Origin of the sequence: Streptomyces sp. CA-135486, from assembly GCF_050936555.1 — a bacterium.
Lineage (GTDB): Bacteria > Actinomycetota > Actinomycetes > Streptomycetales > Streptomycetaceae > Streptomyces.
Genome location: NZ_JBNJMM010000002.1, coordinates 1 through 56,497 on the forward strand (window position 1 = coordinate 1; position 56,497 = coordinate 56,497).

The window sequence follows — 56,497 nt, forward strand, 5'->3', positions numbered from 1 at the left end:
ATGGCGAGGTGCTGGTCGGCGCGGGCTACCGGGTGCAGGAGGGCCCGCTGCCGGTGGTGACCTTCGAGGACCCGTCCGAGCTGTGGTCCGCCCCGATCAACAAGCTCTACATCCAGCATCCGGGGCTGGACGACGACGCACTGACGAAGGCGGCCAGGGCGACGATCGGCGGCCTGGTGAACGTGGTGATGGCGGGTGCGGGGATCGTGGAGATCCTGCCGCTGGGGCTGAGCAAGGCGACGGGACTCTCGCTGGCGGCGCGACGGCTGGGGCTGCGGGCCTCGGACACGATCGCGTTCGGTGACATGCCGAACGACATCCCGATGTTCGGGTGGGCGGCGCACGGCGTGGCGATGGCCAACGCGCACGACGAGTTGAAGGCAGTGGCCCACGAGATCACGGCGTCGAACGACAACGACGGCATCGCGATCACACTGGAACACCTGCTGGGCTAGTCCGGCCTGTTGCACCAGTCTTGCGGCCCGCCCAAGGGCCCCTGCGGAGGATGCGCGGATCGAACGCGCGCGAGGCTTCCACCCCGACGACGGCTTAGCAAGCCGCTGCCTTACCACTCGGCCAATCCTCCGGGAGGGGGCGGCCCGCGCAGATGCGCGCTCGAAGCGGCCGCCCCCGGGCAGCTACTCGCGGGCGGCTCCGCGGAGTGTCGGTGGCTACTCCGCGTCCTGCCCGGTGCTGCCCTGCTGGGAGCTCGACGGACTCGTACTCGTACTCTCGGTCATCGCCGCGCTCCTCTCCCGGTCGGATGGCGTCGGTCGCACTGGCGTGCGCCGGCTCAACTACTCTGCCTCCGCCGACGGTTCGCTGCCACTGATTTTCCTCCCACCGGGATTCCGCGTGAGCCGCCGGCAGAGGAGGCCAAGGGCGATGGCATGCCCGAGGTGGGTGAAGGTCCCGCCGGTCGCAAGCGGCACGCCGAAGAAGGCGAGCGCGCCCGCGAGAGCCCCTCGATCATGACGCGTCTGTCCGCTCGGTGCGTCTCCCGCGGGCGGCACCTCTGTGCTTGTCAGCAGTCCGTCAGCGGCGCTTACGGCGCTGGCTGCGCTGCAGCTCTCTCAGCTGATGGGCGAAGTCGTCCATCCTCTTGTCCATCCGGCGCTCCATCCGCCGCATGTCGTCGGAGAGGTTGCAGAGCCGGTTGCTGATGGCACCGACGACTTGATTGGTGGCGTCGAGCCGCAGGTCCAGGCGATCGAGCCGTACCGAGATCCCGTTGATCACGGGACCGAGTTCCTGGAGCGCGCGCCCGACGGTGTCCAGATTCGCCTCGGCGGCGGTGACCCGGCGGTCGAGGGACGCGTACCCCTTGCGCCAGCCTTCCTCGGCGTCGAGGAGGTAGGTGCGGACGCAGCGGGCGATGTCGCTGTCGCGAAGAAGCATCGCGACGTTGAGGACGGTGCGGCGGGTGAAGAGCCTGAGCTGAGTCACCGCCTGTGGATAACTTTCGCCCTCGTTGACGTCCCATAGCGACATCATGTCGCTATGGAAGACGCGCAGCTCAGCGCCGCGCAGCACACACATCCCGTTCTCCGTGAACTCCTTGTGATGGCGGTCGGTCAACCTCCTGACGACGACTGTGGATACTTCGAAGTACCGCGCCACATCCTCTGTGCGAACGTGAACTCCGTCCGGGAGCATGACAAGAGCCTTCACCTTGTCGAGGACGTCGACACGCCCCAGATGCTCGTCGCGCATCGTGCGCGATTCGAGCAGGGCGACTTCCGATGGCATGGGGATGCCTTCCGTTCGTGAAACCGGTCATGGACGGCCCTCTCCCCGGGCACAGGGGTGGAGGTCGGCTCACGGTGCTACTCACCCAATGACCGGCGCGGCTTTCGATCCAGTACCGGCAATCCCCAACTTCACGAACTCTCGTCGCCGCGAACTCCAGTTGCCTCCACGCGCAGTGCACAACGAGCCGATAAACGTACAGTTACGCGCATATGCGTCAACCCCCGTCCATCGGACGGGGGTTGACCGGCAAAGCAGAGGTGTCCGCCTCACTCCTCGCCGACGAGCTTCAGCACCCTCAGCTTCTGCCCCGCGTACCACGTCGCCACCACCGTGACCCCCGCCAGCAGCGCCACCGCCAGCGGCAGCCCCACGTCCGATCCGATCAGGCCCTCCCCGCCGATCTTCTCGGCGAGCGACAGCGACCACTGCTGGACACTCAGCGTGCGCGCCCCCGGCACCAGGCTGCCGAACAGCGTCTCCCACACCAGCGCGTAGACGAGTCCGATGACCACCGCATGCCGGCTGACCGTCCCGAGGAGCAGGAACAACGCGCTGTAGGCGATCGACGCGACCAGCGCCGCCACGGTGTACGCCACCGCGACCTGCTGGCCGTTGCCGTTGAGGATGAACCCGGCGATCAGTGTGGGGATCGCCGAGAAGGCCATCGTGATCGCGATGGCCACGACCAGCTTGGTGACGATGATCGTCGGGCGCTTCACCGGCTTGGCGAGCAGATAGACGATCGACCCGTCGTCGATCTCGGGGCCGATCGACCCGGTGCCCGCGATCACCCCGATCAGCGGCACCATCGTGGCGATGGCGAACCCGCCCAGGACATCGGCGGCGACCTGGTCGTCGACGCCGTTGAAGCTCCGTACCGCCGCCGCGATGGCAAGCAGCAGACCGGGCAGTACGAACAGGATCGCTGCCCTGCGCCTGCCGAGCACGGCCCGGTAGGTGAGCCGGGCGACTGTGGGGTTGTACATGGACGTCACAGCTCCTTTCAGGCCGCTACGAGGTAGGAGAAGACCGACTCGAGGGACTCGTCCGAAGGCGAGACCGTCAGCAGCCGGATGGAGTGCTCGCGGGCGACCCTCGGCAGCAGTTCGGTGAACCGGCCGAAGTCGACGGCCTGGATGCGCAGCGCACCCTCGGCCAGGTCGACCTCGATACCCGCCGTCGACGGATCGGCGATCAGGGCCGCGGCGAGCGCCCGGTCGTCGCTGGACCGTACGAGGTAGCGGTGTGGCCGGTCCGTCATCAGCCTGCGGATCTTGCGGAAGTCACCGGATGCGGCATGGCGGCCGGCCACGATCACCTCGATGTGGGAGGCGAGTTGCTCGACCTCCTCCAGGATGTGCGAGGAGAACAGCACGGTCCGGCCCTCCGCGCCCATCCGCCGCAGCAGGTCCATCAGCTGCATGCGCTGGCGCGGGTCCATGCCGTTGAAGGGCTCGTCGAGCAGCAGCACGGACGGCTCGTGAACGAGGGCCGACGCCATCTTCACGCGCTGCCGCATGCCCTTGCTGTACGTCGCGATCTTGCGGTCCTGCGCGTACTCCATCTCGACCGTGGCGAGCGCCTTCTGGGCGGCCTTCCTGCCCAGGCCGTGCAACTCGGCGTTGGCGACGACGAATTCGCGGCCGGTGAGGAAGTCGTACATCGCTTCCCGCTCCGGTACGACGCCGATCTGCCGGTACACGGACTCGTTGCGCCAGATCGCGTGGCCGTCGAGCGTCACGCTTCCCGTCGAGGGGGCGAGGAAACCGCCCATCATGTTGATGAGCGTGGACTTTCCGGCGCCGTTGGGGCCGAGCAGACCGGTGACGCCCGGGCCGATCGTCATGGTCACGTCGTTGACGGCCACGACATTGCCGAACCACCGCGAGGTGTGCTCGATGTTGATGGTAGTCACAGCCCGACCTTTCGGTAGCGGCGCATCAGTACGGCGTACGAGCCGGCGACGAGCGCGAGGACGACGAGCAGATAGACCACGCCGGGCCCGGCTCCCGGGCCGGCCTCGCCGGGGAAGGCCGAGGTGGCGCCGAGGAAGGCGGTCTGCACGCCGTCAACGAGCGTGACCGGCGAGAACAGGCCCAGCCACTTGATCACCTCGGGCGACCCGGTCTCCCAGGCGATCGCCTGGACGGTGGAGACGGCGCCGTAGGTGATGGTCATCGTGGCGATCACAGCGGCGACGCCGAAGCCGCGGCGCGGTGTGAGCGCGGCCATCACCAGTCCGATGCCGCCGAAGAGTACGGAGAGAAGCGCCACGGAGACCATGCCCTGCGCGAAGCCCTTCGTCTGGTCCGCGAAGTCCATCTTGGCGAGCAGCGAGCCGATGTACAGGATGACCAGCGGCGCCGCGGTGAGCACGAACAGGGCCGAGGCCATCGCGCCGTACTTGGCGAGGACGTAGTCGATGCGCTCGATCGGCCGCGAGAAGTACAGCGGCACCGTCTTGAAGCGCAGATCGCGCGAGACGGACTGCGGAGCCTGTGCGGCCAGGAAGAGGCCGATGACCGCCTGCGTGACGATCGCATAGCGGGTGTAGTCGAGCGGGAGGTCCTTGAGCTTCGTGGCGACGGCCACCGCGACGATGATCGCCGCGGGCAGGCACATCACCGCGAAGAGGATCATCGGCAGCACCTTGGACTTGGCCGAGCGGCCGAGGCCGTAGGCGCCGCGCAGCGACTGGGAGTAGAGGGAGCGCCGCGCATACGCACGGCCGAGCCGCGGGCCCTCGTAGTTCCGGTAGCCGATGTTGTGGATCCGGGTGGTCTCGTTCTGGACCCCGGTGAGCTCTGTGCTCATCGCGCCTGCACCTCCATGGGCTGTGCCGCCGCCTCCGGACGGAAGACCTCCGCGATGTGGTGGCGGCGCTGTTCCATCCGTACGAGACCGAGGCCGAGCCCGGCGACTGTGTCGCGCACGACGTCGTACGTCTCCTCGCCCGTCGCCTCGATCAGCAGGATGTGGCCCGCTCCGGGCAAACCGTCCTCCACGCTCGCGTGCAGCGTGACTCCGGCGGCAGCCAGTGCCTTACGAAGCACAGCCGTGCCGTCGGGGTGCGTGTCCGTGTCGGTGACCTCGACCGCGAGAGTCGTGGTCGTCTGGGTGAAGTCGCTGGTGGAGCTGGAGCGCAGCAGCGAGCCGCCGTCGATGACGACGACGTGGTCGCAGGTGCGCTCGAGTTCGCCCAACAGGTGCGAGGTGACCAGGACCGAGATGCCGAAGTCGGTGTGGACGCGGCGGATCAGATTGAGCATCTCGTCGCGGCCGACCGGGTCGAGGCCGTTGGTCGGCTCGTCCAGGAGGACCAGCTTGGGGTCGTGGACCAGGGCCTGCGCGAGCTTGACGCGCTGCTTCATGCCGGTCGAGTAGCCGCCGATGGGGCGATAGCGCTCCTCGTACAGGCCGACATGGCGCAGGGTGTCGGCGGTGCGCTCACGGGCGGCCGTCGGCGGCAGCCCGGACATGCGCGCCATGTGGACGACGAACTCGGTGGCCGAGACATCGGGCGGCAGGCAGTCGTGCTCGGGCATGTACCCCACCTGCTCCCGGATGGCGGCGCCACTGGTGGCGACGTCGAGACCGAGCACGGCGGCCCGGCCCTCGGTGGCGGGAGACAGACCCAGCAGGATCTTGATCAACGTGGACTTGCCGGCTCCGTTGGCGCCCACCAGGCCGGTCACACCGGGTCCGATGTCCAACGAGAGCCGGTCAAGCGCGGTCACCCGGGGGAACCGCTTGCTCAGGCTTTCGGTCGCGATCACAGTCACATTCCGAAGGTAGTGGCGCACGACACACCGGGCGTCAGCCCTGGCGGCTGGATCGGTGTCCGACTCCAGAGGTACGGACCCGTAGGGGCTCTGCGACCAAAGTCGACCGCGCCACTGCGGCCGGTGAGTTTTCCACAGGCTGAGCACAGCCCTTGACGCAGCCGCCGGGCATTGTCACATTCATCGGTGTCAGGTTTCGAGCGAGTACCGCACACGGGACGGGCGGGTGGCATGGCCTCAGCGGTGGAGAGCGAACTGACCGCGGAACTGCGGGGGTTCAGGGAGGTGCAGCGTCTCGCGTACGCATGCGCGGAGGCAGTGGCGGCGCAGCTCAAGCCGGGTGTGACCGAGCGCGAGGCGGCCCGGATGCAACGGGAGTGGCTGCGTGAGCGTGGCGTGCGGGACTGGTTCCATCTGCCCTTCGCGTGGTTCGGGGACCGTACGGCCTTCGTGGACTTCCGGATACCGCTCCAGTTCTTCCCGACCAACCGGAAGCTGGAGGCGGGGATGCCCTTCATCCTCGACATGGCACCGGTCCACAGAGGTTTCACGGCCGACATCGGGTATTCGGGCTGCCTCGGCCTCAACCCCGTGCACGACAAGCTGCTGACCGACCTGGAGGCACACCGCGAGCTGAGCCTGCGCGAGGTGCGGGAGCGGCGCTCACTGCGCGAGATCTACGAGGACGTGGACCGGCTGATGGTCCGCCAGGGGTACGCCAACCGGCACCGCGCCTACCCCTTCGGCGTGATCGCCCACAAGATCGACCGGGTGAAGGAGCGACGCTGGTCGCCGCGTCTGTTCGGTTTCGGCATCCAGTCGCTGAAGGGCCTGGCGAGCGACGCGCTGCACGGTCACCGGGACGGCTGGTCGCCGCTGTGGAGTCCGTACGCATTCTCCGACCACCCGCCCCGGCCGGGGTTGTGGGCGGTCGAGCCGCACCTCGGGTTCCGGGGCACGGGCGCGAAGTTCGAGGAGATCCTGGTGGTCACCGACTCCAGGGACCCGGAGCAGAGCGCGTTCTGGCTGGACGACGATCTGCCGCATGTGCGGCGCTGGGCGGATGACTCGTGCGGAGCGTCGGCTCTGGGAGAGGACCATGAGAAGGAGTCGGCGTGAGTCTCAAGGGGGCGCGGGAGCGCTGGGTCCGTACCGGCGGAATCGAGCTGTGCGTCGCCGAGCTGGGTGATGCGACGCAGCCGACGGTGATGCTCGTGCACGGCTATCCGGACAGCAAGGAGGTGTGGACGGAGGTCGCCGGACGGCTCGCGAACCGCTTCCATGTGGTGCTGTACGACGTGCGGGGGCACGGCCGCTCCACCTCGCCGGCTCCACTGCGCGGCGGCTTCACCCTGGAGAAACTGACGGACGACTTCCTGGCGGTCGCTGACGCGGTGAGTCCTGACAAACCGGTGCATCTGGTCGGCCACGACTGGGGGTCGGTGCAGTCGTGGGAGTTCGTCACCGCACAGCGCACCGAGGGCCGTATCGCCTCCTTCACCTCCATGTCCGGCCCGTCCCTCGACCACTTCGGGCACTGGATCAAGAGGCGGATGAGCCGGCCGACGCCCCGCAGAGTGGGGCAGTTGCTCGGCCAGGGGGCCAAGTCCTGGTACGTGTACATGCTGCTTACGCCGGTGCTGCCGGAGCTCGCCTGGCGCGGGCCACTGGGCAAGCAGTGGCCGAAGATCCTGCAGCGGATGGAGAAAGTGCCGGCAGGCGACTACCCCACGTCGTCGCTGCCGCGGGACGCGGCGCACGGCGCACGGCTCTACCGGGACAATGTCCGGGCCAGGCTGCGCCGCCCGCGCTCCGACGCCTACGCCCACGCGCCGGTCCAGCTGATCACGCCGACCGGCGACGCCTTCCTGTCCGAGCGGCTCTATGACGAACTGGGCGAGTGGGTCCCGCAGTTGACCCGCCGGTCGCTGCCCGCCAAGCACTGGATACCGCGCACCCGGCCGGACCAGTTGTCGGCCTGGATCGGCGAGTTCGTCACGGCCAACGAGGACTTCGCGGCGGGGATGGCCGCGCGTCGGACCGTGGCCAAGGGGCCCTATGCCGAGCGGTTCGGAGGGCAGCTCGTCCTGGTGACGGGAGCGGCCAGTGGCATCGGGCGGGCCACGGCCTTCGCGTTCGCCGAGGCGGGGGCGCGGATCGTGGCGGTGGACCGGGATACCGATGGCGCGGCCAGGACCGCGGAGCTGTCCCGGCTGATAGGTGCGCCCGAGGCCTGGGGCGAGACCGTGGACGTCAGCGACGAGCAGGCGATGGAGAAGCTCGCCGAGAAGGTCGCCGCCCAGTACGGCGTGGTGGACGTCCTGGTCAACAACGCGGGCATCGGACTGTCCGGCTCCTTCCTGCAGACCACCGCTGAGGACTGGAGGAAGGTCCTCGACGTCAATCTGTGGGGTGTCATCCACGGTTGCCGGCTCTTCGGCAGGCAGATGGCCGAGCGTGGACAGGGCGGCCATATCGTCAACACCGCGTCCGCTGCCGCCTATCAGCCCACGAAGTCGCTGCCCGCGTACAGCACGTCGAAGGCGGCCGTGCTGATGCTCAGCGAGTGCCTGCGGGCTGAGCTGGCCGGCCAGGACATCGGGGTCTCGGCGATCTGCCCCGGCATCGTCAACACCAACATCGCGGCCTCCGCGCGCTTCGCCGGGGTCGACGAGGCCGAGGAGAAGCGGCGCCGGAAGAAGTCCGCCCGGCTGTACAGGCTGCGCAACTACCCGCCGGAGAAGGTCGCCGACGCGATCCTGCGCGCCGTCGTCAGGAACCAGGCTGTTGTACCGGTGACGCCCGAGGCGCGCGGCGCCCACTTCATGTCCCGCTTCATGCCCGGGAGCCTGCGGGCGATAGCCCGATGGGAGCCGCCGCTATGAGCGCCGTGGGAGCACAGTCGGCAGCCGAGTACCGGATCGAGGATCTGGCGCACCACAGCGGTGCCACGGTCCGTACGATCCGCGCCTACCAGGACCGTGGACTGCTGCCGAAGCCGGAGCGGCGCGGGCGGGCCAATGTGTACGGCTCCACCCATCTGGCCCGGCTGCGGCAGATCGCCGACCTGCTGGACCGTGGCTACACGCTGGCCTCGATCAAGGAGTTGCTGGAGGCCTGGGACGCCGGGCGCGGGCTCGGCGGGGTGCTCGGTCTGGTCGCGGAGGTGCAGGGGCCGTGGACGGACGAGGAGGCGGCCCGGATCACCCGGGCCGAGCTGGCCGGGAAGTTCGGCGGGAAGCCGAACGAGGCCGCCGTCGAGGAGGCGGTGGAGCTGGGCGTACTGGAACGCGTACCGGGGCGGGACGACGAGTTTCTGGTGCCCAGTCCCCAAGAGCTGGCGGTGGCGGCCGAGTTGTACGGAGCCGGGGTGCCGCTTTCCGCAATCTCCGGTCATCTGCGGGAACTTCGTGGACAGGTCGAGCACATAGCGTCCCGTTTCCTGGAGTTCACCACAGAGCATGTCTTCGCGCGCTATCTCGGCCACCGGCCCCCGACCGACGGGGACGCGGCCGAGGCGGCGGCTCTGGTGCGGCGGCTGAGACCGCTCGCACAGCAGTCCGTCGACGCCGAACTGGCCCGGGCCATGCCGACGTTCGCCACCCGGCATCTGCAGCAGCATCTGACCGCGGAAGGACCGTCACCGGTGGAGAGCGAGCCCCGGTCGGTGATGCTGCCACCGGAGACAATTCGCGCGGTGCAGGCACTGGTTGGCGAGGAGAACACGGCCGCCTTCATCACGGCGGCGGCCGAACGGGAAGTACAGGCCAGAACATTGGACGCTCTGAACTCAAGAAACTGGCATTCGGGGCAATTTGATCAAAGGACCTAAATCTGCGTTCCGTTGTCCACAGAAGCGTCAATTCCCTTGTGGATAACTACAGTTGGCTGTGGATCAAACCTCCAGAGCGATTTTTTTGGTGGCGACGGGACCGGAGCGACGGGCACGCTGACGGAATGAACGAAAGATCCGACAACCGACCCGACAACCGACCCAATGACCGACCTGAAGACCGACCCGATGACCGACGCACCGTGAAGGTGTCCAAGTACTTGTCGAAGCATCTTCGGCACCAGCCGGAGCGGATCGGCATCACCCTCGACGAGAACGGCTGGGTGGAGGTCGACGAACTGATGCGGGCCGCCGCCGCGCACGGCTTCCGGCTCACCCGGGCCGAGCTCGACCATGTCGTCGCCGTCAATGACAAGCGGCGCTTCACCGTCGACGGCACCCGCATCCGCGCCAACCAGGGCCACACCGTCGAGGTCGACCTGGACCTCTCCACGGCCGAGCCGCCCGCGTCCCTCTACCACGGCACGGTCGCCCGCAGTCTGGAGGCGATCCGCACCGAGGGCCTGCGCCCCATGAACCGCCACCATGTGCATCTCTCGCCCGACCGCGAGACCGCGACCCGCGTCGGCGCCCGCCGCGGCCGCCCCGTCGTTCTGTCCGTGGACGCCGGGGCGATGCACCGGGCGGGCCACGCATTCCACGTCAGCGCCAACGGCGTCTGGCTCGCCGACGCCGTACCGCCGGAGTTTCTGCGCTTCCCCGGCGCATGAGCGCGTCCGCTGATCCTCGGCGGGCGAGGCCGTGAGCCTCAGCGGGCGCGCCGGTAGCCCTCAGCGGGTGAGCTGGGCGAGGCCCTCCGTCGCGATCTGCTCGAAGACCGCCCGGTCCGCGGCGAAGTACGAGTCCGGGATCGGAGCGTGCAGCACGATTTCCGTGAAGCCGAGCTCGAAGTGCCTGCCCGCGAAGTCGACGAAGGCATCGAGGGACTCCAGCACCCGGCCGGGCTGCGGAGTGAAGCCGGTGAGCAGGATCTTGTCCAGATCGGCCACATCCCGGCCGAGGTCCGCGCACGCCTTGCCGAGCTTGTCGATCTGCCCGCGGATCGCCTCGACGGACTGCTCCGGCGTACCCGTCTGGAAGAGCTTCGGGTCACCCGTGGTCACCCATGCCTGCCCGTGCTTCGCCGCGAGCTTGAGCCCGCGCGGCCCGGTGGCCGCGACCGCGAACGGCAGCCGGGGCCGCTGTACACAGCCGGGGATGTTGCGGGCCTCCACCGCCGAGTAGAAGGTCCCCTCGTACGTCACCGAGTCCTCGGTCAGCAGCCGGTCGAGCAGCGGAACGAACTCTCCGAAGCGATCGGCCCGTTCCCGCGGCGTCCAGGCCTCCTGGCCCAGTGCCGTCGCGTCGAAGCCCATACCGCCCGCGCCGATGCCGAGCGTGATCCGGCCGCCTGAGATGTCGTCGAGCGAGATCAGCTCCTTGGCCAGGGTCACCGGATGCCGGAAATTCGGCGAGGTGACCAGCGTGCCGAGGCGCAGCCGCTCGGTGGCAGCGGCAGCGGCGGTCAGCGTCGGGACCGCGCCGTACCAGGGGCCGTCGCGGAAGGTCCGCCACGAGAGGTGGTCATAGGTGTACGCGGTGTGGAAGCCGAGCTGCTCTGCTCGCAGCCACTCGGCGCGGCCACCGTCGTGCCAGCGGCGGACAGGGAGGATCACGGTACTCAAACGCATGCCTTCGAGCGTACGTGGCTCCACAGGTGCCGACGCACACTCGCGGCAGCGGCCGGTACGCACTCACATGTGCGCCCACCCGCACGCCCGTGCACAGCCGTACGGGAGAATGGATCTGTGACCTCAGCTATCGATCCACGCGCCCTGCCCGCTGTCCCCCGGCTGATCGCCACAGACCTGGACGGCACGCTGTTGCGCGACGACAAGTCCGTCTCGGAACGTACGATCGCCGCCCTGGCCGCCGCCGAGGAGGCAGGGATCGAGGTCTTCTTCGTCACCGGGCGGCCCGCCCGCTGGATGGATGTCGTCAGCGACCATGTCCACGGCCACGGGCTGGCGATCTGCGCCAACGGCGCCGCCGTCGTCGATCTGCATGCCGGCGGAAAGGTGCTGGAGGTCCGCCCTCTGGAACGGGACACCGCCCTCGAGGTCGTACGGGCACTGCGCGATGCCGCTCCCGGCACCTCCTTCGCGGTCGAGCTCACCACCGGCATCCACTACGAGCCGGACTATCCGCCCTTCCACCGCGACCCGGTCGCGACCATCGCCACCGCCGAGAAGCTGCTCCACACGGATCACCGGGACGCCGACGCCCCGGTGATCAAGCTGCTCGCCCACCACTCCGAGCTGACACCCGACGGCTTCCTCACCCTGGCCCGTACGGCGGCCGGCGAGCTCGCGTCGTTCACCCGGTCGAGCCCGACGGCACTGCTCGAGGTCAGCGGCCTGGGCGTGAGCAAGGCCAGCACCCTGGCGCTCTGCTGCGCCGAGCGCGGGATCTCCTCGGACGAGGTCGTCGCCTTCGGGGACATGCCGAACGACGTGGAGATGCTGAACTGGGCAGGCACTTCGTACGCGATGGGCAACGCCCACCCGGACGTGATCGCCGCGGCGTCCGGTCGCACTGTTGCCAACAACGAGGACGGCGTCGCGGTCGTCATCGAGCAGATCCTGGCCCGGCGCGCGGAAGCCGACGGCAGTGCGGAGCCCTGGATCGGCAGCTCGGAGCTCCAGGACGGCGGCGCCAGGCTCCAGGACGGCAGCGCGGGGCTCTAGCGGGTCGCTCGCGGCGCGCTAGACATCGACGCCGTGTTCGCGCAGCCACCCCACCGGATCCACCCCGGACCCCAGATACGGCGTGAGCCGCACCTCGAAGTGCAGGTGCGGCCCCGTCGAGTTGCCCGTGGTGCCCGACTGCGCGATCAACTGCCCGGTGCTCACCTGCTCGCCCTGGTCGACGGTGACCGCCGCGAGATGCGCGTACTGCGAGTAGTAGCCATCCGGATGCTGCACGACGATCTCGATCCCGAAGGCCCCCCCGCAGGAGACCGAGATCACACGCCCCGCCCCGACCGACCGCACCGGCGTCCCGATGGCGACCGCGAAGTCCTGCCCGGTGTGCCGATGCGCCCAGTGCTCGCCTTGGCTGTCGAACCCTGCGGAGAGCTCGTACTGCTCCACCGGCGTCACCCACTCGCGGCCGCTCGGCACCTCCCCGCTCTCTTCGAGGTGTACGGCACCGGTGCACTTTCCGGCCGCGACGCTGCTCTGAGCCTCATCCTGCAGCTGCCACTGCGCGGCCTCCAGCTTCATCTCGATGCCACGTTTGATCGTCGCCAGCTGCTCCCTGCGTACGTCGAGCTCGCGCCAGGCGGCCAGGGCCTTCCCCTCCGCGGCAGTGAACCGCTGCTCGGCCTGCCTCGCCCGGCCGAGCAGGTGATTCACGGCCCTCTCCACCTGCCAGGCCAGCCGCTGGGAGCGCATCAGCTCGTCCGGGTTCTTCGCGAGCAGCAGCTGCTCGGTGAGCGCGAGCGGCCCGCCGGTGCGGTACTGGGCGCGGGCGACGCCGCCCACCGCGTCGTGGACCGCGGCGAGTTCACGCCGCTGCCGCACCAGCAGCCCCTGGAGCCGGCCTGCCCTGGTGAGCTGCGCTTCGGCCACCTGCCTGCCCTTCTCGTAGGTCGCGGTCGCCTTCGCCGCTTCCTCGAAGAGGCGCGCCACCTCGGCGCTGGTGCCGGCTTGCGGCCCGTCGGATGCCGTGGCCGCCGGCACCGCCGTTCCGAGGAGCGCGCACAGCGCCGCCGGGACGAGCAGCAGCCGGTCGCGGGGTCTCAAACGCATGCACGGATCGTTACCCGGCGCCGGGGCGATTTCGGGTACCCGCGAGGTGTCGTACCGCCACCTGGCCCCAGATTCCCGACCGCCTGGCGGGTCCCCGCTCGGACTTCGGCCGCGACGCGGGCCGGCTCCGCGCCCACCGGAGCGGCCCTATGTCACGAGGGAAGTCCGTTCCTCGGCTTCGGCGAGCCGCGCGCCCAGCAGGTCCGCTGCCTGTTCGCGCTCCCGCATCCGGCGCAGCGGTCCCTCGGCCGCGGCGAGCTCTTCGTACGAACCGCGCTGCACGGTACGCCCCGCCTCCAGGACGACGATCTCGTCCACGGTGTCCAGCCCCCGCAGCCGGTGTGTGATCAGCAGCGTCGTCCGGCCCTCGGTCGCCGTCAGCAGATCCGCGGTCAGCGCGTCCGCCGTCGCCAGGTCGAGATGCTCGGCGGGCTCGTCGAGTACGAGTACGGGGAAGTCGGCGAGGAGCGCACGGGCCAGCGCCAGCCGCTGCCGCTGACCACCGGAGAGCCGTCCGCCGTGCTCGCCGACGAGGGTGTCGAGACCATCGGGCAGTGCGTCGACCCACTCCAGCAGCCGTGCCTTGGCGAGCGCCTGCCTGAGTTGGTCCTCCGTCGCTTCCGTGCGGGCGAGCCTGAGGTTCTCCCGCACGGAGCTGTCGAAGAGGTGGGCGTCCTGCGCACACAGCCCGACGAACCGCCTGACCGCGTCCCCGTCGAGCGCTGCCGCCGCGACACCGCCGATCGTGTACGTCCCCTCCCTGGCGTCCAGGAAGCGGAGCAGCACCTGGGCGAGGGTGGTCTTGCCCGACCCCGAGGGACCGACGACGGCGATGCGCCTTCCCGCGTCGAGGGTGAGACCGAAGCCGTCGAGCGCGTCCCGCTCCTGCCCTGCGTACCGTGCCCGCAGCCCCCGCACTTCGAGCGGGAACGGCGTACCGGGCGGTGTTGCCGCCCGCTCCGGCTCGTGTACGGGAACGGGCGCGTCCAGCACCTCGTACACCCGCTCGGCGCTCCGCTTGACGCGCTGCCGGTACTGCACGGCGAGCGGCAGGCCAGTGACCGCCTCGAAGGCGGCGAGGGGAGTGAGCACGACGACCGCCAGGGACACTCCGTCGAGCCGCCCGTCGCGCACTGCCTGCACTCCCGCGAACGCGGCGCACACGACCGTCAGTCCGCAGGCCAGCGCGGAGAGCCCGGCGCCGAGCGCGGTGGCCGCGGCGGTCCGCGAGGCGATCCGCGTCAGCTGCCGGTCGGCCTCCCGCGCCGTGTCCAGGCGGCCCTTCAGCGCCCCGGCGACGGTCAGTTCGGCGGTTCCGCCGAGCAGTTCGGCGACTCGGGTCGCCAACGTCCCGCGTGCGGGGGCGAGTTGGCGCTCGGCCCGGCGTGCGACGTTCCCACTGATCAGAGGCACGGCCACCCCGGCGACCAGCAGCCCGAGGGCGAGTACTGCCCCTGCCTCGGGCAGCAGCCACGCCGTGAAGCCGACGGTCCCCGCTCCCACGGTGACGGCGACACCCGCGGGCAACAGCCAGCGCAGCCAGTAGTCCTGCAGGGCGTCCACATCGGCGACGAGCCGGGACAGCAGATCTCCGCGCCGGGTCTGCCGCAGCCCGGCGGGTGCGATGCGCTCCAGCCTGCGGTAGACGGCGACCCTCAGCTCGGCGAGCATCCGCAGCACGGCGTCATGCGACACGAGCCGTTCGGCGTAGCGGAAGACGGCCCGTCCGATGCCGAAGGCCCGGGTCGCCGTCACGGCCACCATGAGATGGAGGACGGGCGGCTGCTCCGAGGCACGCGAGATGAGCCATCCGGAGACGGCCATCAGCCCCACGGCGGCACCGAGACCGAGGCTCCCCAGCCCCAGGGCGAGCACCAGCTGCCCCCGCAACGCCCCGGCCATCCCCCGCACCCGAGCGAGGGCACCCCCGACGGCCCGCGCAGGGCGCGGCTCTCCGCCGCCTGCCGGCTGGAACTCAACGGAGCCAACTACCGTGCCGTCCGGCGAAGCCGACGGCCGCGCACCCCCCTCTCCCTGCAGGGGCGTGCGGGCGGGGAAGACCCCCATCCCGCCGCGGCGGGAGAGCGTGACCACCCGGTCCGCCACCCCCTGCAGCGCCGGCCGGTGGACGACCAGCAGCACCGTTCTCCCCGCCGACAGCCGCCGCACCGCTTCAACGATGCCCGCCTCTGTCTCCCCGTCCAGCGCCGCCGTCGGCTCGTCGAGCAGCAGCAGCGGCCGGTCCGCGAGGAACGCCCGGGCCAGCGCGAGTCGTTGCCGCTGACCGGCCGAGAGCCCCGCGCCGTCCTCCCCGAGCTGTGTGTCCACACCCTGGGGGAGTCCCGCCACGAAGTCATAGGCGCCCGAGTCCCGCAACGCCTCCCGCACCGCCGCGTCGTCCGCGCCCGGCCGCGCCAGCCGTACGTTCTCCGCGATCGTCCCCGCGAAGAGATACGGCCGCTGCGGCACCCACGCGATCCGCTCCCGCCACCGCTCCAGGTCCAGCGAGGAAAGGTCCACGCCCCCGACCTGCACCCGCCCCTCGGCCGGCTCGACGAACCCGAGCAGCACATCCAGCAGCGTCGATTTCCCGACCCCGCTCGGCCCGACCAGCGCCACCGTCTCGCCGGGCTCCACCACGAGCGTTGCGGCGTCCAACGACGCCTCACTGCGCCCGGCATGCCGGACGGTCACCCCGTCGAGCTCCAGCCGGAGCGTGCCGGGCACCTCCCCCGTACCGCCCGCCCTCGGCTCGTTCTCCAGGACCTCGAATATCTCCTCCGCGGCCGAAAGCCCCTCCGCCGCCGCGTGGTACTGCGCCCCCACCTGCCGGATCGGCAGATACGCCTCGGGCGCCAGGATCAGGATCACCAGCCCCGTGTACAGATCCAGTTCCCCGTGCACCAGGCGCATGCCGATGCCGACGGCGACGAGCGCCACCGACAGCGTCGACAGCAGCTCCAGCGCGAACGACGAGAGAAACGCGATGCGCAGCGTCCGCAGGGTGGCCCGCCGGTACTCCGAGGTGATCGCCCGGATCGACTCGGCCTGCGCCTTCGCCCGCCCGAAGACCTTGAGCGTCGGCAGTCCGGCCACCACATCCAGGAAGTGCCCCGACAGCCGGGACAGCAGCCGCCACTGGCGGTCCATCCGGGCCTGCGTGGCCCAGCCGATGAGCACCATGAACAGCGGGATCAGTGGCAGGGTCACCACGATGACCGCCGCCGAGACCCAGTCCTCGGTCACAATCCGGGCGAGCACCGCGACCGGCACGACCACCGCGAGCCCCAGCTGCGGCAGATAGCGCGAGAAGTAGTCGTCCAGAGCATCGACACCACGCGTGGCGAGCGCGACGAGCGACCCGGTGCGCTGCCCGCTCAGCCACCCGGGCCCCAGCTCGGCGGCCCGCTCCAGCAGCCGCCCCCGCAGCTCGGACTTGACCGCCGCGCTGGCCCGGTGCGCGGCCAGTTCGGTCAGCCACGAGACAACCGCCCGGCCGACGGCGACCGCCGCCAGCAGCGCCAACGGCGTCCCAAGACCGGAGAGGGAGAGCCCCTTCTGGAACGCCCCCACCACCACCTCGGCGATAAGCATCGCCTGGGCGACGACCAGCGCCGCCCCGACAAGTCCGAGAAGTACCACCGCGATCAGGAATCGACGGGTGGCCAGGGCATACCGGAGCAGACGCGGGTCGATCGGTTTCACGTGAAACATCCCCCACTAATGCGCATCGGCAATGTGCTGCGTACCGATCCGCTTGCGGAACACCCAGTACGTCCAGCCCTGATAGAGCAGCACCAGCGGCGTGGCGATGCCCCCCAACCAGGTCATGATCTTCAAGGTGTACGGACCCGACGAGGCGTTGGTGACCGTCAGGTTCCACTCCTCATTGAGGGAGGAGGGCATGACGTTCGGGAAGAGCGTCAGGAAGAGCATCGCGACGGCGGCCACGATCGTGACGCCCGACAGCGCGAACGACCATCCTTCGCGCCCCGCCTTGATCGTCACGATCGCCCCCACCAGCGCGAGCACGGCGACGATCATCGCGACCAGACTCTTGGCGTCCCCGCGCGAGACCTGGGTCCACAGCAGAAATCCGAGCGCCAGCACGGCCGTGAGCAGCCCCAGCTTCAGCGCCAGAGCCCGCGCCCGGAGCCTGATCTCCCCCACCGTCTTCAGCGCGGTGAAGACCGCTCCATGGAAGGTGAACAGGGTCAGCGTCACCAGCCCGCCGAGCAGCGCGTACGGGTTGAGCAGATCGAAGAGGTCACCGACGTACTCCTTCTGTCCGTCGATCTTCACGCCGCGCACGATGTTGCCGAAGGCGACCCCCCACAGCAGAGCCGGCAGCAGCGAGGTCCAGAAGATCGCGTGCTCCCAGTTGGTCTGCCAGCGCTCCTCGTCCCGCTTGTGCCGGTACTCGAAGGCGACTCCGCGCACGATCAGGCAGACCAGGATGAGCAGCAGCGGCAGATAGAAACCGGAGAAGAGAGTGGCGTACCACTCGGGGAAGGCGGCGAAGGTCGCGCCGCCCGCGGTCAGCAGCCAGACCTCGTTGCCGTCCCAGACGGGTCCGATGGTGTTGATCAGCACCCGCCGCTCGGTCCGGTCCCGGGCCAGCAGCTTGGTCAGGACGCCGACGCCGAAGTCGAAGCCCTCCAGGAAGAAGTAGCCGATCCACAGGACGGCGATGAGTACGAACCAGACGTCGTGAAGTTCCATGCCTCAGCAGCTCCTCAGGGCCTCAGTACGAGAAGGCCATCGGCCGGTCGGCGTCACGGTCGTCGCCGCCGATCTTGGTGGGCGGGTTGAGGTCGGCTTCGGTGAGCTCGGGTGGTCCGGCCTTGACGTACTTCACAAGCAGCTTGACCTCGATGACGGCGAGTACCGCGTAGAGCAGGGTGAAGACGATCATCGAGGTGATCACCTCGCCCTGCGAGACACCGGGGGAGACCGCGTCGCGGGTGCGCAGCACGCCGTAGACGACCCAGGGCTGACGCCCCATCTCGGTGAAGATCCAGCCCCAGGAGTTGGCGATCAGCGGGAAGCCCATCGTCCAGAGGGCGATGATCCAGTACCACCTGGTGAACCTGGGGTTCAGCGCATTGCTCTTGAAGAGCACCAGAGTCGGCACTTCGTCCTCGCTCGTCCGCAGGCCCGGCGGCAGCATGAACTTCTTGCGGGTGAGCCAGAGCCCGAGCAGACCGATGCCGAGAGAGGTCATGCCGAAGCCGATCATCCAGCGGAAGCCCCAGTAAGCGACGGGGATATTGGGCCGGTAGTCGCCGGGGCCGAACTTCTCCTGCTCGGACTTGTTGACGTCGTTGATGCCGGGGACGTACGAGGAGAAGTCGTCGTTGGCCAGGAAGGACAGCAGGCCCGGTACCTCTATCGCGACCGTGTTGTGGCCCTTCTCCACATCTCCGTAGGCGAACACCGAGAAGGGCGCGGGCGCCTCGCCATCCCACAGCGCCTCGGCGGCGGCCATCTTCATCGGCTGCTGCTTGAACATGACCTTGCCGAGCAGGTCGCCGCTGATCGCGGTGAGCAGTCCCGCGATCACGAGGGTCACGAGGCCGAGCCGCAGCGAGGTCCGCATCACCGGGATGTGCTTCTTGCGCGCCAGATGGAACGCGGCAATGCCGACCATGAACGCGCCGCCGACGAGGAAGGCGGCCGTGATGGTGTGGAAGAACTGGGTGAGCGCGGTGTTCTGGGTGAGCACATGCCAGAAGTCGGTGAGTTCTGCCCGGCCCCGCTCCTTGTCGATCCGGTAGCCGACGGGGTGCTGCATCCAGGAGTTGGCGGCCAGGATGAAGTACGCGGAGAGGATGGTGCCGATGGACACCATCCATATACAGGCCAGATGGATCTTCTTCGGCAGCTTGTCCCAGCCGAAGATCCACAGCCCGATGAAGGTGGACTCGAAGAAGAACGCGATCAGCGCCTCGAAGGCGAGCGGGGCGCCGAAGATGTCACCGACGAAGCGGGAGTAGTCGGACCAGTTCATGCCGAACTGGAACTCCTGGACGATGCCGGTGACGACACCCATGGCGATGTTGATCAGGAAGAGCTTGCCCCAGAACTTCGTGGCCCTGAGGTACTTCTCCTTCTGCGACCGCACCCAGGCCGTCTGCAGGCCGGCGGTGAGCGCTGCGAGCGAGATCGTCAGGGGCACAAAGAGGAAGTGGTACACGGTGGTGATGCCGAACTGCCAGCGTGCCAAAGTCTCCGGCGCCAGAGCCAGGTCCACGTCGTCATCTCCTTACATCGCCGTGGGCAAGCGGCAGCTTGCCCCGCCAATCCCAGTGATCACGGGAGAAACGGGACGCGCTTGTGAACGCGTTCACATTCACAAGCATTATGACCCATGCGAAATCCGCACCTTCGATCGGGGGGGGTGCCTGACCGCGGCATCGAAGAAACCCCCACGAGCAAGGGGCGCTCATGGGGGCTCTGAAGGCGAGGAAACCGGAGCCTAGAGCTCCTTGCGGAAGGCCTCCGCGGTGTGCAGGAAGATGTCGTTGGCCTCGTCCTCCCCGATGGTGACCCGGACGCCCTCACCCGCGAAGGGCCGGATCACCACGCCGGCCTTCTCGCACGCCGCCGCAAAATCGAGCGTACGTTCGCCGAGCCTCAGCCAGACGAAGTTCGCCTGGGTCTCGGCGACGGTCCACCCCTGCTTGACCAGGCTGTCGTAGACCCGCGTGCGCTCGCAGACCAGCGAGCCGACCCGGCCGAGCAGCGCGTCCTCGGCCCGCAGCGAGGCGACCGCCGCGTCCTGCGCGAGCTGTGAGACGCCGAAGGGGACCGCGGTCTTGCGCAGCGCGGCGGCCACCGGCTCATGAGCGATCGCGAAGCCGACCCGCAGCCCGGCCAGGCCGTACGCCTTGGAGAAGGTACGGAGCACCGCCACATTGGGGCGGTCTCGGTAGATCGCGATGCCGTCCGGCACCTCGACGTCGCGGATGAACTCGCGGTACGCCTCGTCCAGGACCACGAGCACGTCCGACGGCACCCGGTCCAGAAAGCGCTCGAGCTCCGCCCTGCGCACCACCGTGCCGGTCGGGTTATTGGGGTTGCAGACGAAAATCAGCCGCGTCCGGTCGGTGATCGCGTCCGCCATCGCGTCCAGATCGTGCACCTCACCGGCGGTCAGGGGCACCTGCACCGGCTTCGCACCGCTGATCCGGGTGATGATCGGGTACGCCTCGAAGGACCGCCATGCGTAGATGACCTCGTCGCCCGGGCCGGAGGTGGACTGCAGCAGGGACTGGGCGACACCGACCGATCCCGTGCCGGTGGCCAGATGCGCCACCGGCACACCGAAGCGGTCGGCCAGCTCGTTCATCAGACCGGTGCAGGCCATGTCGGGATAGCGGTTGAACCCGTGCGCCGCGGCGATCGCGCTCTCCATGACCCCCGGCAGCGGCGGATAGGGATTCTCATTGGACGACAGCTTGTACGCGACCGGGCCACCGGCGGCCGCGGGCTTGCCGGGCTTGTAGGTGGGGATGCCGTCCAGCTCGGCGCGCAGCTTGGGGCTGGTCTCGCTCACCGCAGGTCCTCCTCGTGCCTTTTCGTGCCTTCTCATGCGTTCAGCAGAGTCGAATACTGCTCACCTTATGAGGATTCCCGGCCAGTGCGAATGGCGGTGTCCGGGAAAGGGGGGCGCGCTCCTCCGGGAGCGTGCGCCGGTAGCTCACTCCGTGGCGCGCATCCCCCGTAGTGGTGAGTTGAGACCTCTTTGAGACATCGACCATTCGACAGGCCCGCACGGCTCGCAACCCGTGACCCTGTAGGCGCGCCGCTCAACTGCCTTGATTTCCAATGAAGTTGAACGAAAACGATCATGCAGAAACGTGCCTGTCAACGAGTGAATATGCGACCGGCCCAACCGCCCGCCCGAGCCCTACTATCGGCTCGCCATGACAGCAGCAGGGAAGCACCAGGTGAGCCGGACGGAGACATCCCGCCGGGGCAGCCGGCAGAGTCGAGCGGGCATCCGGGACGTGGCCGCCGCAGCCGGTGTCTCCATCACGACTGTCTCCGACGCGCTCAACGGCAAGGGGCGGCTCCCGGACGCCACCCGCCGACATGTCCGCGAAGTCGCCGATCGGCTGGGCTACCGGCCCTCCGCCGCGGCCCGAACGCTCCGTACCGGTAAGTCGGGCTTAATCGGCCTGACAGTGACCACGTACGGGGATGAACCTTTCACCTTCACCGAGTTCGCGTACTTCGCCGAAATGGCGAGAGCCGCGACCTCCGCCGCGCTCGCGCGCGGCTACGCCCTCGTCATCCTGCCCGCCACCTCACGCCACGACGTCTGGTCGAACGTCGCCCTCGACGGCACCGTCGTCATCGACCCCTCCGACCACGATCCAGTGGTCACCGAACTCGTCCGCCAAGGCCTGCCCGTCGTCTCCGACGGGCGCCCGGCCGGCACACTTCCGGTCACCGCCTGGGTCGACAACGACCACGAGACCGCCGTACTCGATCTCCTCGACCATCTCGCCGCCGCCGGCGCCCGCCGGATCGGCCTGCTCACCGGCACCACCACCGACACCTACACCCGCCTGTCCACCACCGCCTATCTGAACTGGTGCGAGCGCAGGGGCCAGGACCCGGTCTACGAGTCCTATCCCGCCCATGATCCGTGCGCGGGCGCCGTCGCAGCCGACCGGCTGCTCGCCCGCCCGGACCGGCCCGACGCCGTGTACGGACTCTTCGATCCCAACGGCACCGATCTGCTCGCCGCCGCCCGGCGGTACGGCCTGCGCGTCCCCGACGATCTGCTGCTGGTCTGCTGCAGCGAGTCGACCGTGTACGCCACCACCGAACCGCCCATCACCACACTCTCGCTCAAACCCCGCAGAATCGGCACGGCCGTCGTCCAGCTCCTCATCGACGCGATCGAGGGAATCGACGAAGACCGGCCGGTCGAGCAGGTGATACCGACCGAACTGATCGTCCGGACGTCCTCACAGCGCCGCCCTCCGCGCACGACTGTCAGCGCTCCGCGATCACCTTCACCGGACTAGGCCTTCCTAATCAGGACGAATCAACCGGCGAACCAGGGGTGCAAACGGATTCACCACCCCTGGTGCGTCACACAGCGCGGACCTCATTCCTATGATGGGCGGACGACACCGCGGACCACCCCGACCAGGCTGGGCCGAGAGGTGAACGGCGGCGCGACGGTGGTGGAGGGGTCGATGACTCAGGGGGCCGGTCAAGGACCCGTGGTGCGGACGGCGACATTGCGCGATTTCCGCGTTCCGCCGTACGCGCAGGTTCCCGTGCGGTCGCAGGTTCCGCCGCACGCACACGTGGCTCAGGAGCAGGCGGCTCAGGAGCACGTGATGCCGCAGGACCAGGCACCGCCTGCTCGGACTCAGCAGTCCCCGCGGCCGGCGGAGTCCGACCATCCCGGTAACGCCGTCCCGGAGGGCGAGACCCCTGACGGCTACACCCCCACCGCGCGCGATCTCCCGGTGATCAACCTCGGCGGTCCGGGCGACACCGTCCAGGTCCAGGTCAACCCGGACGAGGCGCCCGCGCCCGACGGCCTCGGCCCGCTCTATGTCGTCGGCGACGTCCACGGCTACCTCGACGAACTCGTCGCGGCCCTCGGCGAACAGGGCCTCATCGACGCCGAGGGCCACTGGGCCGCGGGCCACGCCCGCCTCTGGTTCCTCGGCGACTTCACCGACCGCGGCCCCGACGGCATCGGCGTCATCGATCTCGTCATGCGGCTCTCCGCCGAGGCCGCGGCCGCCGGCGGTTACTGCAAGGCCCTGATGGGCAACCACGAGCTGCTGCTGCTCGGCGCCAAGCGGTTCGGCGACACCCCCGTCAACTCCGGCGCCGGCACCGCCACCTTCCAGGCCGCCTGGCTGCTCAACGGCGGCCAGAAGGCCGACATGGACCGGCTGCAGGAGGTCCACCTCCAGTGGATGGCGCGGCTCGACGCGGTGATCGAGGAGGACGAGCATCTGCTGATGCACTCCGACACGACCGCCTATCTGGAGTACGGCTCCAACATCGAGGACGTGAACGACACGGTTCACGAGATCCTCACCCGCAATGACGCCGACGAGTGCTGGGACCTGTTCCGCAAGTTCACCAAGCGCTTCGCCTTCCGCGACGAGGCCGGGCCGCAGGCCGTACGCGAACTGCTCGGCGCATACGGCGGCCGCCGCATCGTGCACGGCCACAGCCCGATTCCGTATCTCCTCGGCGAGGTCGGCACCGAGGACGGCGAGGACGGCGAGCGTCCGGTCGTCGAGGGCCCGCATGTGTACGCAGACGGGCTCGCGATCGCCATGGACGGCGGCGTGACCATGGCCGGAAAGCTCCTTGTCGTCCAACTTCCGCTGCCCAACTGAGCAGAGCCCGGCAGGCGATTTACGGAAACCCCCTGTCACCCCGTGGCGTAACCGCTCTACCATCGGCTTATCCGTAGCAGGCTCTCCTCCGTTTCTGCCCAACTGCCCGATCGATGCGGGCATCCGGCCCTACGGAGCATCGGGGGATGCACATGAACAGCGCTCCGCACCTGCTGACCGAGGACCGCGCCGAGTACGAGCGCATCCTCGACGACGCGCTGCGCAACGCCCATGACCGTCCGGATCTCGCTGCCGTGGGACAGCGACTGAACGCCGAACAACTGCGCACCATGGCCCTCAACGCGACGGCACTGATCACCACCGCCGCCGCTGCCGAATACGAGCACTACATAAAGATCCGCGAGGAGATGCGGGCGCCGACGGCCGCCGCCTCCGTACGCAACTCCGTGCTGGCCCCCGCCGGGGAGGACGAGGACTCCGAGCGCGGCGCCGGATTCACCGCCGTCATAGCCGTGCTGGCCCCGGTGCTCGCGGGGACAGCCGCGGTGATCTTCCTTCTGGTCGGCTACATACTGAAGATGCTCAGTCCCGCGCCGTCCTTCGCCGAGACCCTGGTCTCCGCGGGCTGGTTCTTCGGGGCTCTGACGGCCGTCGCCATTCTGTTCGCCGCCATCGCGCTGCTGCTGACAGCTCTGCGCAACGGCGCTACGCAGGTCCCGGCCGAGGAGTTGACGGGCGAGCTGCCCGACGAGGTGTCCCGGGCCAAGGAGGCCTGGCGGCACGCCCTGCTGGAGCGTGGCCTCCTTCCCTTCCTGCGGGCAGCGCTGGCGGACCCCAGCGCCGACCCGGCCTCGTCGGCTCCGCCGCGCCATGTGAGCCGTATCCCGAAAGTCGGCTACAGCGGCCCGGACTACTCCAGCCCGAGCGAGGGCTCGACGGCGGGACAGCGGCCCACCTTCACCAGCCCGGACTTCACCAGTCCGGACTTCGGCGGCCCCGAGCACCGGCCGGAGTGACCCCCGGCCGGCACTCGGGCCGGAAGGTCACTCCGCGATCGGCAGATAGACACGGTTGCCCGCGGCGGCGAACTCCTTGGACTTCTCCGCCATGCCGTCCTCGATGTCCTGCTGCGAGCCGCCGTGCTGCCGCCGGATGTCCTGCGAGATCTTCATGCTGCAGAACTTCGGGCCGCACATCGAGCAGAAGTGCGCGGTCTTCGCCGGCTCGGCCGGCAGCGTCTCGTCGTGGAACTCCCGTGCCGTGTCCGGGTCGAGGGCCAGATTGAACTGGTCCTCCCACCGGAACTCGAAGCGCGCGTCGGACAGCGCGTCGTCCCACTCCTGCGCGCCCGGGTGGCCCTTGGCGAGGTCGGCAGCATGTGCCGCGATCTTGTAGGTGATGACGCCGGTCTTCACGTCGTCGCGGTTGGGCAGGCCCAGGTGCTCCTTGGGCGTCACGTAGCAGAGCATTGCCGTGCCCCACCAGGCGATCATGGCCGCCCCGATGCCGGAGGTGATGTGGTCATACGCCGGGGCCACGTCCGTGGTGAGCGGGCCGAGCGTATAGAAGGGGGCCTCCTCGCAGATCTCCTGCTGGAGGTCGATGTTCTCCTTGATCTTGTGCATCGGGACGTGGCCGGGGCCTTCGATCATCGTCTGCACATGGAAACGCTTGGCGATCGTGTTGAGTTCCCCGAGCGTGCGCAACTCCGCGAACTGCGCCTCGTCGTTGGCGTCCGCGATCGAGCCGGGCCGCAGTCCGTCACCGAGGGAGTACGTCACGTCGTACGAGGCGAGAATCTCGCAGAGCTCCTCGAAGTTCTCGTACAGGAACGACTCCTTGTGGTGCGCCAGGCACCAGGCCGCCATGATCGAGCCGCCGCGCGAGACGATGCCGGTCTTGCGGTTGGCCGTCAGCGGAACGTACGGCAGCCGCACGCCCGCGTGGACCGTCATGTAGTCCACGCCCTGCTCGGCCTGCTCGATGACCGTGTCCTTGTAGATCTCCCAGGTCAGTTCCTCGGCCTTGCCGTCGACCTTCTCCAGCGCCTGGTAGAGCGGCACGGTGCCGATCGGCACGGGGGAGTTGCGCAGCACCCACTCGCGGGTGGTGTGGATGTTGCGGCCGGTGGAGAGGTCCATGACGGTGTCCGCGCCCCAGCGGGTCGCCCAGGTCATCTTCTCCACCTCCTCCTCGATGGAGGAGGTGACCGCGGAGTTGCCGATGTTGGCGTTGACCTTCACCAGGAACCTCTTGCCGATGATCATCGGCTCGATCTCCGGGTGGTTGACGTTGGCGGGCAGGACCGCACGGCCTGCGGCGATCTCCTCACGTACGACCTCGGCGGAGACGTTCTCGCGGATGGCGACGTACTCCATCTCCGGCGTGATCTCGCCACGTCGGGCGTACGCGAGCTGCGTCACCGCCTGCCCGGCGCGGCCCCGGCGGGGCTGCCGCGGGCGGCCGGGGAAGACCGCGTCGAGGTTGCGCAGACCGCCCCGCGGCGAGGTGTGCTTGATCCCGTCGTCCTCGGGGCGGACCGGGCGGCCCGCGTATTCCTCGGTGTCGCCGCGGCCGACGATCCAGTTCTCCCGCAGCGGCGCCAGACCGCGGCGGACGTCGGTCTCGACGCTCGGGTCGGTGTACGGACCGGACGTGTCGTACAGCGTCACGTCCTTGCCGTTGGTGAGGTGCACCTGGCGGACCGGCACCCGGAGGTCGGGGCGCGAGCCCTCGACGTACCCCTTGTGCCAGCCCGGCTTGCGCTCGTCCTGGCTGGTGGCAGGCGTGCGTGCATCCTGAACGGTCATGAGACCTACTCCCTACGCCGGCATTACCCGGTAACAGGTTCGGCGGTCGACGCAGCGGCTTCCGTACGTCTCGTACGGAGGTCAGCGCCCTCTCAGCCCGGTGCTCCGAGCTCCCGCGTGTGCAAAGGTGCCACCACGCTAGCGTCATTTCTGGCGTGCTGAACAGAGGGGCCATCTCGTTCTTGCGATGATCGGTCGGTGACAGCATCGCCGACCTCATCGCCGCAGCCGCCCGAGTCCCATGGCCATTCCCACAGCCATGGGCCCGCCGCGCCCGTCTCGCTGCACCTCCGCAGGGTCATCGCCGCGGTGCTGATTCCTTTCGCCGCCGCGGTCGTCGTGGGGCTGGTCGTGCTCTGGCCGGGCGGCGCCCCCGGCCATGAGCGCACGGGCGTCGGCTTCGACCGGCAGACCGAGCAGGGCAAGGTCACGCAGGTCGAGAAGGTCAACTGCAAGGACGTGAACGTCGCGGTCCCGCCGACCGGTGACACATCCACGCCGGAGGGACGTGAGGCGGTCAATTCCCAGAAGGGCAGCTGCAAGAAGGCGACGATCGAGGTCACCACCGGCAAGGACAAGGGCCGCACCTTCACCGAGATCATCCAGCCGGACTCGTCACGGCAGTTGAGCGAGGGCCAGGGCGTGGTGGTGGCGTACGCTCCCGACGCGCCCCGCGATCTGCAGTACTCCGTGACCGATGTGGACCGGAAGTTCCCGATGGCGCTGCTGGCCGGGATCTTCGCAGTCACCGTGGTGCTGGTGGGGCGGATGCGCGGCGTGATGGCTCTGATCGCGCTCGCCGCCTCCTTCGCCGTCCTGACGCTGTTCATCCTGCCCGCGATCCTGCAGGGCTCCAATCCGCTGATCGTCGCGGTGGTCGGGGGCAGCGCGATCATGCTGATCGCGCTCTATTTGTGCCACGGCCTCACCGCACGCACCTCGGTCGCGGTCCTCGGCACACTGGTCTCGCTGCTGCTGACCGGACTGCTCGGCTCGCTCTTCATCGGCTGGGCGAGCCTGACCGGCAACACCGACGACAACACCGGCCTGATCCACGGCCTGTATCCGAACATCGACATGAGCGGTCTGCTGCTCGCCGGCATCATCATCGGCTCGCTCGGCGTGCTCGACGACGTGACGGTGACCCAGACCTCGGCGGTGTGGGAACTGCACCAGGCGGACCCGGACATGGGCCCGCGAGGGCTCTACCGGGCCGGTATGCGGATCGGCCAGGACCACATCGCCTCCGTCGTCAACACGCTCGTACTGGCTTACGCGGGCGCGGCGTTGCCGCTGCTGCTGCTCTTCTCGATCGCGCAGAGCAGCGTGGGGACGGTGGCCAACAGTGAGCTGGTGGCGGAGGAGATCGTACGGATGCTGGTGGGGTCGATCGGCCTGGTCGCCTCGGTGCCGGTGACCACCGCGCTCGCGGGGCTGGTGGTCTCCGCCGACCGGCCGGGGGCGTCCGAGAAGGCCGGCAGATCGCCGGTGCGGGGCGGCAGGGGCCGTCGCCGCAAGAGGTAGCCCGCCAAGGGCGCTACGTGGGGCACGGGACGAAGCACGCGGGCTGCGGACTCAGCCGGCGTTCTCCTCGGCGAAGATGCGGCCGAGCGCATCCTCGAGACTGACCTCGAAGTCACCGAACGTGCGCTCCTGTCCCAGGGGCACCAGCTTGTCGGTGCGGTCGAGGAAAGCCACGAGCGGCGCCACGCCCACCCGGAACCGCGCCCGGTCGCAACCGACCTGGAGCTGGATGACGATGTCCGAAAGCCCCTCGGCCCCGGTCGGCGCGATGCGCACATCGCCGTCCCCGCTCGGCCCGTTGATCCCGTCCAGCAGCAACTCCCGCCCGAAGGCCCAGGTCACCGGGGCATCTCCAGGCAGATGGAAGGTCATCCGCACCGCGAATGGATCCCCCGTCTCGTATCGGAGCTCCACCGGGATCCGGAATGAGAGCTCCTCGGAGACAAGGAAGTTCATCAGGACCTCGGCCTGGACCGACTCGCGCATCTTATAACCCCACATTGGATCAGGCACTGAACACATAACTCGGCTCAAAACGGCCAGGAATGAGCCCCCATGGCCCTCTTGACGCAATCGTCCAGTAAGCACTAGGTGATCACAAGGAGTGATTTTTCAGATACTGATAGAGAACACAAGGGAGTTGAGCAGCCCCTCCACGGCTTTGTGCAGCTGATCGACGGCGGGAAGCAGTCGTTCTTGCTGGTTAAGAGGGGGAAATGTCCTGAAGCTCGCTGCGGGGACTGTTGCGAGAGCCGCCGAAGGCGAGCCGCGCGACCGCGTCGCCGAGGACGAACACGCCCTTCTCGCGGCGCAGATAGTCCTCGTGCGTCAGGGTGCGCAGCAGGTGGTACGCGGTGGGAAGCGGGAGCCCCGCCTGGCGGGCCAGCTGTTTTGCGGGGGCTCCGTCGGGATGCGACCCCGCGGCCTCCAGCAGTCTCAGCGCCCGCTGCACCGAACAGATCAGGGTCGGGGAAGGAACATTCGTAGCCGTAGCCGTGGCCATAGGGCACCCCCAAGGCGTGGTGACGGGCAACTCGCCCCGCGGGGGCCGCCCCCGAGGGCCGCCGCACGGATTTCCCCAGGGGCAGTTTTCCCAGGGGCGGCAGCGGATTGTCACTGTATGGGCCTCCCCTGTGCGGGACCGGGGGTTTGTCGGAGCGTTCCCCCGGCTGGGCTAACGCCCGTCCGGGCGCGGACTACCAGTCGCTGCTCGAGCTCGATGACGACATGAACTTCCGTACGACAAAGATGAGTCCGCCGACGAGGGCGACGAACACCAGAACCTTGAAGAGGAGCAGAATCACAAAGCCGACAACGCTTGCGATCAGCCCGCCGAATACGACAAGGGCGATGACGGGCACGGCGACCCACTTCACCCACCACGGCATCCCCGTGAATACTTCCCGCACAGCCATTGTCCTTACCTCGTTTCGCTGGGTTCCTGCCCTCGATGCTAGGCGTCAGGGGGCGGTGGGCGGGGCCCGCGAGCCCTTGATCTCCCCTGACTGAACCCCTAGGGAACGGCGGGGTTCCCGGTCAGCTCTCAGGCGGAGAGAAGACCACCATGACCCGCAGATCCTCGGTGATGTGATGGAACTTGTGGGGCGCTCCGGCCGGGACATAGACCACGCTGCCGCGCCCGACCTGGGTGGTCTCCGTTCCCACCGTGATGGAGGCGCGGCCGCTGACGACGAAGTAGACCTCGTCCTGGCGGTGGGGCAACTGAGGGTCCAGCTCGCCGGCGTCCAGTGCGTAGAGCCCGACCGACATGTTCCGCTCGCGAAGGAACTGCAGATATGCCCCGTCGTTGGCGGCACGCTCCGCCTCCAGATCGTCCAGCCGGAATGCCTTCATCCTGTACGCCCCTGCCTTGTCCCGATCACGTCTGTCACGATCAGACACATGATGAATTTCGTAGTCAAGACGGTCGCCAATGCGGCGGCCCTTCTGGTGGCCATCTGGCTGCTGCAGGACATCACCCTGACCGGCGACAGCACCGGCAAAAAGGCGCTGACCCTGGTCCTGGTGGCACTGCTCTTCGGCGTGGTCAACTTCATCGTCAAGCCCGTGGTGAAGCTGCTGACACTGCCGCTGTTCATACTCACCCTCGGTCTGATCACGCTGGTCATCAACGCACTGATGCTGCTGCTGACCTCCTGGCTGGCCGACAAGCTCGATCTGAACTTCCATGTCGAAGGCTTCGGCACTGCCGTGCTCGGCGGCCTGATCATCTCCGTCGTTTCGTGGGCGCTGAACGTCGCCCTCCCGGACAAGGACTGAACACCTCGTGAGGTCTGCGTATCGCGTCTGCTTCGTGTGTACCGGCAACATCTGCCGCTCACCCATGGCCGAGTCCGTCTTCCGCGTGCGAGTGGCGGAGGCCGGACTCGGCGAGGTGGTCGAGGTGGACAGCGCCGGCACCCGGGCACGGCACGAGGGCGACGGCGCCGACCGGCGCACCGTCGCCGTCCTGGAGGCGCATGGCTATGAATCGGAGCACAGCGCACGGCACTTCCGGGCCGCCTGGTTCCCGCTCCTCGATCTGGTGATAGCCCTGGACGAGGGGCATGCGCGGGAGCTTCGGCAGCTCGCGCCGACGGCAACCGACGCCGCGAAGGTGCGGCTGCTGCGGTCGTACGACCGCCCCTCGCCCGACCCGGCGGCCGGGGAGCTGGATGTTCCGGATCCGTATTACGGCAGTATGAGCGGTTTCGAGGAGTGCCTGGCGATGGTGGAGGCGGCGAGCGAGGGTCTGCTCGACGCCGTACGTACAGCAGTGGAGGAGCAGGCGGCATGAGCGGCGTGAGCGGTGCCGGCGTCAGCGCCGGCGACGGTACGAGGGCGGTGCGGGCGGGGCTGCCCGAGCCGCAGCAGTACGAACCGGCCCTGCCGGGACCGGTCTTCGCGGCCCACTTCCATCTGTCCGGCGAGCCCACCGGGCCGTACACCTACGGCCGTGACACCAACCCGACGTGGACCCATCTGGAGCGGGCGATCGGCGAGCTGGAGGCACCCGGTGAGCCCGTCGAGACCACGGTCTTCGCCTCGGGAATGGCGGCGGTCTCGGCCGTGCTCTTCTCCCAGCTGAAGGCCGGGGACGCGGTGGTCCTGCCGGACGATGGCTATCAGGCGCTGCCGCTCCTGCGCGAACGGCTCGAGGCGTACGGCGTCGAGGTCAGGACCGCGCCGACCGGCAACGACGCACATCTGTCCGTACTGGACGGGGCGCGGCTGCTGTGGATCGAGACGCCGTCCAATCCGGGGCTCGATGTGTGCGACGTGCGACGGCTGGCCGAGGCGGCGCACGCGGCCGGCGCGCTGGTCGCGGTCGACAACACCCTCGCGACCCCGCTCGGGCAGCGCCCGCTGGAGCTGGGCGCCGACTTCTCGGTGGCCAGCGACACCAAGGGCATGACGGGCCACGGCGACATCCTGCTCGGCCATGTGACCTGCCGCGATCCGCAGTTGGCGGCAGGTGTACGGGGCTGGCGCAAGGTCGTCGGGGCGATTCCGGGCCCGATGGAGGCATGGCTCGCACATCGCTCGCTGGCCACGCTGCAGCTGCGGATCGAGCGGCAGTGCGCGAATGCGCTGGCGCTCGCGCAGGCGCTGGGCGGGCGCGGCGAGGTGACCGGGCTGCGCTACCCCGGCCTGCCGACGGATGCCTCGTACAGGATCGCCTCGCAGCAGATGTGGCGTTTCGGCTGCGTGGTCTCGTTCGTGCTGCCCGATCGCGGGCACGCGGAACGATTCCTGGGCGCTCTGCGGCTGGTGGACGACGCGACGAGCTTCGGCGGGGTGCGCTCCACCGCGGAACGCCGCGGGCGCTGGGGCGGCGACGCCGTTCCCGAGGGCTTCATCCGCTTCTCGGCGGGCGCCGAGGACGCGGCGGACCTCGTGGCGGATGTGCTGCGGGCGCTGGACGAGGCGAAGCGTTAGGGGCGTTCGGTGGGCCGGGGGGCGTACGCCGGGGTACGCCCGGGCGTGAGCGGCACCTACCGCAAACGAGCGGTCCGAGCCTCCCCCCTCATGGCTCGGACCGCCCCGGTTCCGCGCGCGAAGAACCGCGTGAACAAGGCTAGTTGACTGTGCGTCAGTGTCCAATCACAGTAGCGACAGCGGCCTATCGACTTATTTATAGTTGTCCGGGTCCGTGGACATCGTCGGCCGGGAGGGGCTTGGCATGGATCTGGCCCTGTTGCGCACATTCGTCACGGTGCACCGGGCCGGCTCCTTCACCCGCGCCGCGGCGCTGCTCGGGCTCTCCCAGCCCGCGGTGACCGGCCAGATCCGTACGCTGGAGCGGCAGTTGGGGCGGCCGCTGTTTCTGCGCCAGGCCCGCGGAGTGACCCCCACGACCATCGGGGACGAACTCGCGCACCGGGCAGCCCCCCATCTGGATGCCCTGGTGGAGATCGCCGAGACCGGCCTTGACGAGGAATCGGGCGTACGGACCCTGCATCTCGCGGGGCCTCCCGAGTTCACCTCATTACGCGCCCTGCCCGCCCTCACTCCGCTGATTTCGCAGGGGCTCACCCTCCGGGCCTCTTTCAAAAACGCCGAGGAGACCCTGGAAGGGCTCGCCGCCGGACACCACGATCTGGCCATCACCACCGCCAGGCCGCGCGGCGGACTGCTCACGTCGACTCCGCTCTGCGACGAGGAGCATGTACTGGTGGCCTCGCCGCGCTGGGCGGCCCGGCTGAGTCCTGGAGTGCTGCGCGGCGGGCATGTGGTGCTGGAGCAGCTGCCCGTGGTGGAGGTCCATGAGTCCCTGCCACTGGTCTCGCGGTACTGGTCCGCCGTCTTCGACTCCCGTCCGGCCGCCGCGGGCGCCGTCATCGTCCCCGACCTCAGAGCGGTCCTGGAGACCGCGGCCTCGGGCGCGGGGCTCGCAGTGCTTCCGCGCTATCTGTGCGAGGAGGCCATCCGGGGCGGGCGGGTCGTACCGCTCCTCGATCCTCCGGTGCCCCCACTGCGTACGTACTTTCTCGCCGTACGGACCGGCACACTCGCCCTTCCGCACATCGCGCGGGCGCACGAGTGGCTGCTGCGCGCTGCCGTCGACTGGTGATCGCCCGGTGGGCAGGAGTTTCAGAACGGGCGTCGCGGGCCATTTTCTAGCCATGACCGAACGGCCCGTGGTCAAGCGCACCGCACGCGCCATCCTGCTCGACGGAGACGACCTCGTCCTCATCAAGCGCACCAAACCCGGCGTCGATCCGTACTGGGTGACGCCGGGCGGCGGGGTCGAGCCCGAGGACGCCACCGTCGTCGACGCACTCCACCGGGAGGTGGACGAGGAGCTCGGCGCCAAGATCACCGATGTGGTGCCCTGCTTCGTCGACACCGTCGAGCACATCGCGGACGGAGGTGTGACGGGGGTGAAGGTGCAGCACTTCTTCGTCTGCCGCCTCGAGTCCATGGACCTCTCGCGCCGGCACGGCCCAGAGATCGACGAGCCCTGCGGGGAGTACGAGATCGTACGGGTGCCGTTCAGCCGGGTCGGGATCGCCGCCGTCCATCTCGTACCGCTGTCGCTGCGGCACTATCTGGACGGCAATATCGAGGGCGTACGCGCGATGCACGCCCCCGACCTGGGCTGATCCCCGCTAGTCCCCCGCTGCCACCAGCTCTTCGAGTGAGTCGTGGCGGATCCTGTCGAACGGGATGCCGATGCCGCGCAGTGCGTCCACACTGCTGCGGATCATGCCGGGCGGGCCGGAGAGATACGCGTCGTACTCGTACCAGGGGCCGTACTCACGCACGGCGTCGGGGAACTGCGAACGGCCGTCGACCACCGGCCGGACCGACAGCCAGGGGTGCGTCTGCTGGAGCCGCAGCATGGTGTCGATGTCATAGAGGTCGTAGTCGGTGCGCGCCCCGTAGAAGACCTCCACCTGTCGCCGCGCACCGTGCTCGGCGACATCCTCGACCAGCGCCTTGATGGGCGCGATACCGGTTCCGCCGCCCAGACAGAGCAGGCCGTTGTCGGTGGTGTGGTCGACGGTCATCGAGCCCGCGGGCGGCCCGAGGCGCAGGACGTCGCCGGGGCGGGCATGGTGGACGAGGGCATTGGAGACCCAGCCTGCCGGGACCGCTTTGACGTGGAAAGAGAGCAGACCGTCGGAGCGAGGTGCCCCGGCGAAGGAGTAGTGCCGCCAGATCCGCGGCCACCAGGGCGTCTCCAGGCTCGTGTACTGGCCCGCCAGGAAGGAGTACGGCTGGTCGGGGCGGACCGTGATGATGGCGATGTCGGGGGTCCTGAGGTCGTGCGAGACCACCTCGCCGTGCCACCAGGCGGGCGCGTGCCGCTCGTTCTCGGCCGCCGCGTCGATCATGATCTGGGAGATGGTGGTGTATGTCCGCACCCAGGCGGCCTCGGTCTCCTCGCCCCAGGTACTCGTTGCGTACCGGGTCAGCGCGCCGATCAGGGCCTCGCCGACGGCGGGATAGTGCGCGGGCTGGGTGCCGTACTTGCGGTGGCCGCGGCCCAGGTGCTGGAGGTAGTCGGTGAGCACGGCCGCGTTGTCCATGTGCTCGGCGGCGGTGAGCAGGGCCTTGAGGAGCCGGTCGCGCTGGGCGTCCATGGCCGCGGGGAAGAGGCCACGCAGCTCGGGGTGACGAACGAAGAGCAGGGCGTAGAAGTACGACGTGACCTTGTCCGCGACGGGCGCGATCTCCGCCATGGTGCGGCGGATGAGGATGGCGTCGGGGGACGCGTCGTCCGCGGCGGGTTCGTGGCGGGCGGTGGCCTCGGGGTGGACCGGAGCCTCGTGGCGGGCGGGAGCCTCGGGGTGGAAGGGAGTGTCGTTGTGCGTGGGGGCGCTCGGCCCGGTGGCTTCGCGAGGCGCCGCGGCCTCGTGGGACGCGGCGGGGTTGTGCGAGGCAGCGGCTCGCTGCGGTGCAGCGGCGTGGTGAGGGGTCTCGTGGGGCCGGTCTGCCATATGCAGCCGCCCTGCGGCTTCCGGGGGCCAGGCCGCCTCACGGTGCCGAGGAGCCCCGGCGGGGTGCGCGGCCTCGCGGGGGCTCGGGCCCCGGGGCTCCGCATCTCTCTCGCGGGCTCTCGGGTCCGTGGAGGGATCGGCGGCCCCGTGCGCCGTGTGCCCGGCGTGGGCTCCCCCGGCCGGGTCGTCGGGGGCCTGCTCGGCCGGCGCATGCTCGGCCGGAATGTCATCTGCCGGGAGGTCGTCGACGAGAGCCTGGTCCATCGAGGTGTCCGGTGCGCCCTCCTCGGCGGTTCCCGGTGCCTCCCTCGCCGGCGGCGGGCCGGGCCGAGACCCCTCGGAGCCCACCGGCCGTATGGAGGCGACGGGACGCCTCTGCGCGGCTATTCGTTCCTGCCCGGCGTCACCCGTGGAAGCCCCCTCACCGGGGGCGGGCCTGCCCTGGACCGGCGTCTTTCGAGGGGTGAACCATCCGCCCCCGCCGTTCTCCCCTGAAGTGCCGTTGTCGGCCGACGTGGTGGTCGGAGCGTCCATTGTCTGCCTCGCCTCGAACATCTTTCGGTCGGTCCACGCACTTCCGCTGAAATCGGAACGTGCCTCAATTCCCCGCTCTGCCTCAGGACTACTGCCAGCCACACTAACCTCGGCCGCGCACCGAACCGGGGCGTCCGAGTCCGGAATGTGACATTGCCCGCAGCGCCCGTCGTCGCAGCATGCCAGGCACTGCCATCACGGGGGACAAAGAGCGGAAAGTCCGGGCATCCGAACCCGCTTTCCCGTTAGGCTTCATTGCCCCCGTGTCCATGTTCCGGGTCTTCCGTGCCACCCCGGGCTCGTGAACTACCTGCGGAATCGCACCTGTTCATAGGCCTCGCGCAGATCGCCCCCCGTATAGGTGTGTGTGGCCAGTCCGGACAGATGGTGATCGGCATTCATCGCTACCGTTGTGGGCACTACCGCGAAGATCTCCGCGTCGGACATGGAATCACCGTATGCAACGCATCTGTCCAGAGTCACCCCGAACTCTGCACAGAGCCGGTCCGCGATCTTCACCTTCGCTGCCGCGTTGAGAATGCCCGACGGGTCGACTGGCTGGGTGAACGGCAGGTCGGGAAAGCGCGAGCCGTGCGCCGCATGAGCTCCCCAGCTCAGCAGCCGCTCCACGAAGAAGGAGGGTGAGAGCGATATGACGGCGCAGTAGTCCCCGCCCTCGCGGATCTCCTGCCACACCTCCTGGATGCCGGCGAGCCAGGGTGCCGCCTCGAAGGCCGCCACAACATGCGCCTCGGTGAGATCGCTCCACAGAGCGTGCACCCGCTCGGCATACTCCGGCGGCCCGATCCGGCGTGCGATCAACTCCCGCTCCAGCTCACCGATCTCTTCCAGCAGCCCGAGCTGCCGGGATATCTCCACCGCCGCAGCTGACCCGCGAATCAACGTGCCATCGAGATCGAAGATGTGGAGCCTGCGCGTTCTCTCCTTGTCCGCCATGTACGCCGAGGTTAGTACCCGGGACTACTCCCGCTGTCAGACGCGATACGACTCGCTTCCCGGCACGGTGTTTCACGTGAAACCACTCAAGCGCCCCGCTCGCCGGGCTCTCCTCGTCGTCCATGTCGCCGCGTCCGCCGCCTGGCTCGGGCTTACCCTCGGCCTGCTCGCGCTGGCCCTCACCGCAGTCACCACGGAATCCGCGCCCAAGATCGAGGCTGCCTGCCGCTCGATGAAGGTGTTCACCGACTGGCTGGTGATCCCCGTCGCGCTACTGACCCTGCTGAGTGGCCTCGTTCTCTCGCTCGGTACGAAGTGGGGCCTCGCCAGGCACCACTGGGTCTTTACGAAGTTCTGGCTGACCCTTGTCACCATCAGCGCGTCGATCCTCGCGCTCCGCCCGGGCGTCAATGCCGCGGTCGAAACCGTCGCCTCGGGGTCCCCACCGGCCGACCCTCTCGACCTGGTGATGGGACCGGCCGTCTCCTTCAGCGCGTATCTCTTCATGACCGTCATCTCCGTGCTCAAGCCATGGGGTCTGACACGGCGCGGTAGGCGAATGCGTCTGTTGACCACTTCTCGGAAAGCACTGGACGAACGATCACTGCGTCCGACAGCCTGACCACTATGTCGACTCCGCTCCCCGAGCTGCCCATTCGCCGTCTGACCACGGACGACCTCATTGCCTGCGCCGACCTCTCCGAGGACCGCGGGTGGCCGCGCGAGGAGCACAAATGGGGCCTGCTGCTCGCAGCGGGGACGGGGTACGGGATCGACGACCCGGCAGGCAAGGGACTGGTGACCGCTTGCGTACTGACGTCGTACGGCGACGGGCTCGCCGCGATCGGGATGGTGCTTGTCGCCGAGCGGTACGCCCGCCAGGGCATCGGACGCCGTCTGATGACGTATGTGCTGGCAGCGGCCGGAGACACCCCGCTCACCTTGCACGCCACCCCATACGGGCAGCCGCTCTATGAGCAGCTGGGCTTTGTGAACGTCGGCCGCGCCGAGATGGTCCGGGGCCACTTCCAAGCCGAGAACCATGACCCCGAGGCGGCGGTGACCACTCGACCGGCGACCGCCGATGACCTCGCGGCCATACTGCGCCTGGACACCGATGTCTTCGGCCTCGACCGCACCCACATGATCACGCGTCTGCCGGCCTTCGCCGACCAACTGCGGGTGGCGGAACAGGACGGCGCACTGACGGGATACGCGGCGGCCTGGCCGAACATGGAGACTCATGTCATCGGCCCGCTGATCGCCCGGGACCTGGAGACGGCGAAGGCCCTGATCACCTCCTTGGCGGCAGGCACGGACCGGCCGCTCCGTACGGACATCGATGTGCGCCACGAGGAACTGATCGCCTGGCTGAAGGAACGCGGTCTGGAGACGGTCGCCTTCAATGCGGTGATGACCTGCGGCATCCCGGACCTCCCCGGCGACTGGACCCGCCGCTTCGCTCCGCTGTCGGTCGCTGCGGGCTGACCCCCAGAGGAGCCGGGCGAGCCGTGGAGCCCGGAATATTTGCAAGCGCGGGATATTGCACCTGCCGTCTATCCTGGGCAGGAGCCGCTCAGGCACGGAGGAGGAAGACACATGACCGCGGCCGACGCCGCGCCCACCGCGCTCTCCCAGAGCTGGTGCGCCCTCTCCCTGCTCCACGGAAAGATCGAGGCGCACATCGAGCGTGCCCTTGAGAGCAAGCACGGCCTGAGCATGCGCGAGTACTCACTCCTCGACGTCCTCAGCCGCCAGCACAGCGGCCCGGGCGGATATCTGCAGATGAAGCAGGTGGCCGACGCCGTCGTCCTCAGCCAGAGCGCCACCACCCGCCTCGTCACCCGCCTCGAGGACCGCGGTCTGCTGACCCACAATCTCTGCGACACCGACCGCCGCGGCATCTACACAGATGTCACCGGGTCCGGCCTGGCTCTGCTCGCCGAAGCCCGCCCCACCAACGACTCGGCGCTGCGCGAGGCTCTCGACGAAGCCGCCAAGAACCCCGACCTGGCTCCCCTGGTCAGGACGGTCGAGGAACTGCGGGTCCCCGCGTAATCTGCGGATCATGAACGATCTGGAGATACGGCCCGCTGTACTCGACGACATTCCGGCGATCGTGGCGATGCTCGCCGACGACCCGCTGGGCGCCCAGCGCGAGTCGCCGGACGACCTCACCCCGTACACCGCGGCCTTCGAGCGCCTGGCCCGGGATCCGAACCAGATTCAGGCGGTCGCCGTACGCGAGGACCGGGTGGTGGGAACTCTTCAGCTCACGATCATCCCCGGACTGTCCCGGCGCGGCTCCACCCGCTCGATCATCGAAGGCGTACGGATCCACGCCGACGAGCGCGGCAGCGGACTGGGCACCCGGCTCATCGAATGGGCTGTAGACGAATCCCGCCGCCAGGACTGCCAGTTGGTTCAGCTGACTTCGGACGCATCCCGCGCCGACGCCCGTCGCTTCTACGAGCGCCTCGGCTTCGAGCCCTCCCACGTGGGTTTTAAACTGCAGCTCTGACCAAGGGAGTTCACCGTGCTCCGGATCAGTGACGCGCAGCGCCGCATCCGGCTCGGTCGCCGCCATCTGCTCGCCCCGTCCGTACGGGCGGACTCACCGGTGGCCGCCGCCGACGCGGTCGTCGCGCTGCATGCCACCGACGCCGCCACGGTCTTTCTCTCCGCCTGCGCCCGTCTCACCAAGCCGAGCGTCGCGGCGGTGGAACAGGCCCTGTACGAGGACGTGACGCTGGTACGGCTCCTCTCCATGCGGCACACGCTCTTTGTCGTCTCAGCCGAACTCGCGCCGTATGTCGACGCCTCCACCGCGCGCGCCATGGCAGTCAAGGAGCGCAGAACACTCGTCGACCACCTGGCGGAGGAGGCGAACGGGCTGGACGAGAAGTGGCTCGCGGAGGCCGAGGAGGCGGTGCTGGCCGCCCTCGTCACCCGTGGCTCCGCGACCGGCACGCAGCTCTCCGCCGACGTCCCGGCCCTGAAGACGAAGATCACTGTCTTCCCCGGCAAGAAGTACGAAACGGTGCAGGGCGTCGCCACCCGTGTCATCCGACTGCTCGCCGCCGACGGCCGCATCCGGCGGGACCGGCCACGCGGCTCCTGGACCTCCAGCCAGTTCCGCTGGACGGCCGGCGGCCCCTGGCCGGCCCTGCCGGCTGCCGAGGCGCGGGCCGCGCTTGCTCGCCGCTGGCTGCTCTCGTACGGGCCCGCCACCGAGGCCGACCTCAAGTGGTGGACGGGCTGGACTCTCGGCGACGTACGTAAGGCGCTGGCTGCCGTGGCTGCGGAGGAGGTCCAGCTCGATGAAGGCGCAGGCTATGTGGCGCCCGGCGACACCGCGCCCGAACCGGCTGTGGAGCCCTGGGCAGCGTTGCTTCCCGCGCTCGATCCCAGCGCCATGGCCTGGGCAGGCCGCGGCCTCCATCTCGCCGCAGACCATCGCGCGATCCTCTTCGACCGCACGGGCAATATCGGCCCCACCGTGTGGTGGAACGGAGAGATCATCGGCGGCTGGGCACAGCGCCCGGACGGGGAGATCGTGTGGCGGCTGCTGACCGACCCCGGCCGTGAGGCCACCGCCGCCATCGCAGCGGAGGCCTCACGGCTGTCGGGCTGGGTGGGCGAGGCCCGGATCACGCCCCGCTTCCGTACACCACTGGAGCGGGAGTTGACGGCCTGATGGCTGCGTAGATCCGGCCTTGTGGCCGTCCGGGTCCGGCCTGGCGGCTGCCCGGGATCAGCCTCGGGCTGTTTCACGTGAAACATCACGTCCGTTTCACACCTGAAGCCCGCGCCAGCCCTCCTTGTCAACGCCGCCGGGAACGGCCGTCCCCGGCTCGTACGGCTCACGGGTGAAGACGAAGGACCCCAGGTCGAGGTGGCTCACCGAGCCGTTCTCCCGACGCACCACGCGCAGGGTCTCCCCCGCGTAGTAGCCCTCAAGACCGGTCCAGGTCCCATCCGCCTCCGCGGAGAAGCGTGACCCTCGGCCGCCACCGCGCATCGACTGTAGCTCCACGCCGCGGTCGGCGAGCAGCCGCAGCCCGAAGGAGTAGGTCCCCCAGTACCACGGCCCGGTCAGCTCCAACAGCTCGTGGTCGACCTCCGGCAACGGCCGCCAGGGCTCAGGGATACGTGGCTCGGCCTCGGCCACGATCCGTACGAGATCGGCGGCAACTGTCCCCGTCAGGGGCCCCGAGGTGACATTCGAGAGCGCAACGGCGGCAACCCCGTCGTCCACGCTCACCCAGAGCGCGGCGACAAAGCCGGGCAGCGAACCCGTGTGCCCGACGAGCGTGCGGCCGTCCTTCCGTACGATCTGCAACCCCAGGCCGTAACCGCTGTCCCACTCCCCGGCCTCGGGCGGCACGGAGGGCGTACGCATCTCCCTCACGGACACCGCACTCAGCACACGGTCGTCGCCCTCGGCGAGAAATGCGGCGAAACGGCAGAGGTCGGCGGCCGTCGACCAGAGCTGACCTGCCGGGGCCATCAGCCCGAGGTCCTCGGAGGGCTCGGGCAGCATCACATCGGCCCAGGGATGCACCGCCCAGCCGCCGGCATGCGGGGCTCGGGGCTGCGTAGTCGTGCGGTGCATGGCGAGCGGCTCGAGAATCTCGCGCCGGAGAACGTTCTCCCATGACGCTCCACGCAGGGCCTCGATCAGTGAACCAAGCAGCGCATAGCCCGGGTTGGAGTAGTGATGGCGGCGGCCGACGGGATGCATCCGGGACTGGTCTCCGAGAACATCGGCAAGTCCGGGACGGAGCGAGCCCGGCGTCCGCTCCCACCAAGGCGCCGGAGTCTCCGCACTCAGCCCTGCACTGTGACCAAGCAGCTGAGCGATGGTCACATCCCCCACGCCGGTGCCAGGAAGGTGCTTCTCCAGAGGATCGTTCAGATCGAGCAGACCCTCGTCGCGGAGCCTCAGCACCAGGACGGCCGTGAAGGTCTTGGTGATCGAGCCGATGCGGTACTGGGTGTCGGCATCCGGTTCATGGCCGTCGACCGAGCTGCGTGAACCCACCCAGACCAGCTGCCCCTCACGCTCCACAGCAGCGACGAACGAGGGCGCGCGCCCCTCGGCCTGGGCGACGGCGACGCGATACAGAAGGGCCCGCTGCGTGGCGGGCAGGAGGTCTTCAAAGGGTGAGGTCATGGGGCAGGTCTATCGGGCAGCCAAGGCGACGTCGAGCTGATTTCGTGGCAGTACGCGGTACGCGGAAAGTGATCCGTCCGCCGACGAGAGCAGCGTGCCTGCAGCTCACGGTTTCGGTGTGAAGCCTGCTGACTGGTCGAGCAGGAAGGGAGAGCCTGCCTCGGCGGGTTTCCAGCCCTGCGTCCGCGCCTCTCGGATGCTCGCGGCAACATGAGCCGGCCGGAGAGGCTCTGCCTCAACGCCCAACCAATTGCCGGGATGCGGCTGACCGGTGGTGACAACCAACGTCGTGGCTGGGCAGAGCGTGTCGGCGAGTTCGACTGCGTACGTCAGGGGCGTCCAGCACAGTTGCTGCGTATAGGTGGGCTTTCTGCGGATTCGCCAGCGGTATGCGATCCCGTCGACGGTGATCCGTCGGGAACCCTTCTTGTTCAACGCCATGGGATCAGGTCTGCGCCATGTCCACAAAGCGTGAGTAGTGTCCCTGGAAGGCGACCGTGATCGTCGCGGTGGGACCGTTACGGTGCTTGGCCACGATCAGGTCCGCCTCACCTGCGCGCGGTGACTCCTTCTCGTACGCATCCTCGCGGTGCAGCAGGATGACCATGTCCGCGTCCTGCTCGATGGAGCCCGATTCACGCAGGTCGGAGACCATCGGCTTCTTGTCCGTACGCTGCTCGGGACCTCGGTTCAGCTGCGACAGCGCGACGACCGGGAGCTCCAGCTCCTTGGCCAGCAGCTTGAGGTTTCGGGACATGTCCGAGACCTCCTGCTGACGGCTCTCCGCGCGCTTCGAGCCGCCGGACTGCATCAGCTGCAGATAGTCGATGACGACCAGCTTCAGATCATTGCGCTGCTTCAGCCGTCGGCACTTCGCCCGGATCTCCATCATCGACAGGTTCGGGGAGTCGTCGATATAGAGCGGGGCCTGCGACACATCCGGCATCCGGCGGGCCAGCCGTGTCCAGTCCTCGTCCGTCATGGTCCCGGAGCGCATATGGTGCAGCGCCACTCGCGCCTCGGCGGACAGCAGACGCATCGCGATCTCGTTGCGGCCCATTTCGAGGGAGAAGATCACGCTCGGCAGATTGTTCTTGATCGAGCAGGCCCGGGCGAAGTCCAGCGCCAGCGTGGACTTACCCATGGCGGGACGGGCCGCGATGACGATCATCTGGCCAGGGTGCAGGCCGTTGGTCAGCGAGTCGAAGTCCGTGAACCCGGTCGGCACGCCGGTCATCTCGCCGCTGCGCGAACCGATCGCCTCGATCTCGTCGAGCGCGCCCTCCATGATGTCGCCGAGCGGCAGATAGTCCTCGCTGGTGCGTTGCTCGGTGACGGCGTAGATCTCGGCCTGGGCGGAGTTGACGATCTCGTCGACATCGCCGTCGGCCGCGTATCCCATCTGTGTGATCTTGGTGCCGGCCTCCACCAGGCGGCGCAGGACAGCACGCTCATGAACGATCTCGGCGTAGTACGAGGCGTTGGCCGCGGTCGGGACCGACTGGACCAGGGTGTGGAGGTACGGAGCACCGCCGACTCGGGTGATCTCGCCGCGCTTGACCAACTCGGCCGCGACGGTGATGGGGTCGGCGGGCTCACCCTTGGCGTAGAGGTCGAGGATCGCCGTATAGACGGTCTCGTGGGCGGGCCGGTAGAAGTCATGGCCCTTGATGATCTCGACGACGTCGGCGATGGCGTCCTTGGAGAGAAGCATGCCGCCGAGGACGGACTGTTCGGCGTCCAGGTCCTGCGGAGGAACACGCTCGAAGCCGGGGGAGCCGCCGTCCCAGCCGCCGCTGTCCCTGCCGCGCTCGTGCTGGTCCTCTCGGCCGCCACGGCTGTCGTTGCGGCGCTGACGGGAGACGGGCAGGCGGTCACCGGGGCCGCTGTCGGCTGCCCACGGGTCGTCCAAGGGCTCGGAAATGCTCACCGGCGCCACCTCCTCCCGTCCGCCCCGCGGACCTCACCGTGCCACTCTTTCTACGGCACAGCACTGACAAAACGAACGGCCGGACTCCGCTTCGGGCGCGTCGGGCGACGGTCCACGGTAGGCCCGTCGGCACCGTCAGCCAATCTGGTTATCCACAGGCCATGTGGACGACGGACCAGATGCTGTGGAGAACTCCGCAGAACCTGTGCACGGACCGGGGGACAGCACTGTGGACAAACTCATAGCCACCCCGCTACACCCACTCTGAACTGGACCTTTTCCGTCCACCGGCTGTGGGGGAGAAAAACTTTCCCAGCTGGATCAAGATCACAACAAATGGCGCACAGCAGAACCCGCACCCAGAGGTCAGGTAAGGACTGCAAAGCAATTGCATCTCTTACCTGTGGAAGATTAGATTGCTGCCATGACACAGGCTCCAACGGCTCCGAAGGCCCTCCGGCGACGCCACGATCGAGAGATCGTGGCGCTCGCCGTCCCCGCCTTCGGAGCCCTCGTCGCCGAGCCGCTCTTCGTGATGGTCGACAGCGCCATCGTCGGCCATCTCGGCACCCCTCAACTTGCCGGACTGGGGGTCGCGGCGGCCCTCCTGATGACTGCCGTGAGCGTCTTCGTCTTCCTCGCCTACGCCACCACGGCCGCCGTCGCCCGCCGTGTCGGAGCAGGCGATCTCGCCGCAGCCATCCGCCAGGGGATGGACGGCATCTGGCTCGCGCTGTTCCTCGGCGCCGCCGTCGTCGCAGTGACCCTCCCCACGGCGCCCTGGCTCGTCCAGGCCTTCGGAGCCTCCGACACTGCCGCCCCGTACGCCACGACCTATCTCCGGATCTCCAGCCTCGGCATCCCGGCGATGCTGATCGTGCTTGCCGCGACCGGTGTACTGCGTGGCCTCCAGGACACCCGGACTCCTCTGTATGTCGCCGTCGGCGGCTTTACCGCCAACGCGGCCCTCAACGCTGGACTCGTCTACGGAGCGGGCCTGGGCATCGCAGGATCCGCCTGGGGCACGGTCATCGCCCAGGTCTGCATGGCCGCCGCCTATCTTGTCGTCGTCGTACGGGGAGCACGACGACACGGCGCGTCGCTCCGCCCCGACGCCGTCGGCATACGGGCCAGCGCCCAGGCCGGCGTCCCCCTTCTGGTCCGTACGCTCTCGCTGCGCGCCGTGCTGATGATCGCCACCGCCGTGGCGGCTCGCCTCGGCGACACCCAAATAGCCGCGCACCAGATCGTCCTCTCACTCTGGAGCCTTATGGCCTTCGCCCTGGACGCGATCGCCATCGCAGGGCAGGCGATCATCGGCCGCTATCTGGGTGCCGACGACGCCGAGGGCGCCCGCCAGGCCTGCCGCCGCCTGGTGCAGTGGGGCATCGCCACCGGTGTGGTGCTCGGAATCCTGATCGTGGTCTCCCGGCCGCTCTTCATCCCTCTGTTCACCAGCGACTCGGCAGTGCATGACACCCTGCTCCCGGCACTGCTGGTGGTCGCCGTCTCCCAGCCCATCGCGGGCGTGGTCTTCGTACTCGACGGGGTGCTGATGGGAGCGGGCGACGGCCGCTATCTGGCCTGGGCCATGCTGGCGACGCTGGCAGCCTTCGCACCGGTCGCCCTGCTCGTCCCCGTGATCGGCGGCGGGCTGACGGCGCTGTGGTGGGCCATGACCCTGATGATGACGGTCCGCATGCTGACGCTGTGGCTGCGAATGCGCTCCGGCCGCTGGATCGTCACCGGCGCCACGCGCTGAGCCGATGTTTCACGTGAAACGGACGAACTGAACTGGACGAACTGAACAGCAAGAGGGCCGCACCCTCGGGGGTGCGGCCCTCTCATCTTCTGCAGTGCGCAGCGTTACGCGGCGACGACGTCGACGCCCAGCTTCGCGGCAACCTCGGGGTGCAGACGCACGGACACCTGGTGCGAGCCCAGGGTCTTGATCGGCGAACCGAGCTCAACGCGACGCTTGTCGACCTCCGGACCACCGGCAGCCTTGATCGCCGAGGCGATGTCGGCCGGGGTGACGGAGCCGAAGAGGCGGCCGGCGTCGCCGGAGCGAACAGCCAGACGCACCTTGACGCCCTCGAGCCGCGCCTTGATCTCGTTGGCCTGCTCGATGGTCGCGATCTCGTGGATCTTGCGGGCGCGGCGGATCTGCGCCACGTCCTTCTCGCCACCCTTGGTCCAGCGGATCGCGAAACCACGCGGAACCAGGTAGTTGCGAGCGTAGCCGTCCTTGACGTCGACGACGTCGCCGGCGGCACCGAGGCCAGACACCTCGTGGGTGAGGATGATCTTCATGATTCGGTCACCCTTCCCTTATCGCGCGGTGGACGTGTAGGGCAGCAGCGCCATCTCACGGCTGTTCTTCACGGCCGTGGCGACGTCACGCTGGTGCTGCGTGCAGTTGCCGGTAACGCGGCGGGCACGGATCTTGCCGCGGTCGGAAATGAACTTCCGCAGCATGTTCGTGTCCTTGTAGTCCACGTATACGGTCTTGTCCTTGCAGAATGCGCAGACCTTCTTCTTCGGCTTGCGCACAGGCGGCTTCGCCATGGTGTATCTCCTGTGTGATCAAGAAGTGGGGTACGAGCTCCCCGGGAGGGATCCCTTAGAAGGGGGGCTCGTCCGAGTAGCCGCCGCCGGAACCGCCGGAGCTTCCGCCCCAGCTGCCCCCACCGCCCTGCTGCTGGCCGCCGCCGGCCGGCGCGCTGGTGGCCCAGGGGTCGTCGGCGGGTGCACCGCCGCCGCCCTGCTGCTGCCCGCCACTGGGACCGCCGCCCCAGTTGCCGCCGCCCTGCTGGCCGCCGCCGTAGCCACCCTGGCCGCCGCGACCGGTGGTCTTGGTGACCTTGGCCGTGGCGTTCTTGAGGCTGGGGCCGACTTCCTCGACGTCCAGCTCGTAGACCGTGCGCTTGACGCCCTCGCGGTCCTCGTAGGACCGCTGCTTCAACCGGCCCTGGACAACGACACGCATGCCGCGCTGGAGCGACTCGGCGACGTTCTCCGCGGCCTGACGCCAGACCGAGCAGGTGAGGAAGAGGCTTTCGCCGTCCTTCCACTCATTGGTCTGACGGTCGAAGGTGCGGGGAGTGGACGCGACACGGAACTTCGCGACCGCCGCACCGGACGGGGTGAAGCGCAGCTCGGGGTCGTCGACGAGATTGCCGACGACCGTGATGACGGTCTCGCCTGCCATGGGTGAACCTCTCGGCGGGATTGCTGCTGGCTGCTTGCTGCTACTCGAACCCGATGACCTCTGAGCTAGGTGCTCAGTGGGTCTCGGGACGGAGGACCTTGGTCCGGAGGACCGACTCGTTCAGGTTCATCTGGCGGTCGAGCTCCTTGACGACCGCAGGCTCGGCCTGCAGGTCGATGACCGAGTAGATGCCCTCGGGCTTCTTCTTGATCTCGTAAGCGAGACGACGACGGCCCCAGGTGTCGACCTTCTCAACCTTTCCGTTGCCCTCACGGACGACGGAGAGGAAGTTCTCGATCAGCGGGGAGACAGCGCGCTCCTCGAGATCGGGGTCGAGGATGACCATCACCTCGTAGTGACGCATGTGGAACCCACCTCCTTTGGACTCAGCGGCCACGGTCGTTCCGTGGCAGGAGGGTCGTGATGCGTAAGCAACGGTATCCGCCGCCACTGACAATCGCGGACGATCGTCTTCTGGCCTGGGCAGACACCGGTGCAGACCGTACAGACTACCCGCAGACGTGCTTCCGGTTGAAATCCGGTGGTCGCGGACCGCACTCTGTACGCATCGGGTGTGGGCGGCGTCACAGTGCGCCGCCTTCCGGGAATGCCAGGAGGTGCTTCATGGCACAAACAATGCGACCGAACCCCACAGGCTCTCTCTTCGCCACGGACGGCAAACCGCATCGGCTCCAGGACACCCTGATGGTGGTGACCCTGGTGCTGGGCGCGCTGGCCTTTGCGTCCGCCCAGTTCGACAACCTTCATCTGCTCAGCTCGTGGTCCGGGCTGATCGGGATTCTCACTGGCGCGTACGGCCAGTTCATCTCGGTCACGACCCGTGAACGCTTCCTCCTGATCGTCGGACTCGGCGCCTCGGCCTTCGGCTTCTTCCTCGGGATGGCACACGGCGGGCTCTTCGGTGGCCTGATCGGCTACTAGCCCCGGTCTCCCACGGCAACGCGGGGCGTTCTCAAGGCCCAGTAGGCTTCGGCGCGAGAGCCGGAGCCCCTGTACCCATGGGGACACACCTGCCGAGGAGCGCCCCGCATGAGCCTGACCCTGAGGACCATCAGCCGAGAGCAGCATCTGGCGTACCTCCAGACCCTGCCCGCGGCAAGTCACTGCCAGGTCCCGGCATGGGCTGATGTGAAGACCGAATGGCGGTCGGAGAACCTGGGCTGGTTCGACAGGAGCGGTGAGCTGGTGGGCGTGGGCCTGGTGCTGTATCGCCAGCTGCCCAAGATCAAGCGCTATCTCGCGTACCTGCCCGAGGGCCCCGTGATCAACTGGTACGCGCCGAATCTGGACGACTGGCTGCAGCCCATGCTCGCCCACCTGAAGCAGCAGGGCGCCTTCTCCGTGAAGATGGGCCCGCCGGTGGTCATCCGCCGCTGGGAGGCACCCGCGATCAAGGCCGGCATCCAGGACCCGGACGTCAAGCGGCTGCGGGATGTGGAGGCGACGCACATCGAGCCGCGGGCGTTCGAAGTGGCCGACAGGCTGCGGAAGATGGGCTGGCAGCAGGGCGAGGACGGCGGCGCCGGCTTCGGCGACGTACAGCCTCGGTACGTCTACCAGGTGCCGCTGGCGAACCGTTCGCTCGACGATGTCCTCAAGGGCTTCAACCAGTTGTGGCGACGCAACATCAAGAAGGCCGAGAAGGCCGGGGTCGAGGTCGTCCAGGGCGGCTATGAGGATCTCGCCGAATGGCAGCGGCTGTACGAAATCACCGCTGTGCGCGACCACTTCCGGCCTCGCCCGCTCTCGTACTTCCAGCGCATGTGGACCGTGCTGAACGCCGAGGACCCGAACCGCATGCGGCTCTACTTCGCGCGGCACGACGGGGTGAACCTGTCCGCGGCGACGATGCTGGTCGTCGGGGGGCATGTCTGGTACTCGTACGGCGCTTCCGACAACATCGGCCGCGAGGTCCGGCCCTCGAACGCGATGCAGTGGCGGATGCTGCGCGACGCCTACGCGATGGGCGCGACCGTCTACGACCTGCGGGGCATCAGCGACTCCCTCGACGAGACCGACCACCTCTTCGGCCTCATCCAGTTCAAGGTGGGCACGGGCGGCGAGGCCGTCGAGTACGTCGGCGAGTGGGACTTCCCGCTCAACAAGCTGCTGCACAAGGCGCTGGACATGTACATGTCGCGCCGCTGACGCGGCCGCCGACAACGCCGTAACCTCGGCCGTAATCTCATAAATCTCGCACATACCTCTGATACACCGCAGACACCAGAAGGGTCCGGACCGGCCATGGCGCTCTCCCTCTACGTCGACACCGCGCGCTGGCGGGCGCACCAGAAGTCCGTGATCGACCAGTTCCCCGGTCTCGTACCGGTCTGCAAGGGCAACGGCTACGGCTTCGGTCATGAGCGCCTCTCGGAAGAGGCCTCCCGCTTCGGCTCGGACATGCTGGCCGTCGGCACCACCTACGAAGCGGCCCGGATCAAGGACTGGTTCAGCGGGGACCTCCTCGTCCTCACGCCCTTCAGACGAGGCGAGGAGCCGGTCCCGCTGCCCGACCGCGTCATCCGCTCCGTCTCCTCGGTCGACGGTGTGCACGCACTGGTGGGCGCACGGGTCGTCATCGAGTGCATGAGCTCCATGAAGCGCCACGGCGTCACCGAGCAGGAGCTCGGCCAGCTGCACGCGGCCATCGAGGACGTACGCCTGGAGGGCTTCGCTCTGCACCTGCCTCTGGACCGTACGGACGGTTCCGACGCGGTCGAGGAGGTCATCGGCTGGATGGACCGGCTGCGCGCGGCCCGGCTGCCGCTGCACGCCATGTTCGTCAGCCATCTGCGCGCCCAGGAACTGGCCCGCCTCCAGCAGCAGTTCCCGCAGACCCGCTTCCGCGCCCGCATCGGTACGCGGCTGTGGCTCGGCGACCACGAGGCCACCGAGTACCGCGGCGCCGTCCTCGACGTAACCCGCGTCGCCAAGGGCGACCGCTTCGGCTACCGCCAGCAGAGGGCAGCCTCGGACGGCTGGCTGGTCGTGGTGGCGGGCGGCACCTCGCACGGCGTCGGCCTGGAGGCTCCGAAGGCCCTGCACGGCGTGATGCCGCGGGCCAAGGGCGTCGCCCGCGCGGGTCTCGCGACCGTCAACCGGAATCTGTCGCCGTTCGTCTGGGCGGGCAAGCAGCGCTGGTTCGCCGAGCCGCCGCACATGCAGGTCTCGATCCTGTTCGTGCCGGCCGACTCGCAGGAGCCGAAGGTCGGCGACGAACTGGTGGCACATCTGCGCCATACGACGACACAGTTCGACCGCCTCGTCGACCGCTGAGCGAAGGCCGCCGGGCCGTCAGGCTGACGTCTCTCCGGATCCCTGCGACGGCCTCCCCCACTCCACCCGCGGACTCTCCACGGCATGCGCCACATGCCGTGGTGGATGGGCCCCCCGCCCCAGTACGAAGATGTCGTCGGCCCCGTCGAGCACACCGCCCGACGGGTCGTCCGAACCGTCCTGGCGTACACCGTCCCGCTCAGGCATCAGGATGTCCCGCACGACCACCGCGCACAGATACAGCGTCCCCAGCAGATGCAGGGCGATCGCCACCTGGTAGCCCTCGGGCGGCAGTCCCTGGTGCTTGGAGCTGGTCGTGTACGCGAGGTACATCCAGATCCCCAGGAAGTACATGACCTCGCAGGCCTGCCAGATCAGGAAGTCCCGCCAACGCGGCCTGGCCAGCGCGGCAAGCGGAATGAGCCACAGTACGTACTGCGGCGAGTAGACCTTGTTGGTGATGATGAACGCGGCGACGACCAGGAAGGCCAGCTGCGCGAAACGGGGCCGCCGGGGCGCGCCGAGCGTCAGTGCCGCGATTCCTGCGCACGCCAGGATCATCAGCAGTGTCGCGTACGTGTTCACCGAGTCGACTTCCAGCGGCTCGCCCGTGCGCTGCGTGATGATCAGCCAGAACGAGCCGAAGTCGACCTGCCGCTCCTGGCTGAAGGTGTAGAACTTCTTCCACCCCCCCGGCGCCATCAGCATCACCGGCAGATTCACCGCCAGCCACGCGCCTGCCGCACCGAGCACCGCAGCGGCGAACTCCCGCCATTTGCCCGCCCGCCAGCACAGCAGGAGCAGCGGGCCGAGCAGCAGTACGGGATAGAGCTTGGCGGCGGTCGCGAGCCCGATGAGGATGCCGAAGGCCAGCGCCCGGCCGCGTGACCACATCAGCATCGCGGCGGCGGTGAGCGCCACGGCCAGCAGGTCCCAGTTGATGGTCGCGGTGAGCGCGAAGGCAGGTGCCAGAGCCAGCAGCAGGGCGTCCCAGGGGCGACGGCGGTGTGTGCGAGCCACACAGACGGCGATGACCGCGGTGCAGATCATCAGCATGCCCGCATTGACCAACCAGTAGACCTGCTCCCGGTGCTGGACGGAGCCGCCGGCCAGATCAAGCCAGGAGGCGACCTGCATGAACAGACCTGTCAGGACCGGGTACTCGAGGTACTGCATATCGCCGGGCAGCCGGTCGAAGTACGGGATGAGCCCCTCGGAGAAACCGCGCCCCACATAGAGATGCGGAATGTCCGAGTAGCAGGCGTGGGTGTACTGGGAGCTGGCACCCCTGAACCAGGCCCAGTTGTAACACGGCAGCTTCTGCACCATGCCCAGCGCAAACATGCCGATTGCCACGAGTGCGACGACACGCACAGGAGTGAGCCGGCCGCTGCTGCCACGCCAGGCCCAGCGGCCCGCCGGACCGCCGATCAGCTCACTGCCGGACACGGCGACGGTGTCCCGCCGCGTGGGCCGTATGTCCGGCCGCTCCGGCTGTTCCGGCCGGTCCTGGTACACGCTGATCTCTTCTGCGCTGGGCATGCTGCACATCCTGCCGTACGGGGTCGGGGATACGGCGAGGGCCGCCGCCACCGGATCACACAGGTGCTGTGCGTACCGGGTGCGGCGGCCCTCATGGCGTTGCCGGGTTCGCCCGGCGGCGCTAACTGCTCGGGCCTCCGATGAAGCCTCCGTTGCCATTGCCGTTGCCGCCGTTACCGTTCGTGCCTGGTGGTGTCGTCGACGGACTGATCGTCGGATCGCCGGTGGGGCCACCGTTGGCTCCGCCATTGCCGGCGCCGCCCTTGGTGCCGCAGGTGAAGTCCTCCCACGGATTGCAGGACTGACTCGGATCGGGGCTGTCGGACGGCGTGGTGGACGGATCGTCCGAAGGCGTCGCCGACGGGGTGCCGGACGGCGTGGTGGACGGGGACGGGGGCGGGCTGGAGGCGCCGCCGCCCCAGATGGCCTCCCCGTCGATGGACTCGGGCTCCGGGAAGGTCTCCACCGCCGTGTTCTTGAGCGCTTCCGACATGTACGTCTGCCAGATCTCCGACGGGAACGACGCACCGTGGATCTTCTTCTGGCCACCGGTTCCGTACATCTCGAGGAACTCGCGCTTCTTGCCGCTCTTCTCGTTGTCGTCCATCCGGTACATGTCGATGGCGGTCGACAGCTGCGGTGTGTAGCCGACGAACCACGCGGACTTGTTGCCGTCGGTCGTACCGGTCTTGCCCGCGACCTGCCGCCCGGGGATCCGGGCGTTCTTGCCGGTGCCCTCGGGGTCGTCGACCACGGACCTCAGCACGTCGGTCACATTGCTCGCGACCGCGGTGGTGAAGGCACGTTCGGGCTTGGTGTCCTGTTTGAAGACCGTCTTGCCGCCGGACTCGACATGGCTGACGGAGTACGGGTCGCGCTGCTCGCCATTGGCCGCGAAGGTCGCGTAGGAGCCGGCCATGCGGATGGCACTGGGGTCGGAGATACCGATCGAGAACGACGGCACATCCGACTTCGAGAGGCTGGACTCGAGCAGCCCGGCCTTGACGGCCGCCCCTCTCACCGTCGGAATTCCGATGTCCATGCCCAGCTGCACGAAGGGCGAGTTGGCGGAGTGGACCATGGCTTCGCGCAGGTCGATGTTCCCGTACGACTCATTGCCGTCGTTGGTCTGCAGCCACTCCTCGTCGTCCTCGTTCCTCCACACGGTGCCGTCGTAATTCTTGATCTTGAGCTTGTTCTTGCCGCTGTACCGGCTCTTGTCGGGGTCGACGATCTTGCGCTCGTCAGGGCCCTGATCCTCGCCCCCCCTGGGGTCGCGCACGCCCTCTTGCATGGCCGCCGCCAGCACGAACGGCTTGAAGGTCGACCCGACCTGGGCGCCTGTCTGATCGGCGTTGTTGGTGAAGTGCTTGGTCGCGTCCTCACCGCCGTAGACGGCGACGATCGCCCCGCTCTTCGGGTCGACCGAGGCGCCACCGAACTGGACGTACGTGTCCGTTTCCGGGCGCTTCTTGGGTTTGATATTGGCGTCCCGGACCTTTTTGACCGCGGCCTCGAGCTTCTTGACCCTGTCCTTCTGGAAGGTCGTATGGATCTCGTAGCCACCCCGCGCGAGCTTGGCGGCGTCGACGCCCTCTTTGTTGTTGTTGAGGAAGTAGGACTTGGCGAGGTCAACCAGATAGCCGACCTGACCGCTCAGCTGGGCGTTCTTCTTGATGTCGTGGGGCATCGGGAACTTGTTGGTGTACTTGGCCCGCTGCGCGGCGCTGAGATGCCCGTCCTTGACCATCTCGTCGAGGATCCAGTTCCAGCGTTCCGTGGCGCGAGCAAGGTTGGCTTCCGGGGTCGCCGCGGGGTCGATGTCCCTGGCGCCGGCCGGGTCGAAGTAGGTGGCGCCCTTCAGGAGCGAGGCGAGGAACGCGCACTCGTCGGGCTCCAGGTCCTTGGCGTTCTTGCCGTAGTACGTGCGCGCCGCGGCCTGGATTCCGTACGCTCCGCGTCCGTAGTACGAGGTGTTCAGATAGCCCGCCATAATGTCGGGCTTGTCCATCTTCGTGCCGACCTTTATGGAGATGAACAGCTCTTTGAACTTACGGCTCAGGGTCTGGGACTGGTCGCCGAGCCGCGCGTTCTTCACATACTGCTGGGTGATGGTGGAGCCACCCTGGGTCTGTCCGCCCTTGGCCATGTTGACCAGAGCTCGGCCGATGCCCATCGGGTCGATGCCCGAGTCGGTCCTGAACGTCTTGTTCTCGGCCGAGATCACCGCGTTCTGCATGGCGTCGGGGATCTGATCGATGCCGACGATCTGCCGGTTGATCTCGCCACCGGTGGCGGCCATCTGCGAGCCGTCCGCCCAGTAGTAGACGTTGTTCTGCGCCTCGGCCGTCTTGTCCGGATTCGGAATCCCCACCATCGCGTACGCAATGGTCGCGGCCGCCATCAGGCTGCCGATGAACCCCAGACAGAGGCCGGTGACCAGTTTCCACGACGGGACCCAGCGCCGCCATCCGTACTTGTTGTGGCGCGGATAGTCGATGAACCGCGGCTTGGGCGGCCGCCCGCCGCGACCGCGGCCCTCGTGCCCTCCGCCGCCGCCTCCGCGCCGACCGCCGCCCCGGCCTCCGTGGCCGGATCCCGCGCCTTCGTCAACGCGTCGGCGACCACCGCCGCTCCGCTGTGCGGCGCGGCGAGCCTCGGCCCGGCCGGCGTAGGGACGCTCCTCGCCGTACGAAGCGGAAGGAGATCCTGAGGTATCGCCCCGGGACGGGCCTGCGCGGCGGCCAGAAGGCTGCTGGGCGGCGCGTCTGGCCGCGGCACGGCCGCCGCCCTGGGACTGCGGCGGTTTGCGACGGTGCTCGCTCATCGAACGACTACTCCTCGGGCAGGCGAGACGCCTGGAAGCGGCAGTTGAGTTCCGGTCCCCCCGAAATGGATACGGACAAGCCCCGCAAGGAGCTCATCCGCTGTGCACCCACGGCGATGACGCTCACTGGCGTCACGTGGTTCCCGGTGGTGTGCATGGCGCACAGACTACGCACGCTCAAAACCTGCCTAGGGCCGAAGGTCCCCCCAAATCAGGCAACTCGCTCTCCACGAATTGGCGATGTGACGCCGCTCACGATGGCCACTCTTGTCGCAGCGGTGACGTCGTTCTATCGTGCTGATGTATCGACTCGATACATCAGCACGGCATAAGCGACCGGGATGGCGAGGGAGGCAACAGTGAGCAGGCGCTCCGGCATCCTTGAGTTCGCTGTGCTCGGTCTGCTCCGTGAGGCTCCGATGCACGGGTATGAGCTGCGGAAACGGCTCAATACCTCGCTGGGAGTCTTCCGGGCCTTCAGTTACGGAACCCTCTACCCCTGCCTCAAGACGCTGGTCGCCAACGGCTGGTTGATCGAGGAACCGGGCAGCGCTCCCGAGGACGCGCTGGCCGCTTCGCTCGCGGGGCGCCGCGCCAAGATCGTCTATCGGTTGACGGCTGAAGGTAAGGAACACTTCGAGGAGCTGCTCTCCCACACCGGCCCGGACGCGTGGGAGGACGAGCACTTCGCGGCTCGCTTCGCCTTCTTCGGGCAGACGGAGCGCGAGGTGCGGATGCGGGTGCTCGAGGGCCGCCGCAGTCGGCTGGAGGAGCGTCTTGAGAAGATGCGCGCCTCGCTGGCGCGCACCCGCGAGCGCCTCGACGACTACACGCTTGAGCTGCAGCGACACGGCATGGAATCCGTGGAGCGCGAGGTGCGCTGGCTGAACGAGCTCATTGAGAGCGAGCGAGCGGGGCGGGATCAGCGACAGTCCTCCCCCGAGAGCTCTGCTCAGCAGGACAACACATCTTCAGAGACGGGCGGCCTGCCCCGGCACAGGGGTGCCGAGTCGTCCGGGGGCACACCCTCCGGGCGCTCCACCCCGCCGGATCCGTCCGACGACACCGCCAAGTGAGGCCCTGCGGTCCGCAGGGTCTCATCCGGAATACCGAGATCACACAGGGAGCAACCGGAATGGGTTCGGTTCGCGTAGCCATCGTCGGCGTGGGCAACTGCGCCGCCTCGCTGGTGCAGGGCGTCGAGTTCTACAAGGACGCCGACCCGGCCGGCAAGGTGCCGGGTCTGATGCACGTCCAGTTCGGCGAATACCACGTCCGTGACGTGGAGTTCGTGGCTGCCTTCGATGTGGACGCCAAGAAGGTCGGCCTCGACCTGGCGGATGCCATCGGCGCCAGCGAGAACAACACCATCAAGATCTGCGACGTGCCGTCCACCGGCGTCACCGTGCAGCGTGGGCACACGCTCGACGGCCTGGGCAAGTACTACCGCCAGACCATCGAGGAGTCCGCCGAGGCCCCGGTCGACATCGTCCAGACCCTCAAGGACAAGCAGGTCGACGTCCTGGTCTGCTACCTGCCCGTCGGTTCCGAGGACGCCGCGAAGTACTACGCGCAGTGCGCCATCGACGCCAAGGTCGGCTTCGTCAACGCCCTCCCGGTCTTCATCGCCGGCACCAAGGAGTGGGCGGACAAGTTCACCGAGGCCGGTGTCCCGATCGTCGGTGACGACATCAAGTCCCAGGTCGGCGCCACCATCACGCACCGCGTCATGGCGAAGCTGTTCGAGGACCGGGGCGTCATCCTGGACCGCACGATGCAGCTGAACGTCGGCGGCAACATGGACTTCAAGAACATGCTCGAGCGTGATCGCCTCGAGTCCAAGAAGATCTCGAAGACGCAGGCCGTCACCTCGCAGATCCGCGACCGCGAGCTGGGTGAGGACAACGTCCACATCGGTCCGTCGGACTACGTGGCCTGGCTGGACGACCGCAAGTGGGCGTATGTGCGCCTCGAGGGCCGTGCATTCGGCGAGGTCCCGCTGAACCTCGAGTACAAGCTCGAGGTCTGGGACTCCCCGAACTCCGCGGGCATCATCATCGACGCCGTGCGCGCCGCGAAGATCGCCAAGGACCGCGGCATCGGCGGCCCGATCCTCTCCGCGTCCTCGTACTTCATGAAGTCCCCGCCGGTCCAGTACTTCGACGACGAGGCCCGTGAGAACGTCGAGAAGTTCATCAAGGGCGAGGTCGAGCGC

General features: G+C 68.5%; 52 protein-coding genes, 1 tRNA gene and 1 pseudogene (1 of these 54 cut by a window edge). 26 read left to right on the forward strand and 28 right to left on the reverse strand.

The features are described 5' to 3' along the window. Positions 1-455: HAD-IIB family hydrolase (locus tag ACQEVG_RS19045; RefSeq protein ID WP_432985537.1), on the forward strand; the 455-nt coding region annotated here is incomplete at its 5' end. Between the two features lie 44 nt (positions 456-499). Here ACQEVG_RS19045 and ACQEVG_RS19050 read toward each other — a convergent pair. The 6 genes from ACQEVG_RS19050 to ACQEVG_RS19075 all read right to left on the reverse strand — a co-directional run bounded on the left by ACQEVG_RS19050 (position 500) and on the right by ACQEVG_RS19075 (position 5,528). After that, positions 500-586 (reverse strand) — tRNA-Ser (locus ACQEVG_RS19050). Positions 587-1,035: 449 nt separating this feature from the next. Beyond that, entirely contained in the window at positions 1,036-1,749 is a 714-nt protein-coding gene (locus ACQEVG_RS19055) for a hypothetical protein (RefSeq protein ID WP_432975041.1), read from the reverse strand. 269 nt (positions 1,750-2,018) lie between these two features. Further along, positions 2,019-2,738, reverse strand: coding sequence for an ABC transporter permease (locus ACQEVG_RS19060; RefSeq protein WP_432975038.1), 720 nt, complete (start codon positions 2,736-2,738; stop codon positions 2,019-2,021). 17 nt (positions 2,739-2,755) lie between these two features. Then, positions 2,756-3,667, reverse strand: a complete 912-nt coding sequence (locus tag ACQEVG_RS19065) for an ABC transporter ATP-binding protein (protein WP_432975035.1) — start codon at positions 3,665-3,667, stop codon at positions 2,756-2,758. Next, the gene (locus ACQEVG_RS19070; RefSeq protein WP_432975032.1) at positions 3,664-4,566 is read right to left on the reverse strand and encodes an ABC transporter permease; all 903 of its coding nucleotides are present in this window, start codon (positions 4,564-4,566) and stop codon (positions 3,664-3,666) included. Before ACQEVG_RS19070 ends, ACQEVG_RS19065 begins: the two co-directional genes overlap by 4 nt. Continuing rightward, entirely contained in the window at positions 4,563-5,528 is a 966-nt protein-coding gene (locus ACQEVG_RS19075) for an ABC transporter ATP-binding protein (RefSeq protein WP_432984884.1), read from the reverse strand. The genes ACQEVG_RS19070 and ACQEVG_RS19075 overlap by 4 nt, the downstream gene beginning before the upstream one ends. Positions 5,529-5,765: 237 nt before the next feature. Between ACQEVG_RS19075 and ACQEVG_RS19080 the strand changes: the two genes are divergently transcribed. The 4 genes from ACQEVG_RS19080 (at position 5,766) to ACQEVG_RS19095 (ending at position 10,097) form a co-directional block, all read left to right on the forward strand. Then, the gene (locus ACQEVG_RS19080; RefSeq protein ID WP_432975029.1) at positions 5,766-6,653 is read left to right on the forward strand and encodes a M24 family metallopeptidase; all 888 of its coding nucleotides are present in this window, start codon (positions 5,766-5,768) and stop codon (positions 6,651-6,653) included. Continuing rightward, positions 6,650-8,419, forward strand: coding sequence for an SDR family oxidoreductase (locus ACQEVG_RS19085; protein ID WP_432985539.1), 1,770 nt, complete (start codon positions 6,650-6,652; stop codon positions 8,417-8,419). The genes ACQEVG_RS19080 and ACQEVG_RS19085 overlap by 4 nt, the downstream gene beginning before the upstream one ends. Further along, on the forward strand, positions 8,416-9,366 hold the full coding sequence (locus ACQEVG_RS19090; protein WP_432985541.1) for a MerR family transcriptional regulator: 951 nt from the start codon (positions 8,416-8,418) through the stop codon (positions 9,364-9,366). The genes ACQEVG_RS19085 and ACQEVG_RS19090 overlap by 4 nt, the downstream gene beginning before the upstream one ends. Positions 9,367-9,491: 125 nt before the next feature. Next, a complete protein-coding gene (locus ACQEVG_RS19095; RefSeq protein ID WP_432985543.1) occupies positions 9,492-10,097 on the forward strand; it encodes an RNA 2'-phosphotransferase in 606 nt (201 codons plus the stop codon). Between the two features lie 60 nt (positions 10,098-10,157). Here ACQEVG_RS19095 and ACQEVG_RS19100 read toward each other — a convergent pair whose 3' ends face one another. Further along, entirely contained in the window at positions 10,158-11,057 is a 900-nt protein-coding gene (locus ACQEVG_RS19100) for an LLM class flavin-dependent oxidoreductase (RefSeq protein WP_432985545.1), read from the reverse strand. A gap of 117 nt (positions 11,058-11,174) precedes the next feature. Between ACQEVG_RS19100 and ACQEVG_RS19105 the strand changes: the two genes are divergently transcribed. Then, a complete protein-coding gene (locus ACQEVG_RS19105) occupies positions 11,175-12,113 on the forward strand; it encodes a Cof-type HAD-IIB family hydrolase (protein ID WP_432985547.1) in 939 nt (312 codons plus the stop codon). A gap of 18 nt (positions 12,114-12,131) precedes the next feature. On the opposite strand, the gene ACQEVG_RS19110 is transcribed toward ACQEVG_RS19105, so the two are convergent. The 5 genes from ACQEVG_RS19110 to hisC form a co-directional block, all read right to left on the reverse strand. Beyond that, positions 12,132-13,178: a M23 family metallopeptidase gene (locus tag ACQEVG_RS19110; RefSeq protein ID WP_432985549.1), complete on the reverse strand. Its 1,047-nt coding sequence runs from the start codon at positions 13,176-13,178 to the stop codon at positions 12,132-12,134. Positions 13,179-13,325: 147 nt separating this feature from the next. After that, on the reverse strand, positions 13,326-16,883 hold the full coding sequence (gene cydD, locus ACQEVG_RS19115) for a thiol reductant ABC exporter subunit CydD (RefSeq protein ID WP_432985551.1): 3,558 nt from the start codon (positions 16,881-16,883) through the stop codon (positions 13,326-13,328). A gap of 15 nt (positions 16,884-16,898) precedes the next feature. After that, complete coding sequence (cydB, locus tag ACQEVG_RS19120; protein ID WP_432985553.1) at positions 16,899-17,900, reverse strand: cytochrome d ubiquinol oxidase subunit II; 1,002 nt, start codon at positions 17,898-17,900, stop codon at positions 16,899-16,901. 22 nt (positions 17,901-17,922) lie between these two features. Next, positions 17,923-19,431, reverse strand: coding sequence for a cytochrome ubiquinol oxidase subunit I (locus ACQEVG_RS19125; RefSeq protein ID WP_432985555.1), 1,509 nt, complete (start codon positions 19,429-19,431; stop codon positions 17,923-17,925). A 225-nt stretch (positions 19,432-19,656) separates the two neighbouring features. Then, positions 19,657-20,736 (reverse strand): histidinol-phosphate transaminase, encoded by a 1,080-nt coding sequence (gene hisC / locus ACQEVG_RS19130; protein WP_432985557.1) that lies wholly within the window; start codon positions 20,734-20,736, stop codon positions 19,657-19,659. A 370-nt stretch (positions 20,737-21,106) separates the two neighbouring features. Between hisC and ACQEVG_RS19135 the strand changes: the two genes are divergently transcribed. The 3 genes from ACQEVG_RS19135 to ACQEVG_RS19145 all read left to right on the forward strand — a co-directional run bounded on the left by ACQEVG_RS19135 (position 21,107) and on the right by ACQEVG_RS19145 (position 24,543). Beyond that, entirely contained in the window at positions 21,107-22,219 is a 1,113-nt protein-coding gene (locus ACQEVG_RS19135) for a LacI family DNA-binding transcriptional regulator (RefSeq protein WP_432985559.1), read from the forward strand. Positions 22,220-22,378: 159 nt separating this feature from the next. Further along, complete coding sequence (locus ACQEVG_RS19140) at positions 22,379-23,566, forward strand: metallophosphoesterase (protein WP_432992734.1); 1,188 nt, start codon at positions 22,379-22,381, stop codon at positions 23,564-23,566. Positions 23,567-23,712: 146 nt separating this feature from the next. Next, complete coding sequence (locus tag ACQEVG_RS19145) at positions 23,713-24,543, forward strand: hypothetical protein (RefSeq protein WP_432985561.1); 831 nt, start codon at positions 23,713-23,715, stop codon at positions 24,541-24,543. A 27-nt stretch (positions 24,544-24,570) separates the two neighbouring features. Here ACQEVG_RS19145 and thiC read toward each other — a convergent pair whose 3' ends face one another. Then, a complete protein-coding gene (thiC, locus tag ACQEVG_RS19150; protein ID WP_432985563.1) occupies positions 24,571-26,337 on the reverse strand; it encodes a phosphomethylpyrimidine synthase ThiC in 1,767 nt (588 codons plus the stop codon). Between the two features lie 198 nt (positions 26,338-26,535). Between thiC and ACQEVG_RS19155 the strand changes: the two genes are divergently transcribed. Further along, on the forward strand, positions 26,536-27,861 hold the full coding sequence (locus ACQEVG_RS19155) for a YibE/F family protein (RefSeq protein WP_432985565.1): 1,326 nt from the start codon (positions 26,536-26,538) through the stop codon (positions 27,859-27,861). A 51-nt stretch (positions 27,862-27,912) separates the two neighbouring features. Here the strand turns inward: ACQEVG_RS19155 and ACQEVG_RS19160 are convergent, their stop codons facing one another. The 4 genes and pseudogenes from ACQEVG_RS19160 to ACQEVG_RS19175 form a co-directional block, all read right to left on the reverse strand. Beyond that, positions 27,913-28,347: an SsgA family sporulation/cell division regulator gene (locus ACQEVG_RS19160; protein ID WP_432985567.1), complete on the reverse strand. Its 435-nt coding sequence runs from the start codon at positions 28,345-28,347 to the stop codon at positions 27,913-27,915. A 238-nt stretch (positions 28,348-28,585) separates the two neighbouring features. Next, positions 28,586-28,864, reverse strand: a pseudogene (locus ACQEVG_RS19165) (helix-turn-helix domain-containing protein); the annotation flags it as partial. A 193-nt stretch (positions 28,865-29,057) separates the two neighbouring features. Then, positions 29,058-29,270, reverse strand: a complete 213-nt coding sequence (locus ACQEVG_RS19170; protein WP_432985569.1) for a DUF5326 family protein — start codon at positions 29,268-29,270, stop codon at positions 29,058-29,060. A 127-nt stretch (positions 29,271-29,397) separates the two neighbouring features. Next, complete coding sequence (locus tag ACQEVG_RS19175; RefSeq protein WP_432985571.1) at positions 29,398-29,715, reverse strand: cupin domain-containing protein; 318 nt, start codon at positions 29,713-29,715, stop codon at positions 29,398-29,400. 48 nt (positions 29,716-29,763) lie between these two features. On the opposite strand from ACQEVG_RS19175, the gene ACQEVG_RS19180 reads away from it, so the two are divergent. The 5 genes from ACQEVG_RS19180 to ACQEVG_RS19200 all read left to right on the forward strand — a co-directional run bounded on the left by ACQEVG_RS19180 (position 29,764) and on the right by ACQEVG_RS19200 (position 33,467). Continuing rightward, positions 29,764-30,141, forward strand: coding sequence for a phage holin family protein (locus ACQEVG_RS19180; RefSeq protein ID WP_432985573.1), 378 nt, complete (start codon positions 29,764-29,766; stop codon positions 30,139-30,141). Positions 30,142-30,205: 64 nt separating this feature from the next. After that, positions 30,206-30,658: a low molecular weight protein-tyrosine-phosphatase gene (locus tag ACQEVG_RS19185; RefSeq protein WP_432985576.1), complete on the forward strand. Its 453-nt coding sequence runs from the start codon at positions 30,206-30,208 to the stop codon at positions 30,656-30,658. Then, complete coding sequence (locus ACQEVG_RS19190; protein ID WP_432985578.1) at positions 30,655-31,800, forward strand: cystathionine gamma-lyase; 1,146 nt, start codon at positions 30,655-30,657, stop codon at positions 31,798-31,800. The genes ACQEVG_RS19185 and ACQEVG_RS19190 overlap by 4 nt, the downstream gene beginning before the upstream one ends. Before the next feature lie 244 nt (positions 31,801-32,044). Next, positions 32,045-32,935 (forward strand): LysR family transcriptional regulator, encoded by an 891-nt coding sequence (locus tag ACQEVG_RS19195; RefSeq protein ID WP_432992737.1) that lies wholly within the window; start codon positions 32,045-32,047, stop codon positions 32,933-32,935. A gap of 52 nt (positions 32,936-32,987) precedes the next feature. Then, a complete protein-coding gene (locus ACQEVG_RS19200; RefSeq protein WP_432985580.1) occupies positions 32,988-33,467 on the forward strand; it encodes an NUDIX domain-containing protein in 480 nt (159 codons plus the stop codon). Positions 33,468-33,473: 6 nt separating this feature from the next. Here ACQEVG_RS19200 and ACQEVG_RS19205 read toward each other — a convergent pair whose 3' ends face one another. Both ACQEVG_RS19205 and ACQEVG_RS19210 read right to left on the reverse strand, forming a co-directional pair. Continuing rightward, on the reverse strand, positions 33,474-35,342 hold the full coding sequence (locus ACQEVG_RS19205; protein ID WP_432985582.1) for a globin domain-containing protein: 1,869 nt from the start codon (positions 35,340-35,342) through the stop codon (positions 33,474-33,476). 306 nt (positions 35,343-35,648) lie between these two features. Then, entirely contained in the window at positions 35,649-36,299 is a 651-nt protein-coding gene (locus ACQEVG_RS19210; RefSeq protein ID WP_432985584.1) for an HAD family hydrolase, read from the reverse strand. A gap of 76 nt (positions 36,300-36,375) precedes the next feature. Between ACQEVG_RS19210 and ACQEVG_RS19215 the strand changes: the two genes are divergently transcribed. The 5 genes from ACQEVG_RS19215 to ACQEVG_RS19235 all read left to right on the forward strand — a co-directional run bounded on the left by ACQEVG_RS19215 (position 36,376) and on the right by ACQEVG_RS19235 (position 39,996). Then, the gene (locus ACQEVG_RS19215) at positions 36,376-36,921 is read left to right on the forward strand and encodes a DUF2269 domain-containing protein (RefSeq protein ID WP_432985586.1); all 546 of its coding nucleotides are present in this window, start codon (positions 36,376-36,378) and stop codon (positions 36,919-36,921) included. 5 nt (positions 36,922-36,926) lie between these two features. Further along, the gene (locus ACQEVG_RS19220) at positions 36,927-37,787 is read left to right on the forward strand and encodes a GNAT family N-acetyltransferase (protein ID WP_432985588.1); all 861 of its coding nucleotides are present in this window, start codon (positions 36,927-36,929) and stop codon (positions 37,785-37,787) included. Positions 37,788-37,898: 111 nt separating this feature from the next. Continuing rightward, complete coding sequence (locus ACQEVG_RS19225) at positions 37,899-38,357, forward strand: MarR family winged helix-turn-helix transcriptional regulator (protein ID WP_432985590.1); 459 nt, start codon at positions 37,899-37,901, stop codon at positions 38,355-38,357. A gap of 10 nt (positions 38,358-38,367) precedes the next feature. Further along, the gene (locus tag ACQEVG_RS19230; RefSeq protein ID WP_432985592.1) at positions 38,368-38,820 is read left to right on the forward strand and encodes an N-acetyltransferase family protein; all 453 of its coding nucleotides are present in this window, start codon (positions 38,368-38,370) and stop codon (positions 38,818-38,820) included. Between the two features lie 15 nt (positions 38,821-38,835). Continuing rightward, positions 38,836-39,996 carry a DNA glycosylase AlkZ-like family protein gene (locus ACQEVG_RS19235; RefSeq protein WP_432985594.1) on the forward strand — a complete coding sequence of 387 codons (1,161 nt, stop codon included), beginning with the start codon at positions 38,836-38,838 and terminating at the stop codon, positions 39,994-39,996. A gap of 96 nt (positions 39,997-40,092) precedes the next feature. On the opposite strand, the gene ACQEVG_RS19240 is transcribed toward ACQEVG_RS19235, so the two are convergent. The 3 genes from ACQEVG_RS19240 to dnaB all read right to left on the reverse strand — a co-directional run bounded on the left by ACQEVG_RS19240 (position 40,093) and on the right by dnaB (position 43,387). Continuing rightward, positions 40,093-41,475 (reverse strand): serine hydrolase domain-containing protein, encoded by a 1,383-nt coding sequence (locus ACQEVG_RS19240; RefSeq protein ID WP_432985596.1) that lies wholly within the window; start codon positions 41,473-41,475, stop codon positions 40,093-40,095. A 105-nt stretch (positions 41,476-41,580) separates the two neighbouring features. Further along, positions 41,581-41,916, reverse strand: coding sequence for a hypothetical protein (locus ACQEVG_RS19245; protein ID WP_432985598.1), 336 nt, complete (start codon positions 41,914-41,916; stop codon positions 41,581-41,583). 4 nt (positions 41,917-41,920) lie between these two features. Further along, positions 41,921-43,387, reverse strand: a complete 1,467-nt coding sequence (gene dnaB, locus ACQEVG_RS19250) for a replicative DNA helicase (RefSeq protein ID WP_432992740.1) — start codon at positions 43,385-43,387, stop codon at positions 41,921-41,923. Between the two features lie 442 nt (positions 43,388-43,829). Between dnaB and ACQEVG_RS19255 the strand changes: the two genes are divergently transcribed. Continuing rightward, positions 43,830-45,167: an MATE family efflux transporter gene (locus ACQEVG_RS19255; protein WP_432985600.1), complete on the forward strand. Its 1,338-nt coding sequence runs from the start codon at positions 43,830-43,832 to the stop codon at positions 45,165-45,167. Positions 45,168-45,271: 104 nt separating this feature from the next. Here ACQEVG_RS19255 and rplI read toward each other — a convergent pair whose 3' ends face one another. The 4 genes from rplI to rpsF all read right to left on the reverse strand — a co-directional run bounded on the left by rplI (position 45,272) and on the right by rpsF (position 46,980). Beyond that, positions 45,272-45,718, reverse strand: coding sequence for a 50S ribosomal protein L9 (rplI, locus tag ACQEVG_RS19260; protein WP_432985602.1), 447 nt, complete (start codon positions 45,716-45,718; stop codon positions 45,272-45,274). An 18-nt stretch (positions 45,719-45,736) separates the two neighbouring features. Beyond that, positions 45,737-45,973: a 30S ribosomal protein S18 gene (rpsR, locus tag ACQEVG_RS19265; protein ID WP_003956534.1), complete on the reverse strand. Its 237-nt coding sequence runs from the start codon at positions 45,971-45,973 to the stop codon at positions 45,737-45,739. A gap of 55 nt (positions 45,974-46,028) precedes the next feature. Then, on the reverse strand, positions 46,029-46,616 hold the full coding sequence (locus ACQEVG_RS19270; protein ID WP_432985605.1) for a single-stranded DNA-binding protein: 588 nt from the start codon (positions 46,614-46,616) through the stop codon (positions 46,029-46,031). A 73-nt stretch (positions 46,617-46,689) separates the two neighbouring features. Continuing rightward, positions 46,690-46,980 (reverse strand): 30S ribosomal protein S6, encoded by a 291-nt coding sequence (gene rpsF / locus ACQEVG_RS19275; RefSeq protein WP_004950685.1) that lies wholly within the window; start codon positions 46,978-46,980, stop codon positions 46,690-46,692. 260 nt (positions 46,981-47,240) lie between these two features. Between rpsF and ACQEVG_RS19280 the strand changes: the two genes are divergently transcribed. The 3 genes from ACQEVG_RS19280 to ACQEVG_RS19290 all read left to right on the forward strand — a co-directional run bounded on the left by ACQEVG_RS19280 (position 47,241) and on the right by ACQEVG_RS19290 (position 49,913). Next, entirely contained in the window at positions 47,241-47,558 is a 318-nt protein-coding gene (locus ACQEVG_RS19280) for a hypothetical protein (RefSeq protein ID WP_432985608.1), read from the forward strand. A 108-nt stretch (positions 47,559-47,666) separates the two neighbouring features. Next, entirely contained in the window at positions 47,667-48,785 is a 1,119-nt protein-coding gene (locus ACQEVG_RS19285; protein WP_432985610.1) for a lipid II:glycine glycyltransferase FemX, read from the forward strand. Between the two features lie 96 nt (positions 48,786-48,881). Further along, positions 48,882-49,913 (forward strand): alanine racemase, encoded by a 1,032-nt coding sequence (locus ACQEVG_RS19290; RefSeq protein WP_432985612.1) that lies wholly within the window; start codon positions 48,882-48,884, stop codon positions 49,911-49,913. An 18-nt stretch (positions 49,914-49,931) separates the two neighbouring features. Here the strand turns inward: ACQEVG_RS19290 and ACQEVG_RS19295 are convergent, their stop codons facing one another. Both ACQEVG_RS19295 and ACQEVG_RS19300 read right to left on the reverse strand, forming a co-directional pair. Next, positions 49,932-51,455 (reverse strand): glycosyltransferase family 87 protein, encoded by a 1,524-nt coding sequence (locus ACQEVG_RS19295; protein WP_432985614.1) that lies wholly within the window; start codon positions 51,453-51,455, stop codon positions 49,932-49,934. Between the two features lie 121 nt (positions 51,456-51,576). Further along, on the reverse strand, positions 51,577-54,282 hold the full coding sequence (locus tag ACQEVG_RS19300) for a transglycosylase domain-containing protein (protein ID WP_432985616.1): 2,706 nt from the start codon (positions 54,280-54,282) through the stop codon (positions 51,577-51,579). Between the two features lie 359 nt (positions 54,283-54,641). On the opposite strand from ACQEVG_RS19300, the gene ACQEVG_RS19305 reads away from it, so the two are divergent. Then, the gene (locus ACQEVG_RS19305; protein ID WP_432985618.1) at positions 54,642-55,358 is read left to right on the forward strand and encodes a helix-turn-helix transcriptional regulator; all 717 of its coding nucleotides are present in this window, start codon (positions 54,642-54,644) and stop codon (positions 55,356-55,358) included. 59 nt (positions 55,359-55,417) lie between these two features. After that, on the forward strand, positions 55,418-56,497 hold the 5' portion of the coding sequence (locus tag ACQEVG_RS19310; RefSeq protein WP_432985620.1) for an inositol-3-phosphate synthase. 3 nt of this gene lie beyond the right edge of the window; the window shows 1,080 of its 1,083 coding nt (coding positions 1-1,080); it begins with the start codon at positions 55,418-55,420; the stop codon falls past the right edge of the window.

What these genes read in the sequence shown, in the direction of transcription:
- ACQEVG_RS19055 (WP_432975041.1), bottom strand. Translation starts at nt 1,749, where the DNA reads ATGCCATCGGAAGTCGCCCTGCTCGAATCGCGCACGATGCGCGACGAG.
- ACQEVG_RS19060 (WP_432975038.1), bottom strand. Translation starts at nt 2,738, where the DNA reads ATGTACAACCCCACAGTCGCCCGGCTCACCTACCGGGCCGTGCTCGGC.
- ACQEVG_RS19070 (WP_432975032.1), bottom strand. Translation starts at nt 4,566, where the DNA reads ATGAGCACAGAGCTCACCGGGGTCCAGAACGAGACCACCCGGATCCAC.
- ACQEVG_RS19080 (WP_432975029.1), top strand. Translation starts at nt 5,766, where the DNA reads ATGGCCTCAGCGGTGGAGAGCGAACTGACCGCGGAACTGCGGGGGTTC.
- ACQEVG_RS19090 (WP_432985541.1), top strand. Translation starts at nt 8,416, where the DNA reads ATGAGCGCCGTGGGAGCACAGTCGGCAGCCGAGTACCGGATCGAGGAT.
- ACQEVG_RS19095 (WP_432985543.1), top strand. Translation starts at nt 9,492, where the DNA reads ATGAACGAAAGATCCGACAACCGACCCGACAACCGACCCAATGACCGA.
- ACQEVG_RS19100 (WP_432985545.1), bottom strand. Translation starts at nt 11,057, where the DNA reads ATGCGTTTGAGTACCGTGATCCTCCCTGTCCGCCGCTGGCACGACGGT.
- ACQEVG_RS19110 (WP_432985549.1), bottom strand. Translation starts at nt 13,178, where the DNA reads ATGCGTTTGAGACCCCGCGACCGGCTGCTGCTCGTCCCGGCGGCGCTG.
- cydB (WP_432985553.1), bottom strand. Translation starts at nt 17,900, where the DNA reads ATGGAACTTCACGACGTCTGGTTCGTACTCATCGCCGTCCTGTGGATC.
- ACQEVG_RS19135 (WP_432985559.1), top strand. Translation starts at nt 21,107, where the DNA reads ATGACAGCAGCAGGGAAGCACCAGGTGAGCCGGACGGAGACATCCCGC.
- ACQEVG_RS19145 (WP_432985561.1), top strand. Translation starts at nt 23,713, where the DNA reads ATGCACATGAACAGCGCTCCGCACCTGCTGACCGAGGACCGCGCCGAG.
- thiC (WP_432985563.1), bottom strand. Translation starts at nt 26,337, where the DNA reads ATGACCGTTCAGGATGCACGCACGCCTGCCACCAGCCAGGACGAGCGC.
- ACQEVG_RS19160 (WP_432985567.1), bottom strand. Translation starts at nt 28,347, where the DNA reads ATGCGCGAGTCGGTCCAGGCCGAGGTCCTGATGAACTTCCTTGTCTCC.
- ACQEVG_RS19175 (WP_432985571.1), bottom strand. Translation starts at nt 29,715, where the DNA reads ATGAAGGCATTCCGGCTGGACGATCTGGAGGCGGAGCGTGCCGCCAAC.
- ACQEVG_RS19180 (WP_432985573.1), top strand. Translation starts at nt 29,764, where the DNA reads ATGATGAATTTCGTAGTCAAGACGGTCGCCAATGCGGCGGCCCTTCTG.
- ACQEVG_RS19185 (WP_432985576.1), top strand. Translation starts at nt 30,206, where the DNA reads ATGGCCGAGTCCGTCTTCCGCGTGCGAGTGGCGGAGGCCGGACTCGGC.
- ACQEVG_RS19190 (WP_432985578.1), top strand. Translation starts at nt 30,655, where the DNA reads ATGAGCGGCGTGAGCGGTGCCGGCGTCAGCGCCGGCGACGGTACGAGG.
- ACQEVG_RS19195 (WP_432992737.1), top strand. Translation starts at nt 32,045, where the DNA reads ATGGATCTGGCCCTGTTGCGCACATTCGTCACGGTGCACCGGGCCGGC.
- ACQEVG_RS19200 (WP_432985580.1), top strand. Translation starts at nt 32,988, where the DNA reads ATGACCGAACGGCCCGTGGTCAAGCGCACCGCACGCGCCATCCTGCTC.
- ACQEVG_RS19205 (WP_432985582.1), bottom strand. Translation starts at nt 35,342, where the DNA reads ATGGACGCTCCGACCACCACGTCGGCCGACAACGGCACTTCAGGGGAG.
- ACQEVG_RS19210 (WP_432985584.1), bottom strand. Translation starts at nt 36,299, where the DNA reads ATGGCGGACAAGGAGAGAACGCGCAGGCTCCACATCTTCGATCTCGAT.
- ACQEVG_RS19220 (WP_432985588.1), top strand. Translation starts at nt 36,927, where the DNA reads ATGTCGACTCCGCTCCCCGAGCTGCCCATTCGCCGTCTGACCACGGAC.
- ACQEVG_RS19225 (WP_432985590.1), top strand. Translation starts at nt 37,899, where the DNA reads ATGACCGCGGCCGACGCCGCGCCCACCGCGCTCTCCCAGAGCTGGTGC.
- ACQEVG_RS19230 (WP_432985592.1), top strand. Translation starts at nt 38,368, where the DNA reads ATGAACGATCTGGAGATACGGCCCGCTGTACTCGACGACATTCCGGCG.
- ACQEVG_RS19240 (WP_432985596.1), bottom strand. Translation starts at nt 41,475, where the DNA reads ATGACCTCACCCTTTGAAGACCTCCTGCCCGCCACGCAGCGGGCCCTT.
- ACQEVG_RS19245 (WP_432985598.1), bottom strand. Translation starts at nt 41,916, where the DNA reads ATGGCGTTGAACAAGAAGGGTTCCCGACGGATCACCGTCGACGGGATC.
- ACQEVG_RS19255 (WP_432985600.1), top strand. Translation starts at nt 43,830, where the DNA reads ATGACACAGGCTCCAACGGCTCCGAAGGCCCTCCGGCGACGCCACGAT.
- rplI (WP_432985602.1), bottom strand. Translation starts at nt 45,718, where the DNA reads ATGAAGATCATCCTCACCCACGAGGTGTCTGGCCTCGGTGCCGCCGGC.
- rpsR (WP_003956534.1), bottom strand. Translation starts at nt 45,973, where the DNA reads ATGGCGAAGCCGCCTGTGCGCAAGCCGAAGAAGAAGGTCTGCGCATTC.
- ACQEVG_RS19270 (WP_432985605.1), bottom strand. Translation starts at nt 46,616, where the DNA reads ATGGCAGGCGAGACCGTCATCACGGTCGTCGGCAATCTCGTCGACGAC.
- rpsF (WP_004950685.1), bottom strand. Translation starts at nt 46,980, where the DNA reads ATGCGTCACTACGAGGTGATGGTCATCCTCGACCCCGATCTCGAGGAG.
- ACQEVG_RS19280 (WP_432985608.1), top strand. Translation starts at nt 47,241, where the DNA reads ATGGCACAAACAATGCGACCGAACCCCACAGGCTCTCTCTTCGCCACG.
- ACQEVG_RS19285 (WP_432985610.1), top strand. Translation starts at nt 47,667, where the DNA reads ATGAGCCTGACCCTGAGGACCATCAGCCGAGAGCAGCATCTGGCGTAC.
- ACQEVG_RS19290 (WP_432985612.1), top strand. Translation starts at nt 48,882, where the DNA reads ATGGCGCTCTCCCTCTACGTCGACACCGCGCGCTGGCGGGCGCACCAG.
- ACQEVG_RS19295 (WP_432985614.1), bottom strand. Translation starts at nt 51,455, where the DNA reads ATGCCCAGCGCAGAAGAGATCAGCGTGTACCAGGACCGGCCGGAACAG.
- ACQEVG_RS19300 (WP_432985616.1), bottom strand. Translation starts at nt 54,282, where the DNA reads ATGAGCGAGCACCGTCGCAAACCGCCGCAGTCCCAGGGCGGCGGCCGT.